The organism is Intrasporangium sp. (assembly GCF_032907665.1).
In the GTDB taxonomy this organism is placed as follows: Bacteria; Actinomycetota; Actinomycetes; order Actinomycetales; family Dermatophilaceae; genus Intrasporangium.
In genome coordinates, this window is sequence record NZ_JAJJPG010000005.1 from 1 (window position 1) to 55,532 (window position 55,532).

Consider the following 55,532-nt stretch of genomic DNA (forward strand, 5'->3'; position numbering starts at 1 on the left):
GTCAGTGCTGAGTCAGTGCTGCGTCAGGGTTGGGTCCCGCTGTCGCGTTGCCCAGTCTCACGCAGTCAGTCGTCGAATCGGAACAGCCGCGCTGCGAGGAGTGTCGCTGCGCCCGCCCACCCGAGGACGACGAGGAGGGCGAGCGGGTTCACCGCGCCGTCGACGAGCGCCGAGCGCAGGCCGTCCCCGAGGCCCGCCGAGGGAAGCAGCGCCACCGGGCCGGTCAGTGCGTCGGGAAGCTGCGTCCGCGGAACGACGAGGCCGCCCACGGCGAGGAAGAGCACCCAGAGGAGGTTCGCGAGCGCCAGCACGGCCTCGGCCCGCAGCGTCCCGCCCACGAGGAGGGCGAGCGCGACGAACGCCCACGTGCCGAGGGCGAGGAAGGCCACGGCCGGCAGGATCCCGGAGAGCTCAGGACGCCACCCGAGAACCAGCCCGAGCCCGCCGAGCACGAGGATCTGGAGCACGACGATGGCCAAGGTGGCCACGACCTTCGCGGCGACGAGGCCGGAACGGCCGAGGGGCGTCACTCCGAGGTAGCGGAGGACGCCGTAGCGCCGGTCGAAGCCGGTCGCGATCGCCTGTGAGGTGAAGGCCGACGAGACGACGGAGAGGGCCAGGACCCCGGGCACGGCGACGTCGACGCGGTCACCCGGCCCGAGGGACGGGGTCGTCGTCAGGCTCAGCCCGACGAGGACGATCGCGGGCAGGAGGATGGAGACGAGCAGCTGCTCGCCATTGCGCAGGAGGGTGCCGGCCTCGAAGCGGGCCTGGGCCAGGATGCGCTGGCGAGGCGGCGCGGCGGGGCCGCTCGAGGACCGCGCGCCAGGCGTCCGCCTGCCCGCGTCGAGCGTGCTCATGCCCGCCCCCTCGTCGTCAGCTCGAAGTAGACCTCTTCGAGCGGGCGACCCCTCGTGACCTCGGCGAGCGTGCCCTCGGCGACGGTGCGACCGGAGTTCATGATGACGAGGTGGTCGGCGAGCCGCTCGGCCTCCTCGAACGAGTGGGTCGTGACGACCACCGTCGTGCCCGCGTCACGCAACGAGCGGATGATGTCCCAGACCTCGAGGCGGCCGTGCGGGTCGAGGCCGGCGGCCGGCTCGTCGAGGAAGAGGACCTCCGGGCGGCCCAGCAGCGCGGCTGCGAGCGCCAGGCGCTGCTTCTGCCCGCCGGAGAGGCGCCGGATGGTCGTTCCGGCGAAGTCGACGACGCCGAGCCTTCGGGCCGTCTCCGCGACCTCGGCGGGCGCCGCATAGAGCCGGCTGAGGTGCTCGAGCAGCCGCATCGGCTTGCTTCCTCCGGGTAGGCCGCCGCTCTGGAGCATGACGCCGACGCGGGCCCGGTGGTCGGCGTCGGCGGTCGCCGGGTCGACGCCCGCCACGCGCACCTCGCCCCGGTCCGGTCGGCCGAGCCCGACCGCGCACTCGATCGCGGTCGTCTTCCCGGCACCGTTGGGACCGAGGACCGCAGTGATCCGGCCGGCCGGGGCGCGCCACGACAGCCCGTCCAGAGCGCGGACGGCCCCGTAGCTGCGGTGGAGGTCCACCAGGGTCACTGCCGATGTGTCACGTGGCACCTCGCGCGTGGCCTCCGTCATGGTGGATGAGTCTAGGCTCGGGCGGGGCCGCCCCCACTCGCGGCCCGAAACTGGTCACCGACCGCATCCGCCCCCACCCTGCCCGGAGACGCCCCCGTGAAGATCGACCCCGCCGCCAGACCGTTCACCGCCGTGGCGGCTGCCCCCACCCTCCTCGCCGCCCTGGGCCGTCGGCCCCGCACGGCGCTCGCCCTCGGACTGCTCACCGCGGGGGTCACCCTGTTCTTCCGCGACCCCGACCGGACGCCGGACCGTGCGCCGGTCACGGACCCCGACGTCGTCCTCGCCCCTGCGGACGGCATGGTGGTGCACGCAGGCCCCGCCCAGGACGGCGTCGCCCCGGAGGGGGAGTGGCAGCAGGTCAGCATCTTCCTCTCGCTGCTCGACGTGCACATCAACCGCTCGCCGTACGGCGGTCGCGTCGTCAGCGTCACCCACGTCCCCGGTCGCTTCCTCGCCGCCTATCGCGCCGCGAGCGCCACGAAGAACGAGCGGAGCGAGATCGTCGTCGAACGCCTCGTCGCGGGCGCTCCGCGGCGGGTCGTCTACCGGCAGCTCGTGGGCCAGCTGGCCCGGCGCATCGTCACCCGGATCCACGCGGGCGACGACGTGGCGACCGGCGAGCGCATCGGCCTGATGAAGTTCGGCTCCCGCATGGACGTCTTCCTGCCACCCGAGGTCGTCCTCGAGGTGTCGAAGGGCCGTCGCGCCGTCGCCGGTGAGACGGTGCTCGGCCGCTTCCCGTCGGCGTCGGCCGTCCCCGGGCAGGCCCCCGCATGACCGAGGCGGACGGGGCGTCGCGTCCGCGCACGGCCAGGGCGCGTCGCCGGGTCGTCCGGGGCTGGCGACTCGTCTCGCAGACCGGTGCTCGAGTCGTTCCCCTGAGCCGGCTCAACCCGCGGGTCCGGGCCAAGGTCATGCTCCCCAGCCTCTTCACGCTCGGCAACATGATCTGCGGCTTCTCCTCGGTCCTCATGGCGTTCCAGGACAAGTTCCGCGTCGCCGCTGTGCTCATCGCCGTGTCCATCGTCCTCGACATCGCCGACGGCGCGGTCGCGCGGGCCGTCGGCGCGATCACCCCCTTCGGCCTCCAGTTCGACTCGCTCGCGGACCTCGTCTCCTTCGGCATCGCCCCTGCAGTGCTCGTCTACACGTGGGCACTGCCGTCGTACCCCCAGTGGGCCTGGACCGGGGCGATGTTCTGGCTCGCGTCCGCGGCCTACCGCCTGGCCCGCTTCAACGTGACGATCGACCCGCTCGCCGACAAGCGCTACTTCATCGGGCTCGCCAGCCCGGGGGCGGCCGGCGTCGTCATCGCCACGGTGTTCGCCATCGACCAGCCGTTGGAGGGTCCGCTGCTGCCGATCGCCGCCGGCGTCGTGCCGGCCGTGCTCATGGCGACCTCGTTCCGGTTCCGTTCCTTCCGCGGGCTCATCTCGACCGAGCGCCTGCCCCTGACGATCGGGTTCGTCGCGGCCATCGTCCTCGGCCTCGTGCTGGCACCCGGCGTGACGGGGATCGTCATCGCCTACGGCTACGTCCTCACGTCGCCGCTCGGCTGGGCCACCGCACCGCTGCGTCGACGGTGGTTCGGCCCCGACTCCGTCGCCCCTCCGAGGACGCGGCTGCCGTCGGTCATCATGCCGGTGGAGGCAGAGCCGGTCATCGAGGGCGAGCTGGCCATGGAGGAGGGCGACGAGCCCTTGAACCCGCCGTCGGCAGGGTAAGGGTCGCCTTACTGGAAGGTCGGGGACCAATTACGTCACAATGGTGTGGTGTTTTTCGCTGAGCACGTGCCGACCCTGGCGAGGGAGGGCGACCTCGGGTCGCCCCTCGAGTCACGCACGCGCTCCCGGGTCCTGCACATGGTCTCCGCCGAGGGACCGATCACCGCTGCCGAGCTCGGCCGCCACCTCGACCTGACCCCCGCCGCAGTGCGCCGCCACCTCGACGCCCTCGTCGAGCAGGGGGCCGTCGTCGAGCACGAGCCGACCGGCGTCCGCCGCGGCCGTGGCCGTCCCGCCCGTGCCTACGTCGTCTCCGAGGCGGGACACGAGGCGCTCGAGGCCGACTACGACTCCCTTGCCCTCGAGGTCCTGCGCTACCTCGCCGAGCACGCCGGCCCCCAGGCCGTCGCCGACTTCGCCCGCAGCCGCGTGGGTGTGCTCGAGGAGCGGTATGCCGCTGAGCTGGCCTCCGTGGGCAACGACCCGGCCGCACGGGCCGAGACCCTCGTCGACCTGCTCAGCCGCGACGGCTACGCGGCCTCGGCGCGTCCCGTCGGGGCCGGGGCGCTGGCGGGTGTCCAGCTCTGCCAGGGCCATTGCCCCGTGCAGCACGCGGCGGAGCAGTTCCCGGCCTTCTGTGAGGCCGAGACGGATGCGTTCTCGCGCCTCCTCGGCGTGCACGTGCAGCGGCTGGCCACCCTCGCCGGTGGGCACCACGTGTGCACGACCTTCGTCCCCGCGCACGTCGTCCGGAAGAGTCCGGAGGCAGAGCGTGTTGACGAGAGGGTGCCCCGATCCGGGGGAACGGATCTCGGGCAGCCGGCCCAGCGGCATACGCCCAGCTCGAACGAACCCACCAAGGAAAGGTCCCGTTCATGACGACCCACATCGAAGAGCTCAACCCGGGCCTGAAGGACATCGGGCGCTACGAGTACGGCTGGGCCGACTCCGACGCTGCCGGCACCTCGGCCCGGCGTGGACTGAACGAGGAGGTCGTGCGCGACATCTCCACGCGCAAGAACGAACCGGAGTGGATGCTCAAGCTGCGGCTCAAGGGACTCTCCCTCTTCGGCAAGAAGCCGATGCCGGCCTGGGGCTCCGACCTGACGGGGATCGACTTCCAGAACATCAAGTACTTCGTCAAGTCCACGGAGAAGCAGGCCACGACGTGGGACGAGCTGCCCGAGGAGATCAAGAACACCTACGACCGCCTGGGCATCCCCGAGGCCGAGAAGCAGCGGCTCGTCGCCGGTGTCGCCGCGCAGTACGAGTCGGAGGTCGTCTACCACCAGATCCGCGAGGACCTCGAGGAGAAGGGCGTCATCTTCCTCGACACCGACACCGCGCTCAAGGAGCACGAGGACCTCTTCCGCGAGCACTTCACGACGGTGATCCCCGCCGGTGACAACAAGTTCGCCTCGCTCAACACGGCCGTGTGGTCGGGCGGCTCGTTCATCTACGTGCCCCCGGGCGTCCACGTCGACATCCCGCTGCAGGCCTACTTCCGGATCAACACCGAGAACATGGGCCAGTTCGAGCGGACGCTGATCATCGCCGACGAGGGCTCGTACGTCCACTACGTCGAGGGCTGCACCGCCCCGATCTACAAGTCGGACTCGCTCCACTCCGCCGTCGTCGAGATCATCGTCAAGAAGAACGCCCGCGTCCGCTACACGACGATCCAGAACTGGTCCAACAACGTCTACAACCTCGTCACCAAGCGCGCCACGTGCGAGGAGGGCGCGACGATGGAGTGGGTCGACGGCAACATCGGCTCCAAGGTGACGATGAAGTACCCGGCGGTGTTCCTCATGGGCGAGCACGCCAAGGGCGAGACGCTCTCGATCGCCTTCGCCGGCGAGGGCCAGCACCAGGACACCGGCTCGAAGATGGTCCACGCCGCCCCCAACACGAAGAGCTCGATCGTCAGCAAGTCGGTCGCGCGCGGCGGCGGACGGGCGTCCTACCGCGGCCTCGTCCAGGTGCTCGAGGGGGCGTCGCACTCGGCCTCGACGGTGCGCTGCGATGCCCTGCTCGTCGACACGATCAGCCGCTCCGACACGTACCCCTACGTCGACATCCGCGAGGACGACGTGTCCATGGGTCACGAGGCCACCGTCTCGAAGGTCTCCGAGGACCAGCTCTTCTACCTCATGTCCCGAGGCATGGCCGAGGACGAGGCCATGGCCATGATCGTTCGCGGCTTCATCGAGCCGATCGCTCGTGAGCTGCCGATGGAGTACGCCCTCGAGCTCAACCGCCTCATCGAACTCCAGATGGAAGGAGCCGTCGGCTGATGACCGTTGCCGACACGCTTGCCGAGTCCGCCGACGCGATCGCGACACGCACGGGGAAGACGCACGTCGACCCCGCCGGAGCCTTCGTGCCTGAGCAGTCCCGGGCCGAGCGCACCGCCTCGTTCGACCTCGCGGACTTCCCCGTCCCGAAGGGGCGCGAGGAGGAGTGGCGCTTCACCCCGGTGAAGAAGCTCGGCGCACTGCTCGCGGAGGGCTCGAGCGCAGCGCTCGACTGGGTGCTCGACCTGCCCCCGGGCGTCACGACCAGCGTCATCACCGCGGACGAGGCCCGCGGCCTGGGGATCCTTCCCCCGCAGGACCGCGCGGCTGCCGTCGCCGCCGCCGGCGCGGCCGAGGTCCTGCTCGTCGACGTCGCGGCCGAGGCAGAGCCCCCCGAGCCCGCCCGCCTCCGCCTCGACGGCACCGGACGGGGCGAGTCGCCCACGTACGCGCACGTCGTCGTCCGGGCCGGCCATCACTCGCGCGCCACCGTGGTCATCGACCACCAGGGCCACGGCCGGCTCACCGAGCTCGTCTCCGTGGTCACGGGCGACGCCTCCGACCTGACCGTCGTGGCCGGCCAGCGGTGGGCGGACGACGCGATGCATCTCGCTCAGCACGACGCCCTCGTGGGTCGCGACGCGACCTACCGGCACATCTCCGTGACGCTCGGTGGCGAGATCGTCCGGCTCAACGCCAACGTGCGCTACGCCGGCCCCGGGGGAGACGCGACCCTGCTCGGCGTGTACTTCGCCGACTCCGGGCAGCATCTCGAGCACCGGTCGTTCGTCGACCACAACGCGCCGCACTGCAAGAGCCTCGTCACCTACAAGGGGGCCCTCCAGGGCGAGACCTCCCGCACGGTGTGGGTCGGTGACGCGCTCATCCGCGCTGCCGCCGAGGGCACCGACACCTACGAGCTCAACCGCAACCTCATCCTCACCGACGGGGCCCGGGCCGACTCGGTGCCCAACCTCGAGATCGAGACCGGGGAGATCGAAGGCGCCGGGCACGCCTCTGCCACAGGGCGATTCGACGACCTTCAGCTGTTCTACCTCCAGTCGCGCGGCATCGCCGAGGACGAGGCCAAGCGTCTCGTCGTCCGCGGCTTCTTCGCCGACATCGTCCGGGAGATCCCGCTCGCCGACTTGCGCGACGAGGTCACCGCGGCGATCGAGGAGGAGCTTGCCTCGACCGCCTACGCGGCGCCCACGAACCCGACTTCGGGCACCAGCACGGGCTCGTCGACGCCCGACAGGTCGACGCCCGACAGCACGACCGACACCGACAGCACCAAGGAGAACTGACCCAGATGAGCACGCTCGAGATCAAGGGACTCACCGTCTCGGTGGAGACCGAGGACGGCCCCAAGGAGATCCTGCGCGGGGTCGACCTCACCGTGAAGTCGGGGGAGACGCACGCGATCATGGGGCCCAACGGTTCCGGCAAGTCAACCCTCGCCTACAGCATCGCCGGTCACCCGAAGTACACCGTCACCGGCGGCACGGTGACCCTGGACGGCGAGGACGTCCTCGCGATGTCCGTCGACGAGCGGGCCCGCGCGGGGCTCTTCCTCGCGATGCAGTACCCCGTCGAGGTCCCCGGCGTCACGGTGAGCAACTTCCTGCGCACCGCCAAGACCGCCATCGACGGCGAGGCTCCGAAGCTGCGCACGTGGGTCAAGGACATGAAGGGCGCGATGACCGACCTCCGCATCGACCCGGCCTTCGCCGAGCGCAACGTCAACGAGGGCTTCTCCGGCGGCGAGAAGAAGCGCCACGAGATCCTGCAGATGCAGCTGCTCCGCCCGAAGATCGCCATCCTCGACGAGACCGACTCCGGTCTCGACGTCGATGCCCTCAAGGTCGTGTCCGAGGGCGTCAACCGCGCCGTCGAGACGACGTCCTGTGGCGTCCTGCTCATCACGCACTACACCCGCATCCTGCGCTACATCAAGCCCGACTTCGTCCACGTCTTCGTCGACGGACGGTTCGTCGAGGAGGGCGGTCCCGAGCTCGCCGACCGCCTCGAGGACGAGGGCTACGACCGTTACGCGGCGGCCGCCGTCGCCGACACCGCCTGAGAGGGACGGGTTCCCATGCGCTCCGCCGCCACGCCGCACCTCCGCGCCCTCACGGATGAGGAGGTCGCCGCCATCCGCCGCGACTTCCCCATCCTCTCGCGCACGGTGCGCGACGGCCGCCCCCTCGTCTACCTCGACTCGGGGGCCACCTCGCACAAGCCGACTGCGGTGCTGGACGCGGAGCGGTCCTTCTACGAGCAGCACAACGCCGCCGTCCACCGTGGCGCGCACCAGCTCGCCGAGGAGGCGACCGACGACTACGAGGCGGCCCGCGAGACGATCGCCGGCTTCGTCGGTGCGCCGCCTGACGAGATCGTCTTCACGAAGAACGCGACCGAGGCGCTCAACCTCGTCGCCTACGCCTTCTCCAACGCCTCCCCGTCAGACGAGCCCAAGGACGAGCGCTTCGTCCTCGGTCAGGGCGACGAGATCCTCGTCACGGAGATGGAGCACCACGCCAACCTCGTGCCCTGGCAGGAGCTCGCTCGACGCACCGGTGCCACCCTGCGCTGGATCCCGGTGGGTGCGGATGGTGCGCTCGACCTCAGCGACCTCGCGTCCCTGCTCACGGCACGCACCAAGGTCCTCGCGGTCACCCACGTGTCCAACGTCCTCGGCACGATCAACCCCGTGACCGACCTGGCCGAGCGCGCTCATGCCGTGGGTGCCCTCGTCGTCGTCGACGCCTGCCAGTCGGTCCCGCACCTGCCGGTCGACGTGAGGACGCTCGGGGCCGACTTCATCGCCTTCAGCGGACACAAGATGTATGGCCCCATGGGCATCGGGGTCCTCTGGGGCCGCGCGGAGCTCCTCGAGGTCATGCCTCCGTTCCTCACGGGGGGCTCGATGATCGAGCTCGTCACCATGGAGCGCTCGACGTGGGCCCCCGCGCCGCAGAAGTTCGAGGCCGGAGTGCCCAATGCCGCCCAGGCCGTCGGCCTCGCCGCCGCGGTCCGCTGGATCGAGCAGATCGGTATCGAGCGTATCCACGACCACGAGGCAGCACTGGTCGACGAGCTGATGGCCGGCCTCGCCGAACGCCCGTGGGTGCGGGTGGTCGGCCCGCCGCCAGGCGTGCCACGGGGCGGCGCGGTCGCTTTCGTCGTCGACGGCGTCCACGCCCACGACGTCGGCCAGATCCTCGACGACGCGGGGGTCGCCGTTCGTGTCGGGCACCACTGCGCGTGGCCGCTCCACCGCGCGGTGGACGCGGCTGCGACGACCCGCGCCTCGTTCGCTGTCCACTCGACGCGCGAGGAGGTCGCCGCCCTGCTCGAGGCGCTCGACCGCGTTCCGGTCATCTTCGGACTCGACGTGACGACCCCAGCGAAGGCGAGCTGACATGGACCTCTACCAGGAGATCATCCTCGAGCACTCGAAACGGCCGCACCATGCCGGGCTCCGCGAGCCCTACTCCGCCGAGGTGCACCACCTCAACCCGACCTGCGGCGACGAGGTCACCCTCCGGGTCGCCATCGCCGGGTCCGCCGACGAGCCGGTCGTCGCAGACGTCTCCTACGACGCCAAGGGGTGCTCGATCTCGGTCGCCTCGTCCTCGGTCCTCGCGGATGAGGTCATCGGCCGCCCCGTCTCGGAAGCCCTCGTCACCGTCGAGGCGATGCGCACGATGCTCACCTCCAAGGGGACGGCCTCCGGCGACGAGGAGACCATCGGAGACGGTGTCGCCTTCGCAGGTGTCGCCAAGTACCCGGCGCGCGTCAAGTGTGCCCTGCTCGGCTGGACCGCCTTCACCGATGCGCTGGCGCGTGCCGGGCAGGACATCAGCCGGCCCGGCACCGGCGCCTCCGCGAGCCCTTCCGCGCCCGCTTCAGGGGCAGGCGCCACGTCACCCTCCACCCAGCCAGAGACCACGACCACGGGAGCGCAGTCATGACCGCCCAGACCACCCCTGTCAACGTCGCGGACGTCGAGGAGGCGATGCGCGACGTCGTCGACCCCGAGCTCGGCATCAACGTCGTCGACCTCGGCCTCGTCTACGGCATCACCGTGGACTCGCAGTCGCACGCCGTCATCGACATGACCCTGACGTCGGCGGCGTGCCCGCTGACCGACGTCATCGAGGACCAGACCGCCCAGGCGCTCGAGGGCCTCGTCGCCTCGCACCGGATCAACTGGGTGTGGATGCCGCCATGGGGCCCCGACAAGATCACCGAGGACGGGCGCGAGCAGCTGCGCGCCCTCGGATTCAACCTCTGACCGTCGCGCCCCGACGGTGGCCCGCGTCATCGAGGTCGACCCGGACCGGTTCGACCGGTGGCTGGCAGGCTTCGGCGAGCGCCATGGTCCCTACGACGCCACTCGCGAGGACACCGCGGGTGGCGTCGTCGTCCGGGCCCGGGCTGCGGACGGGGCCGCCGTGGTCGCGACGCCCTTCGGCCACGACCCGCTCGGAGTCGTCCTCGTCAGGCGTGGCGGGTATGCCGTGGGCCTGGCCGTGGGCTCGCGCCTCACCGCCACCAAGGTGAGCACCCGCCACGTCCAGTCCCGCACGGCCGCCGGCGGGTGGTCCCAGCAACGGTTCGCCCGGCGCCGTGGCAAGCAGGCCGACGAGCTCGTCGGCGCCGTCGTCACGCATGCCCGGCGCATTCTGCTGGGTGACGACGAGTCGCCCCGCAAGGACGCAGACGGCGTTCCGAAGGGCCTCGTCGTCGGCGGCGACCGCGCCCTCGTTCGCGAGGTGCTGGGGGCGCCGGCCCTCCGCGCCCTCCGCGGCCTACCGATGCGGGAGCTCTACGACCTCGGCGACCCGCGACGCGACGTGCTCGAGTCCGCACTGCGTCGCGGCAGGGCCTACCGCATCGAGCTCACCGAGCCAGACGAGGCCGAAGCCGCCCCGACCCCGGGCTAGGCCCGACCCGTGCGCGCGGCAAGCGTGCTCGCGCAGGGCGGAACCGGGCCGTGTGGCCGAGCCCTGGCTGTTTGGCTGAAATATCGACCACACAGCGCCAGATCAGCGGGCCGGTGCTGATCCCGGGACTGCCGCGCCCGGCCTGACCCGGCTACACGCCACAGGCGACGCCTCCCCGGGATCTGTCGGGGCGGGCCGTAGCCTGTTCCCGTGCCAGGCAAGCGGCAGGGCGACCGGAGTCGACGGGCCAGGAGTGCCCGGCGGCGCACCCGGCGGCTGGCGCGGGGCCACCACGACCTCACCGACGAGCAGTGGGCCCGGCTCCAGGCCGCGTGGGGTGGCTGCGCCTACTGCGGCGCGGTCGGCGTCCCGCTGCAACGCGACTGCGTGCTGCCCATCTCGCGGGGCGGTCGCTACACGCTCGACAACGTCGCGCCCGCGTGCGGCTCCTGCAACGCGAGCAAGTGCAACGAGGAGGTCACCGCCTGGATGCGCCGCAAGCGGCTGGACGAGGTTGCCTTCCTCCTGAGGAGTCGGCAGATCCAGGCGGCGCTGGCGCGGCCACAGGGCACCCCGGACGCCGGCTGAGCGCCTGCAGGCCCCGAGGGGCCGCGACGGACGTCAGAGTCAGCTGACGGACTCCACGCCGAAGGTGTTGCACTGGTTGATGTCGCCCGTCCGCCAGCCCTGGAGGAACCAGCTCATCCGCGCCTCGGCCGAGCCGTGCGTCCAGTTCTCCGGGGTGACCCGGCCCTGGACCTTCTCCTGGATGCGGTCGTCACCGACGGCCGCGGCAGCCGAGAGCGCCGAGTCGATGTCGTCCTCGGTGATCGGCTGGAGCAGCGGGGTGCCGCTGGCATCAGTGGTCTCCGTGGCGTGCTTGACCCAGGTCCCGGCGAGGCAGTCAGCCATCAGCTCGATGCGCACGGCGCCGGAGTTGGGGCCCTGTGGGTCCTGCTGGGCGCGGTTGAGGATGCCGAGGAGGTTCTGCACGTGGTGGCCGTACTCGTGGGCGATGACGTACTCCTTCGCCAGCTGCCCGCCGTCGGCCCCGAACTTGCTCTGCAGCTCCTGGAAGAAGCTCGCATCGATGTAGACCTTGGAGTCCAGGGGACAGTAGAAGGGGCCCACCTGGGCGCTCGCCGTGCCGCAGCCGGACTGGACCTGGCCCTCGTAGATGACCGTGCGGGCCATCTCGTAGTTCATGTTGTACTTCGGCAGGGTCTTGGCCCAGTAGTCGTTCGCGCTGTTGACCGTGGCGATGATGAGGCAGACGTCGTCCTTGTTGGCGTCTGCGCCGGTCTGGCACTGGGCGAAGGCCGAGTCCTGCACCTGGCCGGCTGCCGAGACCTGGTCGGGCTGGAGCTGCTGGGAGGGCAGCCCTCCGGAGCCGGTGTCGCCCGAGTCGCCACCGAGGATGCTGCCACCACCGAAGATGAGCATGAGCACGAGCAGGATGAGACCGCCGATGCCGCCGCCGATCTGGATGCCGCCGGGGAAGCTCCCACCGCCACCACGCCCGAAGCCGCCGCCACCGCTCTCGACCTGAGACGTGTCGAGCCGGGCGTTCTCGTTGAAGCTCATGTCATGCTCCTGCTGGCCTGCCGGCCGGGAACGTCCCGGCTGTCACTGCGACAACCCTAGTCTGCGGACATCGTCCGACGTGCCCACTGCGCGTGGTGTCGCCGCTCAGGTGAGGACGACCGCGTCCGGGTAGGCGGTCGTGAGGCGCATGCGCACTGGCACGGTGTCACCGATGCGAGGCGGTGCCACCCCGTCGGGCAGGACGAGAAGGCTGCACTGCATGTGCGGCGGCTCGGCGAACCGCGGCATCGTGCCGCTGACCGTGAAGGGGGAACGCACCCGGTGTGCGGCCTCGAGGACTCCCTCGGCCACGGCTATCGCCCGACCGCGGGTGGTGGCGGCCGCCGCGGGAGACTCCATGGCCACACCGTGCGACGTCCCTCCGCTGACGACGAGGAGGTGCCCGCCCGGCTGGGGGCGCTGACGGTAGCCGACCCGGGCCCCCTTCGCGAGCGGTCGGACGTCGAGGACGTGGGCGCGCACCTCGTAGGCGCCGCGGTCCGCGAGCCACAGGTCGGTGCCCACCCGCGCCGCGAACCGATGGTCGGGAAAGCGCCGTCGCAGCTCGGCCAGCTCGGCGGACGTCGTGTGGGAGACGAAGAAGGCACGGACGCCGGCGAGCGCCTCCACGACCCGGCCGATCTCGGCGACGTGCCCCGAGCCCAGCGGCAGGTGCAGGGTGACCCCTTCGCCCCCTGCCGCGGCCAAGAGGTCTGCGACCCGTGCCACCGGCGCGCCGAAGCGGTTCATCGAGGTCAGCACCTCGATGACAGTCCGCGCCGACGGGTTGATGCCCCGGAGCGCGTCGAGGTCCTCCCGCGCCGTGATCGTGTGGACGAGGCGATCGTTCGCGAGGTCCGGCAGGCCGGCGTCGATCGGGGCGCGGAACGGCTCCATGACGAGGACGTCGCCGCCGAAGCCGCCGAGCGCGCCCGGGACCTCTGCATAGGTCCCGACGGCGATCATCGGCACGCCGAGCCGACCCGCCTCGGCGCAGAGCAGGTCGCGTCCGAAGCCGTAGCCGTTGCCCTTGATGACGGGGACCAGGTCGGGGTACGCGGTCGTCGCGGCGGCCTGAGCGGCCCGCCACCGGGCACCATCCACGTGCAGCGTGAGGGTCATCGTCACCTCCGTCTCATGTAGAGGTCGAACGCCGTGTAGAGGGCCCGATTGAGCGGGAGGTCCCACTCGCCCGCGAGTCGGACCGCCTCGCCCCCGGTGCCGACCTTGAAGCGGATGAGGCCGATGTGCGGATTGTCCTCGGCGACCGTGTTGGTGATGCCGCGCAGGTCGTAGACCGCGGCCCCGGCCGCGAGGGCGTCACGCATCATGCGCCACTGGATCGCCGTGGAACCCTGGAGCTCCCGCTTGCTCGCGCTGGACGCGCCGTAGGAGTACCACGCGTGCCGCCCGACGCGGATCCAGATCGTCGCGGCGAGGACGTCGCCCTCGTGCTCGGCGAGGTAGATGCGGATCCGCTGCGGGTCCTCCGCCGACATGACGCGATACATCCGCTCGAAGTACTCGAGACCCCGCGGTGTGAACCGGTCGCGCTCGGCCGTCTCGCGGTAGACGCGGTGGAACGCCGGAAGGTCGGTGTCCTCGCCCACGCGCACGGTGACGCCGTTCTTCTCGGTCTTCTTGATGTTGCGGCGCCACAGCTGGTTCATCCCGGCGAGCAGCTCGGCCTCGGACTTGCCGGCGAGCGGCACCTGGAAGACGTATTCGGGCTGGCCGGCGAGGAAGCCGTCGTCCGCGGACAGGTGTCGGAAGCCCAACCGGCGCAGCGTCTCCACGACGGCGGTGCCCACGGGCTCGACGACGTCCGGGGGCGCCTGGTCGTAGCGGGTCGTCGTCGGGTCGCTGATCGCCCCCTTGATCGTCGGGGCGTGCCATCGGTGGGTGGGAACGGGCGGCCCCAGTCGCAGGGCGAACGCTCCCTTGGCCTTGAGGTGGTCGCGGAGGGCCTTCAGCAGCTCGACGAGCCGCGGCGAGGCCCAGTCGATGCAGGGACCCTCGGGGACGTAGGCGAGGGAGCGGCGCAGCTTCGGCAGGCTCCGGTAGAGCACGAGGGCGGCGCCCACCTGGACGTCCCCCTCGAACCACCCGACGGACCCGTGCTGCCAGTCGGTCTTGACGTCGCCCCACGCGGGGGTCTGGAGGAAGCTGGCGGACGGCTGCTCCTCCAGCCAGCGGAGGTGCTCCTCCGCGGTGATGTCGCGGACGGTGATGGGGGCGGTCACGCTGGGCCACGCTACCGGAGCCGCACCAGTGCGCTTGACCTTGAACCGGGTCGAAGCCTCAGGCTGGAGCCGTGACCGAACTGCTGACCATCGGTGAGCTCGCCCGCCTCAGTGGGTTGTCCGCGAGCTCCCTGCGCTTCTACGACCGCGAGGGCCTGCTCGTGCCGGCGCGGGTGGACCCGTCGTCCGGCTACCGCCGGTACTCGGAGGCCCAGGTGCCCGTCGCCCGGCTCGTCGCGGGCCTCCGGCGGGTCGGTATGCCGCTGAGCGAGGTCGCCGTCGTCCTCGACCTCCGGGCGCGTGGCTCGGTGGGGGACGCCCGGGACGTCGTGGTCGCCCACGAGACCCGGCTCGAGCAGGGCCTGCAGGACGCCCGGCGGGAGATCGCGAGGACGTTGGACCTGCTGGGAGACGGAGAGCCCACCCGGCACGTCACGGTGTCCGGCCACGACCTGTCCCGAGCGCTGCGCACGGTGCGGTTCGCGGTGGCCCAGGAGCCCGCCGAGGACCTGGCCGTCCTCGCCGGGGTCCTCGTCGAGGCAGGGCCAGAGGGGCTGCGCCTCGTGGCGACCGACCGCTACCGCCTCGCCGTCGGCGTCGTGGAGGGCGCCCGGACGATCGGACCGCCACTCGTGCCGCATCCCGCGACGGCGTCGGTCGTCGTGCCCCCGGACTGGCTCGAGCAGGTCGGCGTCACCGCTGGTCGGCAACCCGTCCACCTGGCGATCGGCGAGGCGGTCTGCATCGCCCGCGTCGGCGCCTCGGAGCTCCGAGCCCCGAGCGTGCCGGGCGCCTTCCCCGACTATCGGCGGATCCTCGACTGGGACCGGGCCCGGCTGGCCCAGGGCATCGATGCACTGCCACTGCTCGACTCGATGGGCAGGCGGTCAGGTGACGGCCCGCCGGGGGCAGTGGGTCTCGCCGACGTCGACGGGGTGGCTCACGTCGTCGGGCGTCGGTCGGAGGCAGAGGTGCACGTCAACGGCGAGTTCCTCCTCGAGGCGCTGGCCGCCGTCGACGGGGACCCGAGCCTGGTGCTCGACGGGCCGATCGCCCCGCTCGCCGTCCGCGGCTCGGACGGAGGCCTGTCCGTGCTCATGCCGGTCCGTGCGGACAGGACGGGATGAGCGTCCTCGCCCACGTCTGCCGGTCCTGCGCGCACCCCATGGACTGGCACGACGCCCGGAACCGCGGCTACACGACCTGCCGCTGCTGCCACGACGGCAGCGGCGACCCCGACCCCGTGCCGACGCTGCTGCCGACGACGAGCTGGCCCAGCGGCATACGCGAAGGGCTGTGGCAGCCCGGCTCGCTGCGCAACGCGGGCACCATGCACGCCACGCGCACGTGCTCGTGCGAGGGCTGCCGCGAGGCGGCGGGCGGGTTAACGATTCGAGAGCATCCCGTCGCCACTGGCAGAATGGAGGGGTCATCCAGCCGCTGACGAAGTGCGGCACCAGGAAGGAAGATGCCGTGATCGTCGCGACCGGGATCGAGCTGCGCGCAGGTGCGCGCCTGCTCCTCGAGGACGCCAGCTTCCGCATCGACGCCGGGGACCGGGTCGGCCTCGTCGGGCGCAACGGCGCCGGCAAGACCACCCTGACGAAGGTCCTCGCCGGGGAGGGACAGCCGGCCGCCGGCACGGTCACGCGGACGGGCTCCGTCGGCTACCTGCCCCAGGACCCGCGCACGGGAGACCTCGGCATGCGGGCGCGGGACCGGATCCTGTCCGCACGCGGGCTCGACGAGATCGTCCGGCGTCGTGCCGATGCCGAGCAGCGCATGGCGAGCGAGGACGAGGACGTGCGCGAGAAGGCGATGCGCCAGTACACCCGGCTCGAGGTCGAGTTCGAGGCCGCCGGGGGCTACGCGGCCGAGTCGGAGGCGGCGTCGATCGCCAGCGCGCTGAGCCTCGAGGACCGCATCCTCGGGCAGGCCCTCCACACCCTGTCCGGCGGCCAGCGACGCCGCGTGGAGCTGTCCCGCATCCTCTTCTCCGGCGCGGAGACGCTGCTGCTCGACGAGCCGACGAACCACCTCGACGCCGACTCGATCGTCTGGCTGCGCGAGTATCTGCGCACGTACAAGGGCGGGCTCGTCGTCATCAGCCACGACGTCGACCTGCTCGGCGCGGTCGTCAACAAGGTCTACCACCTCGACGCGAACCGGTCGGCCCTCGACGTCTACAACGTCGGGTGGAAGACCTACCTCCAGGCGCGCGAGACGGACGAGCGACGCCGCAAGCGGGAGCTGGCCAACGCCCAGAAGAAGGCCAGCGCCCTGCTCGCGCAGGCCGACAAGATGCGGGCGAAGGCCACCAAGGCGACCGCCGCGCAGAACATGGCGAAGCGGGCCGAGCGTCTCCTCGCCGGCGTCGAGGGGGAACGGGCCGCCGACAAGGTCGCCAGGCTGCGCTTCCCCAAACCCGCTGCGTGCGGTCGCACGCCGCTGCGGGCCTCGGGACTGTCCCGCTCGTACGGCTCGCTCGAGGTGTTCACCGACGTCGACCTGGCCATCGACCGGGGGAGCAAGGTCGTCGTGCTCGGGCTCAACGGTGCCGGCAAGACGACCCTGCTGCGGATGCTCGCGGGTGTCGACGCGCCGGACACCGGGCAGATCGAGCCCGGCCACGGGCTCAAGCTGGGCTACTACGCCCAGGAGCACGAGAACCTCGACGTCGAGCGAACCGTCCTGCAGAACATGAAGTCGGCGGCTCCCGAGCTCGGCGAGACCGACGTGCGCAAGGTGCTCGGGTCCTTCCTCTTCTCGGGGGACGACGTCGAGAAGCCGGCCGGCGTGCTCTCGGGCGGGGAGAAGACCAGGCTGTCCCTCGCGATGCTCGTCGTGTCCTCCGCGAACGTGCTGCTCCTCGACGAGCCGACGAACAACCTCGACCCGGCCTCGCGCGACGAGATCCTCGGGGCGCTGTCGACGTACGAGGGCGCCGTCGTCCTCGTCACCCACGACGAGGGCGCCGTCGACGCGCTCGAGCCGGAGCGCATCCTGCTCCTCCCTGACGGCGTGGAGGACTTCTGGGGGCCCGACTACAAGGACCTCATCGCGCTGGCCTGAGCCGCGCTGCATGGGTCCTCGCGACCGTCCGGGGAATCGTTGTCCCCACCACGCGGTTTGATCGTGAGACGAGCAAGGAGGTCCCGCCGGTGGGCATGCAGCCGTGGATGATGATGCGCTCGATGTCGCGCGACCGCAGCGTGACCGAGCGCAGCCTCGCTCCGGGCACCCGCCGACGCGTCTTCTCCTACGCGCGGCCCTACAAGTCGTCGATCATCGCCTTCCTCGGCGTGGTCATCGTCAACTCGGTGCTCGTCGTCACCGTGCCTCTGCTGATCAAGTCCCTCGTCGACGACGGCGTCATCCCGAAGGACTCGAGCGTCGTCGTGCGGCTCTCCCTCGTCGTCGCAGCCATCGCCGTGCTCGACGCGCTCCTCAGCGTCGTGCAGCGGTGGTACTCCGCCCGGATCGGTGAGGGCCTCATCAAGGACCTGCGCACCGAGGTCTTCGGCCACGTGCTCCGGCAGCCCATCGCCTTCTTCACCCGCGCGCAGACCGGGTCGCTCGTCTCGCGGCTCAACAGCGACGTCATCGGCGCCCAGCAGGCCTTCACGTCGGTGCTGTCCAACGTCGTGAGCAACCTCGTCTCGGTCGTCCTCGTCATCGGGGCGATGTTCTCGCTGTCGTGGCAGCTGACCCTCGGTTCCCTCCTGCTGGTGCCACTCTTCCTCATCCCCGCCAAGCTCATGGGACGACGGCTCGCCGCCCTCGCCTCCCGCCAGATGACGCTCAACGCCGACATGGGGACCCGGATGACGGAGCGGTTCAACGTCGCCGGTGCGCTCCTCGTCAAGCTCTTCGGCAACCCGCGGCGGGAGGAGGCGGAGTACGACGAGCGCGCGAGTCGAGTGCGGGACGTCGGTGTGCAGATCGCGATCAACCGCACGGTCTTCATGGCGGCCCTGACCCTCGTCGCCGCGCTCGCGACCGCGATGGTCTACGGGTTCGGCGGCCTCATGGCCGTCAGCGGCTCGCTCTCCGTCGGCACACTGCTCGCCCTGGCCGCCCTGCTGGCCAGGCTCTACGGGCCCCTCACCTCCCTGTCCAACGTGCGGGTCGACATCATGACCGCGCTCATCTCCTTCGAGCGTGTCTTCGAGGTTCTCGACCTCGAGCCGCTCGTCGACGAGCGCCCGGGTGCACAGGACCTGCCCGCAGGGCCGCTCGGCGTCGAGCTCGACGGCGTCTCGTTCCGCTACCCCTCCGCCGACGAGGTGTCCCTCGCGTCCCTCGAGGCGGCCGCGAGTGGCGATCGCCGGGCAGGAGGACCCGTCCTCCACGAGGTCAGCCTCGTCGTCGAGCCCGGCCAGCTCGTCGCCCTCGTCGGTCCCTCCGGCGCCGGCAAGACCACCCTCACGTCCCTCGTGACCCGGCTCTACGACCCCACCTCCGGTGCGGTCCGGATCGGTGGCCTCGACCTGCGAGATGCCACCCTGTCCTCGCTGCGGGACCGCGTCGGCGTCGTCACCCAGGAAGCTCATCTCTTCCACGACACCATCCGCGCCAACCTGCTCTACGCCCGGCCCGATGCCACCGAGCAGGACATGGCCGAGGCGCTGCGGGCCGCGCAGATCAGTGACCTCGTCGACGACCTGCCCGAGGGCCTCGACACCGTCGTCGGCGACCGGGGCCACCGTCTCAGCGGCGGCGAGAAGCAGCGTCTGGCGATCGCGCGCCTGCTCCTCAAGGCGCCCGACATCGTGGTCCTCGACGAGGCGACGGCGCACCTCGACTCCGAGTCAGAGGTGGCGGTGCAGCGGGCCCTCGACGCAGCCCTGGCCGGTCGGACCTCGATCGTCATCGCCCACCGGCTCTCGACGATCCGGCAGGCCGACGTCATCGTCGTGCTCGATCACGGTCGGATCGTGGAGACCGGTCGTCACGCGGCGCTCCTCGCGGCCGGAGGTCTCTATGCCGACCTCCACGCGACCCAGTTCGCGGACTCCCCACGGGCTTCGGACGAGCGTGACACGGTCGCCCTGCCGACCGGGCCTGCCCTCGCCTGATTCCGACCAGGCGCCGGCCCTATGCTCCCCTCATGCCCTCCCATGCGCACGCCATGAGCCCCGAGGCGTTCGAGGCGCCGCCCCAGGCGCAGTTCGAGCTGTTCCTCGACGACCACCGGAGCCAGCTCGACGCCTGCCTCGCCGGCTTGAGCGAGGAGGAGGCCCGCCGTTCGCTCGTGCCGTCGCGCACCACGTTGCTCGGTCTCGTCAAGCACGCGACCTTCGTCGAGGGGGTCTGGTTCGACGAGGCAGTGACCGGACGGTCACGGGCCGAGATCGGGATTCCCGCCAGCCCTGACGCGTCCTTCATCCTCGACCCGGCGGACACGATAGAGAGCGTCCTGGGCCGGTACCGGAAGGCCTGTGCGGCGTCGCGCGAGGCCACCAGCCGTTTGGGACTCGACGACGTCATCACCGGCAACCGTCGCGGCCCGCTGCCGCTGCGCTGGGTCTATCTCCACATGCTTCGCGAGCTCGCCCAGCACTGCGGGCACGCGGACATCCTCCGCGAGCAGGTCCTCGCGTCCCGGGGCGAGCAGGTCTAGCTGTACCGACCCCGACACGGTCAGCCACGCGACAGGACTCAGGCGTCCTCCTCGTCCCAGATCCGCACCTTCTTCGGCTTGGCGGCGCCCGCGCCCTCGCGATCTCCTGCCGACTGGATCACCTGCCGGCGGATGGCGAAGACGACGAAGACGAGCCCGGCCGGCATGGTGAGCCACCACTGGATCGCATAGGCCTGGTGCGGCCCCAGCCCCTCGTCGGGGCGGGGGAGCGGCGACACCGGATGGTCACCCGCAGGCGTGCTCGGGGACTGCGTCCCCAGGACGACGTACGCGTCGAGGTCGCCCAGCTGGGGCACGCTGGCCCGTGCGTCGTCGACGCTGATGCTCGCCAGCTGGGGAGCGGGGAGGTCGCGTCCGAGGTCGGGCTCACCGGTCCGGAGCCAGCCGACGACCTCGACCGGACCGGTCGGCGCCGGATCGGCCGCGGGGGTCTGCTCGGCCTCGCGCGCGTTCGGCACCCAACCGCGGTCCACGAGGATGGTCACGCGCTCGGTGACAAACGGGGTGAGCACCTCGAAGCCGACCGTCTGGTCCCTGGTGCGGTTGCGCACCATGAGGTCCGACCCGGGCAGGTAGCTGCCCTGTAGGGTCACCCGCGTCCACTGCTCCTCGGGTGCCAGCCCACCGGCCCCCAGCCGGTCCAGGACGGCCGTGAGCGGCACCGGCGGGGCCTCGTAGTTCTCCTCGATCGCGGTGACCTTCGTGCGCTGCTCGACGTGCCGGCTCCACTGCCACGAGCCCAGCGTCCAGCACGCCACGCCGAAGAGAACGGCGACGAGGGTCGTCAGCAGCCATCGCCGCGTGAGCCAGAGCCGGAGCACGACAACGACGCTACCCGGCTTAGAGTGGTGGTCATGACGCGCCTTCCGGATCCCACCGTCCGGCCCGACGACCTGATCGGCCGGCCCGCCGGCCAGACCGGCCTGCGCGACCAGTTCGGGCGGGTCGCCCGTGACCTGCGGGTCTCGGTCACGGACCGCTGCAACCTGCGCTGCACGTACTGCATGCCCGCGGAGGGCCTGCCGTGGATGCCCAAGGCGGAGATGCTCACCGACGAGGAGCTGCTCAGGCTCATCGGTCTCTTCGTCCGCGACGGCGTCACCCAGGTGCGCCTCACCGGAGGCGAGCCACTCCTGCGCCGCTCCCTCGTCGAGCTCGTCGCCGGCATCGCGGCGCTCGAGCCGCGGCCCCGGATCGCCATGACGACCAACGGCGTGGGTCTCGAGCGGGTCGCCCAGCGCCTCGCGGAAGCCGGCCTCGACCGGGTCAACGTCAGCCTCGACACCATCGACGCGGAGACCTTCACCCGGCTCACCCGCCGCGACCGCCTCACCGACGTCGAGCTCGGGCTCAAGGCCGCGGCCCACGCGGGCCTCACGCCGGTCAAGGTCAACGCGGTCGCGATGCGCGGCGTCAACGACGACTCCGTCGCCGACGTGCTCCAGTGGTGTCTCGACCGCGGTTACGAGCTGCGTTTCATCGAGCAGATGCCGCTCGACGCCCAGCACGCGTGGGACCGGCGCGACATGGTGACGGCCGACGAGATCCGCGCCACGCTGTCCGAGCGCTACACCCTCACCCCGCTGCCCGCCGAGGAGCGGGGGAGCGCCCCGGCCGAGCGGTTCCTCGTGGACGGCGGCCCAGCGACGGTAGGGATCATCGCGAGCGTCTCGGCGCCCTTCTGCGCGGCCTGCGACCGAACCCGGCTCACGGCCGACGGCCAGGTGCGCAACTGCCTCTTCTCCCGCACCGAGACTGACCTGCGCACCCCGTTGCGCGACGGGGCGTCCGACGACGAGCTGCTCGATCTCATGCGAGGGGAGATGTGGCGCAAACGCCGGGGCCACGGGATCGGCGACCCCGACTTCGTCCAGCCGGACCGTCCCATGTCGGCCATCGGTGGCTGACCGCCGCGAGCGGACCGGTCAACCGTCCGCGTCGGTGAGGGCACCGACGGGGATGACCTCGATGAGGAACCCGCGCAGACCCACGAAGTCCGCGAGCGCCTGCTGGTGCTCGTCGCAGGCGAGCCACACCTTGCGTCGCCCCTCGACATGCAGCTTGGGGTTTCGCCAGACCACGGCGTGGACCGCGGACGCACGACAGCCCTTCGCGCTGCAGACATGGTCCTCGGCCGGGGGCATCGGCACGGCAGGAGGCGGCGTCATTGCTCGAGCCGGCGCGTGTCCGGGGGTGTGACCGGCTGGATCGCGCCGGACTGGCTCGGGCGAACGGCATTCGCCGTGACGACGGCGATGTACGGCAGCACGACGGCACCGACCAGGGCCACCCAACGCAGCCACCCGTCGAGGACGAAGACGAGGCCCAGGCACACGACGCGGATGCCCATCATCGTCAGGTACCGCTTGACCCGTTGGGCCTGGTCGTCCGCGGGGGAGGACGGCGCCGAGGTGACGTTGTGCACCACGGGTCGTTGCTTGCCTTGTGCCACCGGTCAACCATAAGCCCGGGCGGCGGCGATGACCCCCACGCCCCCTTGGGGACGCTTCGGCATACCCACGGGTAGTCCACTAGGTTCAGGGCTGTCCACGCGCCGGCAGCCGTCGGCCCGCTCACATCACACGCCAAGGAGACCAGGTGGCAGTCACCGAGCCGCGCAACGTGCTCGTCACCGGAGGCAACCGGGGGATCGGCCTCGCCATCGCGCGCGCCTTCCAGGAGGCCGGCGACACCGTCGTCATCACGCACCGGTCAGGTGAGCCACCCGAGGGGCTGCGCGGCGTCACGTGCGAAGTCACCGACACGGCGTCCGTCGACGACGCGTTCACCGCCGCCGAGGACCTCTTCGGCGGGCCGGTCGAGGTGCTCGTGGCCAATGCCGGCATCACCCGCGACACCCTCCTCATGCGGATGAGCGACGAGGACTTCGACGCCGTCGTCGACACCAACCTCGCCGGAGCCTTCCGGTGCGCGCGCCGCGCCGCGACCGGGATGATCCGCAAGCGCCGCGGACGGATCGTCCTCATCTCGAGCGTCGTCGGTCTCTACGGCTCGCCCGGGCAGGCGAACTACGCAGCGTCGAAGGCGGGTCTCGTCGGCCTGGCCCGCTCGATCACGCGCGAGCTCGGCGGACGCGGCATCACGGCCAACGTCGTGGCGCCCGGCTTCATCGACACGGAGATGACGGCGGTCCTGCCCGACGAGCAGCGCAAGGCCTACCTCGCCAGCATCCCCGCCGGTCGCTTCGCCACCCCGGAGGAGGTGGCGGCCGTCGTCCGCTTCGTCGCGAGCGACGAGGCCGGCTACATCACCGGGGCCGTCATCCCCGTCGACGGCGGACTGGGCATGGGGCACTGAGCCGGCCCAGCGGCATACGACAACCGCAATCTTCGTATGCCGCTGCGCCGGCCTCCGCTCGCACGTCGCCCCCCACACGAGAAAGGTGCCCACGACCATGGGAATCCTCGAAGGAAAGAAGCTGCTCGTCACCGGTGTCCTCATGGACAGCTCGATCGCGTTCCATGTCGCCAAGCTCGCCCAGGAAGAGGGCGCGGAGGTCGTCCTGACCTCCTTCGGACGGACGATGAAGATCACGCGGGCCATCGCCAAGCGGCTGCCCGCCACCCCACCGGTGATCGAGCTCGACGTGGCCAGCCAGGACGACCTCGACTCGCTCGCCGATCGGTTGCGCGAGCACGTCGACCACCTCGACGGGGTGCTGCACTCCATCGGCTTCGCCCCGCAGGGTGCCTTCAACTTCCTCGAAGGCACCTGGGAGGACGTCTCGACGGCGCTGCAGATCTCGGCGTACAGCCTCAAGTCGCTGGCCGTCGCCGCCCTGCCGCTCATGGGGGAGGGCGGGAGCGTCGTGGGCCTCACCTTCGACGCGAAGTTCGCCTGGCCCGTCTACGACTGGATGGGCGTGGCCAAGGCGGCCTTCGAGTCGACGAACCGCTACCTCGCCCGTGATCTCGGCCCGAAGGGGATCCGGTGCAACCTCGTCGCGGCCGGCCCGATCCGCACGACCGCCGCCAAGTCGATCCCCGGTTTCGAGCGCTTCGAGGAGGTCTGGGACGAGCGGGCACCGCTCGGGTGGGACGTCAACGACCCGGTGCCCGCGGCCCAGGCGTGCGCGGCCCTGCTGTCCGACTGGTTCCCGGCGACGACGGGGGAGATCCTCCACGTCGACGGTGGCGTCCACGCCATGGGGCAGTAGCGCAACCCACCCGCGCAACCCGTTCGATGGGATCGATCGAGCCCAGCGTCGATCGACCACATCGACTCAGCCCGTCACAGGCCCATCGCCCCGGTCGGCCTCCTCGATCTCCTCGCGCGTGATTCCGAGGAGGTAGAGCACCGAGTCGAGGTAGGGCACGTTGACGCTCGTGTGAGCCTGTTCGCGGACGAGCGGCTTGGCGTTGAAGGCCACTCCGAGTCCGGCGATGTGGAGCATGTCGAGGTCGTTCGCCCCGTCGCCGATCGCGACGGTCCGGCTCAGCGGAAGCCCCTCCAGCGCGGCGAACTCGCGCAGGGCGGCGGCCTTGCCGGCCCGGTCGAGCACGTCGCCGACGACGCGGCCGGTGAGGACGCCGTCCCGGATCTCGAGGCGGTTGGCCCGCGCGTGGTCGATTCCCAGCTCGGCGGCGAGGTCACCGACGATCTCGATGAAGCCGCCGCTGACGAGGCCGACCGTGAAGCCGAGGCGCTTGAGGGTGCGCACGAGAGTCCGGGCGCCGGGCGTGAGGACGATGTCGCGGCGCACCTCCGCGAGGACCGAGGCGGGGAGCCCCTCGAGGGTGGCGACGCGCGCCCGGAGCGACTGCTCGAAGTCGAGCTCGCCGGCCATCGCGCGCGCGGTGATCGCGGCGACCTCCTCCTCGCGACCGCAGTGGGCCGCGAGCATCTCGATGACCTCCTGCCGGATCAGGGTCGAGTCGACGTCGAGGACGACGAGGCGCCGTCCTCGACGGGCGAGGCCGCCGAGGGCCACGGAGATGTCGATTCCCGAGGACGCCGCGACGAGGGCGAGCTCCTTGCGGAGGGTCGGCACGTCGGCGCCACTGATGTCGAACTCGACCGTCGTGACCGGGTATCGGGAGAGCCTCCGGATCCGGTCGATGTTCGCCCCGTGGTCGGCGATCCGGGAGGTGACGAGCGCGACCGCGTCGGCCCGCAGCGGCGCGCCGAGGACGACGACGGCGGCCCTGCCGTGGCGCGGGCGAGCATTGTCGCCCGTGCCCTCGAGCACCGAGAGGGACAACCCCAGGCGGTGGGCCACCACTGCGGCCGCGTCGCGCAGCTGCTCAGCATGGTCGCCGGGCGAGAGGAGCAGAGCCAGGGTGAGGTGTCCGTGGAGCGCGACCTGCTGGATGTCGAGCACCTCGGCGCCGGTGCCACCGACGGCCCCGAGCATCGTGCTCGTGACGCCGGGCCGGTCCTCGCCGGTCACGGTGATGCTCAGGGTCCTGTCGTGCTCGCTCGTCACGCTCGAAAGGCTAGCCACCCGGGGTCGCCACGGCCGAACCGATCCGGCATGCGACCGGTCACACCCGCCCCGTCCCTGCGGTCAGCCGCGCGCCTGCGGGGGCAGCCGCGCACCTGCGAGCGGTCAGCTGCCGGTGGCGAGGTCCCGCCGGGCGTTCACCTCGTCGCGCCACTGGAGCAGGTCCCGGGCCCGTCCGAGGTCGGGGTCGACGGCGGACATGCTGGCCGTGAACAGCCGGGTGCCGATGTCGTGGAGCAGCTGCGCATTGCCGGGGTAGTCGGCACGCTGGTCGGGGTGGCGTCCGGGGACGAAGGCGACCCCGGCCGCGCGCTCGATCTCGAGCGGGTCGCGGCCGCGTCGGGCGCACCAGTCGTCCAGCACCCGGTGCTTGTGGGCGATGACGTGCTGGTCGCCGAAACCATGCCAGATCGTCGCGTGCTCGGCGGCGATCCGGAGCGTCTTCCGCTCGCCACCCCCGCCGATGAGGATCGGGATCTCGCGCGTCGGAGGCGGGTTGAGCCGGGTCCAGCGGTCGCGGATGACCGGCAGGTCGCGAGCGAGGTCGTCGAGCCGGCTCCCGGCGGTGCCGAAGTCGTAGCCGTACTCGTCGTAGTCCCGCTGGGTCCACCCCGCACCGATCCCGAGGACGAGCCGGCCGCCGCTCAGGTGATCGACGGTGCGAGCCATGTCTGCGAGAAGGTTGGGGTTGCGGTACGAGTTGCTCGTGACGAGCGCGCCGATCTCGACCCTCTCGGTCGCCTCCGCCCAGGCGCCGAGGATGGTCCAGCACTCGTAGTGCCTCCCGTCCAGGTCGCCACTCAGCGGGAAGAAGTGGTCCCAGGTGAAGAGGAGATCGGCTCCGAGCTCCTCGAGGGTGGCCACCGTGCGCCGGATCTCCGCGATCGAGGCGTGCTGGGGCGGCACCGTGAAGCCGACCCGGGCCGGCCGCGGGTCAGCCGCACTGAGGGGTGCCGTCTCGCTCATCGTTCCTCCCTGGTCCGGGGCGTCGTCCAGGTGCATCCTCCCGGCCCCCGGCTCAGAAGGGCCAGCCCAATTCGCAGGCGGGACAGCAGCCGCTCACGGGGTCGCGCGCGTCACGGGGAGCACTCGCAGGGTGGCCAGGCTCGCGTCGGCGGCATAGGCGACCCGTGTCCCGTGCGACAGCGCAGACCGCAGCGACTCGATCGCCGTGGCCGTGACCAGCTCACCCGGGGCAAGCACGGGGATCCCCGGCGGGTAGGGGGCGATGAGCTCGGCGCAGGTCCGGCCGACCGCCTCGTCGGCACGGACGGTCTCGTGCGGTCCGAGGAACGCGGTTCTCGGGCTGGTGACCGTGACGGGCTCGACGCTCCAGGCGAGCGCCGGAACGATCGCCCTCGGACGGTCGCGGTGCGACTCGATCGCGCGGGTGAGGGCCGCGACGAGGCGTTCGACGTCGTCGTCACGGTCGGCGAGCGTGACGATGGCCACCACGGTGTCGCGGTCGGCGAGCTCCACGGGCAGCCCGAGTGCGAGCAGGTCGCGTTCGACGGCCACCCCGTCGGCTCCCGTCCCGGGCAGGACGAGCGTGAGCTTCGCCGGGTCGACGTCTGGACCGTCGAGGACGACGAGGCCCGGCACCGCGCGCAGCCGCTCGCGGGCACGCGCCACGCGGTCGACGAGCTCGCCGAGCAGGCTGACGCCGTCGCGGGCGAGCAGGGCGCGTGCGGCGTCCGTGCTCGCCAGGATCGCGCCGGCGGGGCTCGTCGTGTGGGTCGCCTCCACCGCGGCGTCGAGGCGCGCCGGGTCGATCCGATCGGTCCGGGCGAGCAGGTAGGCGGCCTGCGACCACGCCGGGAGCGTCTTGTGCGCCGACGTCACGAGGGCGTCCGCACCGAGGCTGATCGCATGCCGAGGGAGCTGGGGGTGGAAGCCGAAGTGCGCCGCCCAGGCCGCGTCCACCACCAGGGGTCGGTCGTGGTCGTGGGCCACCGCCGCGATGCCCGCCACGTCGTCCAGGGTGCCGACGTAGGAGGGGCTGCCGATGAGGACCGCCACGGCGTCGGGTGCGCGACGGAAACCGTCCTCGACGGCGGCCGGGGTGACTCCCAGGGGCAGACCGGTGCGCTCGTCGACCTCGGGGAGCAACCACACCGGCTCGAGTCCGGCGAGGACGAGACCGAGCAGGACCGAGCGGTGCAGGGTGCGGCCCACGAGCACCCGGTCCCCGTCCTGCCCGATGGCCAGGGCGACCGCCTGGTTGGCGTGGGTGGAGCCCCCGACGGAGAAGCGACAGACGTCAGCCCCCCACAGGGCAGCAGCCCGGGCCTCGGCGTCGGCGAGCAGCCCCCCGGAGAGCCTCATCGTGTCGAGGCCCGCATACAGCGGCACGTCGCCGGCCACGATGTCACCGACGAGGTCGTGCCGGTGCTTGTGACCGGGGATCGTGAACGCGGTCGGCATCCTCTCGTGGAAGCGCAGCCAGGCATCGAGCAGCGGCGCGTCCCCGCGCAGACCTCGCGGGTCAGTCGGCACGGTGCTCGCTCCCGGGCAGGGACGCGTCGCGCCGGGGGGTCGCGACGACCCGGATCCAGTCCCAGGGCGTGCCTTCGGTGACGTCGAGCGTGACGACGTCGAAGCCACAGTCGGTGACGACGGCTCGGAGTGGGCCCGGTTGCCAGTACTGGAAGAACCGCGGCACCCCGAGCTTGTGCGAGCTCCACTCGAAGCCGTCCCCGACCTTCACGCTGAAGGCGAGCAAGCCGCCCGGGGCCAGAGCCGTCCGCAGCTTCGCGAGGACCCGTCTGAGCTCGCCGGGCCGGAAGTGCAGGAAGACCGCGTCGGCCAGCACAGCGGCATACGGGCCCTCGATGTCGTCCGTGAGGACGTTGAGGACGTCGGCGGCGTGGCCCTCGGCACGCTGCATCTCGACGAAGGCGAGTGTGGCATCCGTGCGGTGCACCCGACGGCCCCGAGCCTCGAGGGCGTCGGCCTCCCGGCCATGAGCGCTGCCGACCTCCAGGATCCTTCCCGGCGGCGCGTCCTTCGCCAGACGCTCGAGCCAGGGGTGCTCGGGGAGGTCCCCGGTCTGCTCGCGGTATCGGTGCGCCTGCTGCTCATAGGCAGCGAGCGTCCGTGCGTTCCAGTCGTCCTCGTCCCAAGGGGAGGTGGCGGTCACCCGCTCATCGTGTCACGGTCTGGCCCTTGCCGACGACGACGATCCCGGTCTCGGTGACGTGGAGGCCCCGGGCCGCATCGTGCTCGTGGTCGAGGCCGATCTGGCACCCTTCGGGGATGACGACGCCCTTGTCGATGATCGCGCGCCGGATCTGGGCGTGGCGCTGCACCTCGACGTTGTCGAGGACCACGGAGCCCTGGACGCTGGCATACGAGTGGACGTGGACGAGGGGCGAGAGCACGGACGCATAGATGTGGGCGCCCGAGACGACGACGCCGGGGGAGACGGCGGAGTTGAGCGCCTCGCCAATGCGGTCACCGCTGCCGTGGACGAACTTGGCCGGAGGGTAGGGCGCGTGCTGGGTGTAGATCGGCCATTCGTAGTTGTAGAGGTTGAAGATCGGGTGGATCGACACGAGGTCCATGTGGGCGTCGTAGTACGACTCGATCGTTCCCACGTCGCGCCAGTAGCCGCGGTCCCGGTCGGTGGCGCCCGGGACCGGGTTGTCCTTGAAGTCGTACACCGCGGCCTCCCCGCGGTCGACGAAGTCGGGGACGATGTCGCCCCCCATGTCGTGCTTGCTGCCCTCGCGGTCGCGGTCGCGGCTCACCGCGTCGATGAGCGCTGCTGTCGTGAACACGTAGTTGCCCATCGAGGCAAGGATCTCCGTAGGGCTGTCCGGCAGTCCCTTGGTGTCCTTCGGCTTCTCCAGGAAGGCAGCGATGCGCGTCGGGTCGGAGTCGTCCACCTCGATGACGCCGAACTGGTCCGCGAGCGAGATCGGCTGCCGGATGGCGGCGACGGTGACGCCCGCGCCGGAATCGATGTGCTGCTCCACCATGTGACTGAAGTCCATGCGATAGACGTGGTCGGCGCCGACCACGATGACGATCTCGGGCTTCTCGTCGTGGATGAGGTTGAGGCTCTGGTAGATGGCGTCCGCACTGCCGAGGTACCAGTTCTTGTCGACCCGCTGCTGCGCGGGCACCGTCGTCACGTAGTTGCCGAGCAGGGTGGACATGCGCCACGTCTTGGTCACGTGGGCATCGAGGCTGTGCGACTTGTACTGCGTCAGCACGACGACCTTGAGGTAGCCGGAGTTGACGACGTTGGACAGGGCGAGGTCGATGAGACGGTAGATGCCGGCGAAGGGCACCGCTGGCTTGGCCCGGTCGGCGGTGAGGGGCATGAGGCGTTTCCCCTCCCCGCCGGCGAGCACGATGGCGAGGACTTTCGGACCTGAGGACGGGCTGCGTCGCGCCATGACCTCACCCTAGGCGGCGAGACCGCGCAGAGGGAGGACTCGCCCATTTCAGGGCGTGGGTCACACCTGCCCGAAGGCTAGGCTCGAGAGGTGCGCGTCGACATCCTGAGCAAGGAGTACCCGCCGGCCATCTACGGAGGCGCCGGGGTGCACGTGGCGGAGCTGGTGCGCGCCCTGCGTTCCCGGGGCGACATCGACGTGCAGGTGCGGTGCTTCGGCGCCCCGCGGGACGAGGCGGGCACGACCGCCTACGCCGACCTGCCCGACCTCGCTGACGCGAACGCCGCGATCCGGACGCTCGGCGTCGACCTGGCGATGGCGAGCGACTGCGCCGGCGCCGACCTCGTGCACTCGCACACGTGGTACGCCAACCTGGCCGGCCACCTCGGCTCGCTCCTCGGAGGGATGCCGCACGTCGTCACCGCCCACTCGTTGGAGCCGATGCGACCCTGGAAGGCCGAGCAGCTCGGTGGCGGCTACCGCGTCTCGTCGTGGGCCGAGCGCACCGCCTACGAGGCGGCAGCGGCGGTCATCGCGGTGAGTGCCGGCATGCGCGAGGACATCCTCCGCAGCTATCCGTCGCTCGACCCGGCCCGGGTCCAGGTCGTGCACAACGGGATCGACTCGCAGCAGTGGCGGGCCGACCGCTCCGCGGAGGCGCGCGCCGTGGTCGAGGGCCACGGGGTCGACCCGAACCGCCCGTCCGTCGTCTTCGTGGGCCGGATCACCCGTCAGAAGGGTTTGCCCTACCTGCTCCGGGCCTGCGCCGAGCTCCCGCCTGACGTGCAGCTCGTCCTGTGCGCCGGCGCTCCCGACACCCCCGAGATCATGGCGGAGGTCGAAGGTCTCATGGAGGGCCTGCGAGCCGAGCGCGGCGCGGGCGTCGTCTGGATCCCGGACATGCTGCCGCGCTCCGAGGTCATCGCCCTGCTCTCGCACGGGACGGTCTTCGCCTGCCCCTCGGTGTACGAACCGCTCGGCATCGTCAACCTCGAGGCGATGGCCTGCGAGCTGCCCGTCGTCGCCACCGCGACCGGTGGCATCCCGGAAGTCGTCGTCGACGGGGAGACGGGGTGGCTCGTGCCGATCGACCAGGTCCAGGACGGCACCGGGACACCCGTCGACCCGGAGCGATTCGTCGCCGACCTCGCATCCGCCCTCACCGATGCCGTCTCGGACCCGGAGCGCGCCCGCACCTTCGGCGCCGCCGGTCGTCGTCGCGCCGTCGAGTCCTTCTCGTGGGCGACCATCGGCGACCGCACGCTCGCCGTCTACCGGGTCGCCCTCGCGAGCTGAACCCTGGCCGTATGCCGCTGGGCTCGCTCCCGCTGGTCCCGGTCCCGCGTGCCCGGAGCGCGCGGGTCTCGTCCCCCGATGCAGCCCACGGCTGCGGTAGACATGACCCAACGCGGTAACGGGTGCGTCACGGAGGTCACTGATGATCGAAGCCTTGACGGGGATGGGTCTGTCCGCCGCGGCCGGGCTCAACGCCTACATCCCCTTCCTCGTGGTGGCCCTCATCGCCCGGTTCACCGACGTCATCACCTTGCCGACGAGCCTGACGTGGATCGAGAGCGGCTGGGCCATCGGCATCGGCTCGGTCCTGCTACTCACCGAGGTCGTCCTCGACAAGATCCCCGCGGTCGACACGGTCAACGACGCAGTGCAGACGTTCATCCGCCCGAGCATGGGCGGCCTGATGTTCGCCGCGTCGTCCGCTGCCGAGGAGGTCGACCAGTCGTCGTGGATGGCCGAAAACCCCTGGGTCGGGGTCGTCCTCGGCGTCGTCGTCTCGGGGCTCGTGCACGCGGGCAAGTCCACCGCCCGGCCGGCCATCGACGCGGGCACCCTCGGCATGGGCACCCCGGTCGTGTCCACCGCGGAGGACACCGCTTCGGTGGGCCTGAGCCTCGCTGCGCTCCTCGCACCGATCCTCGCCCTCGTCGGGCTCGTCATCCTCGCGTTCGTCCTCGTCAGGCTCGTTCTCATGATGCGGCGCTGGCGCCGCCGGCGGCAGGGCGGCTCGAGCACCGGACGCGTGCCCGGCTACCCGTAGGCGCGGACCGTCCCGCGGCGCGGCCGGGCTGGACGACCGTGGGCGGCGCTGGGCGGCCCTGGGGGCTCCGGGGCAGTTCTCAGCCGATGAGCCGGCCCACGAGCGCGTGCTCGACACCGAGCGCCGCACCCGGGCCGCCGAGGATCTGCTGGAGCAGGTCCCGAGGCCTCGGGTAGTCCGGGCCGAGGGCCTCGAGGTAGCGGTCGTGAGCCGACAGCGACGCGACGGCCTCCTCGAAGTGGCCCGACACGTCCACGGCGTGGCTGGGCTCGAGGTCGGCAACGACGAACAGCTGCCTCGCCTGCCACGGCTCGAGCCCATCGTCGACGAGGCCCGGGAAGATCCACCGGTTGCCCGCATCGGCCCTGGCGTCGAGCGTGGCCAGGCCCACCGCGCGGTGATCGGCCTGGTTGACGAAGCCGCCGGGGAAGTAGGGAGCGAAGGTGGAGGTGACGACGAGGTCGGGCCTGCGGATCCGGATCTCCCGCGCGATCGCCCGACGCAGCGGGAGGCCGTACTCCACCACCCCGTCGCGGAATCCGTCGAGGAACTCGACGACCGTCACGCCGACCTCCTCGGCGCCGTCCCGCTCCTCCTGCTCGCGGACGGGCCCGGCTTCGTCGGGCGGCATCGTGTCGATGCCGGCCTCTCCTCGCGTCACCAGCAGGTAGGTCACGGTCTTGCCGGCCTTGACCCATTTGTCGACGGCTGCTGCCGTGCCGTACTCGAGGTCGTCGGGGTGTGCGGCGACGCACAGCACGCGGTCGAAGGTGGACTCGTCCAGGGTGGTGAGCTCGTGGTTCTCGGCCATGTCCCCACTATGCCGGGGAGGCCCACCCCGACGCCCGAAGATTAGGCCGGGCGCCACCCGGCGAGGCTCATCACGGCAACGTTCGTCGCATCCGCGAGGGCATCGTCGGCGTCGGCGCCGAGGGACCGGAGGAGCGACTCTCGCCGAGCGTTCGTGCCGACGTCGACCCCACCGGCACCGAGGGTCCTGACGCGCCACGCCCGGCCCGCGAGCAGGCCCGCCGTCGCGGCCAGCGACATGACCCGCACGGCCTTCGCAGGCGTGCCGTCGGGCAACCCCCACGAGCGTGTGTCGAGCGCGGACTCGGCCTCCGCCCGGGCCGAGGCGTCCCACGGCGTCCCGCCGACCGTCTCCAGGGCGTCCGTGTGCTCTCGCAGCCGGGTGACGAGGGTGCGCTCGACGTCGCGCAGGTCGATCATCTCGAGCCGGTGCCGGGGCACCGGCTGCGCGTCGTGCGCCGACCAGTCGACGCGCCATCCCGTGTCACCGTCGGGCCCGAACTCGGAGAGCACCGGGACGAGCAGCCCCCCGAGCGACGGGACGAAGACGCACTCACCCGCCTCGACAGCCAGCGCGGTGGCGGGGGCCCCGCTCAGCGGCATACGGCTGACGTCCCCAGGCCGGGGGAGCGCGACGAAGAGGGCCCGCTCGCCGAGGTCGCGCCACACCTCGAGGCGGCCGAGGTCGCCGGCAACGTGGTCGAGGTCGGGGAACGAGCGGGCCACGGCAGCTCGGAGCGGGAGGACGCCGTTCCACGCGGCGGTGACCCACAGGGCGAGGCGCACGGACGAGGGCAGCTCAGACATCAGGCGCCATCGTAGGCGCGCCCAGCCGGAAGGTGCGCCGCCGAGAGGCACCGCGGACCGCGGTGGGGCGTGGCATAGGGTCGGAACCATGAGCGATGTCCTCGCCTTCGCGGGCGTGTCCGTCCGACGGGGCAGCACCCTGCTCCTCGACGACGTCACGTGGGAGGTCGAGGAGGGAGAGCGCTGGGTCATCCTCGGTCCCAACGGGGCCGGCAAGACGACGCTCCTGCAGATCGCGGCCGCGCGTCTGCACCCGACGTCCGGCGTGGCCGGGGTCCTCGGTGAGGTGCTCGGTGCGGTCGATGTCTTCGAGCTCCGGCCGCGGATCGGGCTGTCGAGCTCGTCGATGGCCGACCGGATTCCCGGCGACGAGCTGGTGGGGAATGTTGTCGTCACGGCGTCCTACGGCATCATCGGCCGGTGGCGCGAGCACTACGACGACCTCGACTACGCGCGCGCGATGGAGCTGCTCCGGGCGCTCGGCGCCGAGCACCTCGCCGACCGGCTCTACGGCACGCTGAGCGAGGGCGAGCGCAAGCGCGTCCAGATCGCCCGGGCACTGATGACCGACCCGGAGCTCATGCTCCTCGACGAGCCCGCGGCGGGGCTCGACCTCGGTGGGCGTGAGGACCTCGTCCGGCGACTCGGCGAGCTGGCCGCCGACACCGAGGCGCCCGCGCTCGTCCTCGTCACCCACCACGTCGAGGAGATCCCGCCCTCCTTCACCGACGTGCTGCTGATCCGGGAGGGAAGGGTCGTCGCGGCGGGGCCCATCCCGATCACCCTGACCGAGGAGAACCTCTCCGAGACCTTCGGCATGCCCCTCGTCCTCGAGCGGCACGGCGAGCGGTGGTCGGCTCGGGCGAGGTCGTGACCGATCCGTTAGCCGGGCCGCCGATCTGGCTGTGGAACTGAGGCAGAATCGAAGACGTCACACCTGTGACGTAACGGGAGTCGCCCTCGCGGGCGATCCGGAGGAAGGTCGGGTGCAACGTGTTCGAGGGATACGCATGGATCGTCTGGCTCGGGGTGGCGCTCGTGCTCGTGGCCGTCGAGGCCGCCACCGTTGACTTCATGTTCCTCATGCTCGCCGGTGGGGCACTCGGTGGGTCGGCAGCGGCCGCCCTCGGGGCGCCCTTCCTCGTCCAGGCGGTCGTCGCGGCGCTGGTCGCGGTCGTGCTGCTCGTCACCGTCCGGCCCTGGCTCAAACGCCGCTTCACGGTCGAGCAGCACCAGCCGATGGGGGCGGAGGCAAATCTCGGCAGATCGGCCTATGTCCTCGACCGCGTGACGACGTCCAACGGCAGGGTCAAGCTGGCCGGGGAGACGTGGAGCGCGCGCACGACGGGCGACAGCATCGAGCCCGGTGAGGAGGTCGTCGTCGACGCCATCGAGGGCGCCACGGTCGTCGTCAGCCGGGCTCGCATCCTCGGCAGCTGAGGGCTGCGCCCCCTTCTCACACCAGCGTCACCGCGGGCCCGTGCCCGCACCCCAGCCCGCGCCACCCGCCAGGGAAGCGCGTTCACCCCAGAAGACAGGGAGTAGGTCGTGGACCCGGTACTCATCATCCCGCTGCTGATCATCGTCGTGGCGCTCATCATCGTGCTGCGCACGGTGCGGATCGTCCCGCAGCAGACCGCGCAGATCGTCGAACGCCTCGGCGGCTACAACAAGACACTGACGGCAGGGATCCACTTCCTCGTGCCCTTCGTCGACAAGGTGCGGGCCAACATCGACCTGCGCGAGCAGGTCGTCACCTTCCCGCCCCAGCCGGTGATCACCTCCGACAACCTCGTCGTCAGCATCGACACCGTCATCTACTACTCGGTGATCGACGCCAAGGCAGCCGTCTACGAGATCGCCAACTTCATCCAGGGCATCGAGCAGCTCACCGTGACGACGCTCCGTAACGTCATCGGCTCGCTCGACCTCGAGCAGACCCTCACCAGCCGTGACCAGATCAACGGGCAGCTGCGCGGCGTGCTCGACGAGGCGACCGGCAAGTGGGGCATCCGGGTCAACCGGGTCGAGCTCAAGGCGATCGACCCACCGCACTCCGTTCAGGACTCCATGGAGCAGCAGATGCGTGCCGAGCGCAACCGGCGCGCGGCCATCCTCACGGCGGAGGGCGTCAAGCAGTCCGCCATCCTCACGGCCGAGGGTGAGAAGCAGAGCCAGATCCTCCGTGCCGAGGGCTCCGCACAGGCGCGCATCCTCGAGGCACAGGGCCAGGCGCGGGCCATCCAACAGGTCTTCGCGGCGATCCACCGCGGCAAGCCGACGCAGAAGCTGCTCGCCTACCAGTACCTCCAGGTCCTCCCACAGCTCGCCCGGGGAGACTCCAACAAGATGTGGATCGTCCCCTCGGAGCTGACGGACGCGCTCCGTGGGATCGGCGGCGCCCTGGGCTCCACCAACCCTCGGCCCGGCTTCGGCGAGGACGAGGACTGGGTCGAGCCCGGGACGCCCGACGACGACGCGTTCGCCGAGACCGTCCTGGAGGACCCGGCCAAGGCCCTCGCCGAGGCCCGGGGTCAGGCCGCACAGGCCAGCGCCGAGTCGACCGAGCACGCGGCGCCCGTGGGCCGGCAGCAGCCACCCATCCAGCGGCCCGCCGACGAGGTGCCCCCCGCGGCGCCCATGCCCTCGGCTGCCCCCATCGCGCCACCCGCCTCGGCAGGGGCGCCGGACCCGGCGCCGCCCGCTGCTCCGCCCAGCATCCCTGACGCGACCGACCTGCCCGAGGGGGAGGACCTGCCGCCCACGCGTTGACCGGTCCACCGACGTGTGCCGTGCGACGCCCGGCCACCCTCGCCTAGGGTGGCCGGGTGTCGTTCTGGTCCGCCGTAGCCGTCGCGCTGGCCGGTACCGGCGCCGGGATGATCAACACCATCGTCGGTTCCGGGACGCTCATCACCTTCCCGACCCTGCTCTTCTTCGGTGTCACCCCCCTCGCGGCCAACGTGTCCAACACCGTGGGACTCGTCGCCGGCGGGGCGACAGGGGCCTGGGGCTACCGTCACGAGCTGACCGGACAGGCTCCTGCCCTGCGCCGGCTCATGCCCCTGTCCTTCCTCGGGGCGGTCATGGGGGCGGTCCTGCTCCTCGTGCTGCCGCCGAGCGCCTTCAACGCGATCGTGCCCGCCCTCATCGGCCTTGCCCTCGTGCTCGTCGTCCTCGGGCCACGGGTCCAGGCCTGGGCCGCCAGGGACCGCCACGAGCAGCCGGCCTGGCACGGGCCGGCGATGGGCGTGGGCGTCCTCGTCGCGGGGATGTACGGCGGGTACTTCGGAGCCGCCCAAGGTGTGCTGCTCATGGGCCTGTTCAGCGCGCTCAGCGCCGAGCCGCTCCAGCGCCTCAACGGCTACAAGAACGTGCTGGCCCTGATCGTCAACGCCGTCGCCGCCCTCCTCTTCGTCGTCTTCGCCCGACATCACATCGACTGGCTCGTCGTCGCGCTCATCGCGGTCGGCAGCTTTGCCGGCGGGGTCATCGGAGCGCACGTGGGTCGCCGGATCCCGCCCCCGGCGCTCCGGGTGCTCATCGTCGCCATCGGCGTCGTCGCCATCGTCAAGCTCATCTGGTTCCCCTGACGACCAGAGCTGACCATCGGGCGCTGGCCATCGAGTGCGGTCGATCGAGCGCCGAGGGCGAGCGAGGGCCCTCTACCCTTGGCCGGTGCCCATCCTCATCACCGACCACTCCGACCCGCGGCTCGAGGACTACGTCTCGCTCACCGACGTCGCCCTGAGGCGGCGGACCGAGCCGGAGCGCGGTCTCTACATCGCCGAGAGCGAGAAGGTGATCCGACGGGCGCTCGCGGCGGGGCACCGGCCGCGGTCACTGCTCATGGCTCGGCGGTGGCTCACGGACCTGGCCGACATCGTCGCCGACGCCGAGGCGCGAGGCGTTCCGGTGTTCGTGGGGGAGCATGACGTCATCGAGCGTCTGACCGGCTTCCACCTGCACCGGGGGGCGCTGGCCTCGATGCACCGTCCGGCCCTGCCCGACGTCGCGTCCCTCCTCGCCGACGCCCGGCGCGTCATGGTGCTCGAGGACATCGTCGACCACACCAACGTCGGCGCGATCTTCCGGTCCGCGGCCGCCCTCGGGGTCGACGCCGTGCTCGTCACACCGCGGTGTGCCGACCCGCTTTACCGGCGATCCATCCGCGTCTCGATGGGGACGGTGTTCCAGGTGCCGTGGACGCGGATCGATCCCTGGCCCGAGGGGATCGACACGCTGCGCGCCCTGGGGTTCACCGTCGCGGCGCTGGCCCTCTCCGACGACGCCGTGACGCTGGATGACTTCGCGGCCGAGCCCCCCGAGCGCGTCGCCGTGGTGCTCGGCACGGAGGGCGACGGCCTCGGTGCCCGGACCGTCGCAGCCGCAGACCTGGCGGTCCGCATCCCGATGGCCGGTGGCGTGGACTCGCTCAACGTGGCGGCCGCGTCGGCGGTGGCCATGTGGGCGCTCCGCGTCGGGGGTCAGGACTGAACCACGGTCGGTCACGTCACGTGGGCACGTCCGGGCGCTGGCTGCGCCAACCCCGGGTCAGGCGCGGTCGACGCGGACGAGGCGCGCGAGCAGCCGTTCGAGCTCGGCCGCTGGATCGTCCGTCAGCCCACCGTGGACCGGCCCCGGTTGGACGACCGTCGAGCGCGGGGCGATGATCCAGCCGAAGCGCTGCCCCCGCTTGTCGAAGGTGGGCAGGCCCCGCCCGGTCTCGCCTCGGCAGACGGCTCGGACCCGCTCGAGCATCCCGCGCACGCCGTCGAGGTCGCACGACGGTGCGAACGCGCCGACCCTGGCCTCGTCGAGCTCCCACGCCGCTTCGAGGAAGTCGGCATCCTGGCAGTAGAGCACGACACCCACATTGAGGAACTCATCGCGGTCCACACGGGGCACGAGCCGGAGGACGACGTACTGGTAGGCCTTCATGCCGCAGCCCTCCCCGGCACCCACGCGCTGCTCTCGAGGCGGGCCAGCAGGAGCGCGCGGTAGGCGGCGCGCACGGCGCCGACGTCGCCGAGGTGTGGACTCGTCTCGAGCCACTCGTCGGGCACGTCGTCGAGGGCCGCGTCGATCACCGGTGCGGTCATCAGCGCGCGCAGCTCGTCGTGCCGGGCCGCGACGTCCCCGGCGACGTCGCGCAGCACGTGCCGGCTCGCATCGAACGCCTGCGCGGCGAAGCGCTCGGCCGACGGGGCCTTGGTGGGCCACGCGTGGTGGAAGTACAGCGCGGCACCGTGGTCGATGGCATAGGTCTGCCCATGCCAGACCAGGAGATTGGGGTTGGCCCAGGTCCGGTCGACGTTGGCCGAGAAGGCATCGAGCCACACGATGCGCTCGGCGAGGTCTCGGGACGGGGGCTGCGAGCCGTCGTAGCCGAGCGAGCCCGGCAGGAAGTCGACCCCGAGGTTGGTCCCCACCGAGGCCCGGAGGAGATCCTGGACCTCCTCGTCGGCCTCGTACTTCGCGATCCGCTCGTCGAGGGCGACGACGGCGAGATCCGGCACCGGGACGCCGACGGCGCGGGCCAGCCCGGCAACGATGACCTCGGCCACGAGCACCTTCAGCCCCTGGCCCGCGCCACGGAACTTCATCACGTAGGTGCCGAGGTCGCTCGCCTCGACGATCCCGGGGAGCGAGCCCCCTTCCTTGAGGGGGGTGACGTAACGGGTAGCCGTGACCTGGGGCAGCACCGGGCCAGCCTAACGGGGCCGGGTGCGGGACCCTGCTCGAGGCTGGCTGGCGGGCCGGTGTCCGGGAGCCGCTCTCACTCGCCGCCCACGGGGCCGGGCGTCAGCGGCGCCCGCTCGTCGTGGGCGGACACCCGACGCCACGCCATCGGCAGGGTCGTGGCAAGCACCCCGAAGACGATGGCGACGGCGAAGAAGGACCACGTCACTGCCCCGTCGGCCGGCAACGTCCACGCCGCCAGGGTGGCCGCGGCCACGAGGCCGGAGTTGTACATCATGTCCTGCAGCGAGAAGGTGCGGCCCAGCAGGGCATCGGGCACGTGTGCCTGGAGCAGGCTGTCGATGCTGATCTTGACGGTCTGGGCGGCGAAGCTGACGACGAAGTTCGTCGCCGACACCGCCCAGGGGTCGAGCCAGGGCGCCAGGACCAGCGTCGCCACCATGGACACGGCGAGCATGCGGGAGGCGAAGGGCACCGGGTGCCAGCGCGGGGCGAGCCACGGCGTGACGAAGGCCGCCACACCGAAGCCGGCTGCCGCGGCAGCTGCGGCGAAGCCGAAGCCGAGGACGTCCCCGACCTCCTGGTCCGGACGGGCGAACGGCCCCCGGAACAGCAGGAGGGTCTGCAGCAGGACGAAGCCGAAGGGCAGTCGTGAGATGAACACCAGCCCGAGCAGCAGTCGGGCCCGGCGCGGCAGGGTCCGGGCGGCGTCGGCCAGACCGCGGACCACCGCCGAGAGCACCTCGAGGGGACGTGGACCCCGGCCACGGGCATCAGGCCCGACGAACGGGAGCCGCTTCGCGGCCCAGGCCGCCGAGAGGACCCCCAGCACGGCCACGAGCACCACGGTCGAGTCATTGCCGAGCGCACTGATGACCCCGCCCACGATCCCACCGAGGAAGTACGAGACGGAACCGCAGGTCGGCCCGACGGCGTTGCCGCTGACGAGGTGCTCCCTGGCCACGACATGGGGCAGGGCCGCCGAGAAGCCGGCCAGGACGAACCGGTTCACCGAGAAGACGACGAGCACGACGACGAAGAAGCCGAGACCCGTGGACCCGGCGAGGATGAGCGCAGACACCGCGAGCATGACCGCTGCCCGGACGAGCTGGCTGACGACGAGGACCCTCCGGCGTGGCCAGCGGTCGAGCAGGGTGCCGGCGAAGGGCCCCAGGACGCTGTAGGGCAGGAGCACGACGGCGAAGGCGGCCGAGATCACCTTGGGGTCGGCGTTCTGCTCCGGGTTGAACAGGACATGGCTCGCCAACGCGACCTGGAAGACGCCGTCACTGCCCTGCGACGTGATCCTCGCCAGGAACAGGCGCCGGAAGCCGTCGAGCCGCAGCAGCATCACCAGCGCGCGCAGGAACGTCACGGCGCCAGCGTAGGCGCCCCGGATGGCGTCACGCGTCGGCTGCGCGCCGCGCGGCCCCCGGGGTCATCGGGCCAGTCGCCCGATGAGGGACCCCGCCACGACAATCGCGAGCAGCGCGCTCGCCGAGAGGACGCCCAGATCGAGCCAGTAGTTCGTCGGTGTGCCAAGGAGCAGCCCGCGCAGAGCCGAGACCTCGTAGCTGAGGGGGTTGACCCGGCTGATCACCTGGAGCCACGTGGGCATGACATCAATGGGGTACAGGGCGTTGGAGGCGAAGAAGAGCGGCATGGTGATGGCCTGGCCAATGCCCATGAGGCGTTCCCGCTGGAGCACGATGCCCGCGATGCACAGCGAGAGACACGCGAAGAAGGCGGCACCCAGCATGACGACGAGAACCACCCCGAGGAGCCGGAGGGGATGGTAGAGCAGACCAACGCCCATGGCCGCGGCGACCACGACGATGATCGCTGCCTGGACGACGGAACGCACGCCGGCCGCGAACGCCTTGCCTGCGACGAGGGCACTTCGCGGCGTGGGCGTGACGAGGAGCTTCGCGAGCACCCCGGCATCGCGTTCCCAGATGATCTGGATGCCGTAGAAGATGGAGACGAAGAGCGCGGACTGGGCGATGACGCCGGGGGCAAGGAAGTCGAGGTAGGGCACCCCGCCGGTCGGCAGGGCCCGCATCCGGCTGAACGTCGTGCCGAACACCACGAGCCAGAGAACCGGTTGGACGGCGCGGGTGACGAGCTCGCCCCGGTCGTGGCGCAGCTTCTGCAGCTCGACCAGGGAGAAGGTGGCGATGCGCGAGGCCAGCCTCGACAGCCCCTCCCGATGGGGTTGGTCAGCCCAGACGTCGAGCACCTCGACGCGCCGCGGGTCGGACATCGTTGGTTCCCTCCTTCTGCGCGAGCGCCGCCCCTGTGTAGTGCCGGAAGACGTCCTCGAGGGAGCTTCCCGGGCCCCAGCCGCGCTTGAGATCCGACGGGGTGCCGATGGCCTGGAGCCGACCGACGTGCATGAGCCCGACCCGGTCGCAGAGGGTGTCGGCCTCTTCCATGTAATGGGTCGTGAGCAGGACGGTCGTGCCGAGGTCGTGCTGCATCTGCAGGACCCGTTGCCAGATGCTGTCGCGAGCGACGGGGTCGAGGCCAAGGGTCGGCTCGTCGAGCACGAGCAGCGCCGGCCGGTTCACGAGGGCCTGGGCCAGCTCGAGCCGCCTCAGCATCCCACCGGAGTAGGTGGATGCACGGCGATGCGCCTCGCTCTGGAGGTCGACCATGGCGAGCGCCTCGTCCACCCGGGCCCGCAGCTCGCGGCGCGGAACGTCGTAGAGCCGGGCGAACCACTCGACGTTCTCCCTGCCCGTGAGCGCTGTCTCGATGGACAGCTGCTGGGGGACGTAGCCGAGCACCCTGCGCACCGCCATCGGCTCGCTGCGCACCGAGCGTCCGAAGACGGCGATCTCCCCCTTCTGGACGGGCAGCAGCGTGTTGAGCAGTCGGATCGTCGTGGTCTTGCCGGCCCCGTTGGGCCCGAGCAGGCCGAAGGACTCGCCGCGCGCGACGCTCAGCGTGAGGTCGGCGACGACGACCCGCTCCCCGAAGCGGTGGGTCAGCCCGCTGATCTCGATCGCGTCAGTCATCAGCCCCATTCTGTCCGTGGCCCGCGGCGGCGACCAGCACATCGGTGATCTCGCCCGGGCGCGTGAACAGGTCGTGGTGCGATCCCGGCGTCTCGGCGACGACGGCGTATGCCGCTCGGCCGGCCGAACGCGGCCACCAACCTGAGCCACCAGAGCGGTGCGGAGGCGTCGCGTCCGGGAACGGTCGGCCACCTCGTCCAAGCCCGCAGCGGCAGGGCCCTGCTGCCCGCCTCTCCGAGGAGGATGCTCTGGTTGCGGGTACGGCCCGCTTGACAGGAGCCCGCGGTCAGCGCGTGGCTCACCGCGTCGTCCCGCCCGGAGGTCACGCCGACACACCCCTGCTCTCGACCGCAGTCCCGCAAGTCTTCGTCGAGGGCCTGCCAGAGGAGGAGGACGGAGACATCGGCCCGCGGGCCGCCGAACGGGTCCTCGAGCTGGCAGGGGCCGCGGATGCCGTCCTGCTCGGCCCCGGGATCATGCGGCCCGATGCCGCGACCGCGCTCCTCGAGGAGGTGGTGCCCCATCTGGACACGGCCGTGCTCATCGACGCCCTGGGGATGGCCTGCCTCACGGGCCGTCTCGACGGCGTCCGGCCCGGCGACACCAGGGCGGGGGCGGTCGTCGGCCTGCTCGCCCGCGGTGCCAGCCCGGAGCAGGCGGCCGTCTGGGGCGCGTTCCTGCACGGACGAGCCGGTGAGCGGCTGACGGCGGCCGCGTCGGTTCCTCGCACGCAAGCTCGTCCGTGAGCAGCCGGCGGCGCTCGCCGAGATCGAGGTCTGAGGTGGCCGGCCTGCCCGCCTCGACCCGACGGACGGAACCTCGCGACGGGCCGCCTGTGCGCCGTGGATGCGTCAGGCCCCGTGTCCCGAGGGACACAGGGCCTGGCTGGTGTCGAGGGGGGGACTTGAACCCCCACGCCCGTTAAGGGCACTAGCACCTCAAGCTAGCGCGTCTGCCATTCCGCCACCCCGACAAGGTGATGAGCAAGGGCCCGACGTTTCCGAGGGAATCCCTTGCGGCGAGGTGAAACGGTAGCACGGGCCCCCGGCAAAAGACCAAACCGCGCGGGGGCTCCCGGCGAGCCCAGCGGCATACGCTGACGCCATGACGTCGCACGCCGCCAAGGACACCTCCAGGCCCGCCCCAGCCCCGTCAGACGCGCCCACCGGCCGGCCCACCGCGCAGGACGAGGTGACCCGGATCTGCCGGGACCTCATCCGCATCGACTCGTCCAACTACGGGGACGACAGCGGTCCGGGGGAGCGCGCCGCGGCGGAGTATGTCATGGCCGAGCTCGCCGAGGTCGGGCTCGAGGCCGAGCTGCTCGAGAGCAGGCCGGGTCGCGCCACGGTCGTGCTGCGCATCGAGGGACGCGAGCCCGACCGTCCCGGCCTCGCCGTCCACGGGCACCTCGACGTCGTGCCGGCCAACGCCGCCGACTGGCAGGTCGACCCCTTCGCCGCCGAGGAGCGCGACGGGTGCGTCTGGGGACGTGGCGCCGTCGACATGAAGGACATGGACGCGATGATCCTCGCCAACCTGCGCGAGTTCGCCCGCACCGGCACACGGCCGGCGCGGACGACGACGTTCGTGTTCTTCGCCGACGAGGAAGCGGGGGGAGTGCACGGCAGCCATTGGCTCGTCGACCATCATCCGGGCTGGTTCGAGGGCGTCACCGACGCCGTCAGCGAGGTCGGTGGCTACAGCATCACGGTTCCCACCCCCACCGGGGAGCAGCGGGCCTACCTGCTCCAGACCGCCGAGAAGGGCATCGTCTGGCTGCGCCTGCACGCGCACGGCCGCGCGGGCCACGGATCCGTCCCCAACGAGGAGAACGCGATCGTCCGGCTCGCCGGCGCCATCGGGCGCATCGCCGCACACGAGTGGCCCCGCGAGTACATCGCCTCTGTCAAGCAGCTGCTCGACGGCGTCAGCGGGCTGACGCAGATCCCGTATGCCGCTGGGCTCGACCCGCTCCTCGGTGTCCTCGGCGGCGCGCAGGGCTTCGTGCGCGCGACCCTCCAGGACACGGCCAACGTCACCATGCTCGACGCGGGCTACAAGCACAACGTCATTCCCCAGACAGCCTCGGCCGCCGTCGACTGCCGCTTCCTGCCCGGTCACGAGGAGGCGCTGCTGGCGACGATCCGCGAGCTCGCCGGCGAGCACGTCGAGGTCGAGGTCGTCCACCGGGACATCGCCCTCGAGGCACCGTGGGACGGCGACCTCGTCGAGGCGATGAAGCAGTCGCTGCTGCGTGCGGACCCCGGCGCCGCGGTGCTGCCCTACTGCCTCTCGGGAGGCACCGACAACAAGGCGTTGGCCGGCCTCGGGATCCGGGGATACGGCTTCGCGCCCCTGCGGCTGCCCGCCGACCTCGACTTCGCCCCGATGTTCCACGGCATCGACGAGCGGGTGCCGGTCGAGTCGCTCCGCTTCGGGGCCCGGGTGCTCGGCGACTTCCTCCGGACCTGCTGAGCGCGGGGCCCGATTCTCACGCGGTGCGCTGGACGCGCATGATCTTGCGTCTGAGCCACATGCGGTGGACCCCACCCTCGTATCGGACCGAGCGGACCAGCTCCCACCGGCCGTACTCGGCGTGCTCACGCACCGCCTGACGTGCGGCGGCCTTCGGGGTGTGCCGGTCGAACGTCAGGACGCGGTACTCGTACCTGTAGTCAGGGTCGGTCATCGCCGACATTGTGACATCCCCGCGATCTCGGATCACGGAGGCGTGAGGTACCGTCACACGGTCCGGTCCAGGGGATCGGGGGGAAGGCCCGTTCGCGGGCATCGAACGGCCCAGGAGGGCATCTACATGTTGAAGAGGACCCGCCGCATCGCGGCAGCCGCCTTCGTCCTGCCCGTCGCGCTCCTCGCGGCGTGCGGCACGACCGAGGCACCCGCACCGACCACGAACCAGACGTCCGGCGCCGCATCGCCGACGTCGTCCGAACCGGAGGCCACCGGACACGGCGACAAGGCGTCGTTCATCGACGCACTCAAGGCCGGAAGCGCCCAGCTCACCACCGCCCACGTGGAGATGGTCATGGACGCCGACGGCGAGACCATCACGATGTCGGGAGACACGAAGGTCGACCCGAAGAATCCCGCCATGCAGATGTCCATGGACATGGGTCCCGACATGACCCTGGACATGATCCTCGTCGACAACGTCCTCTACCTCCAGGGCGTGCCGGGCCTCGACGCGGACAAGTGGGCCAAGATGGAGGTCACCGGTGAGATGGCCAAGGAGTTCGAGAAGTCACTCCAGCAGGCCGATCCCGCGAAGATGGCCGAGACGTACGAGAAGGCCGTCACCGACGTCAAGTACGTCGGCGAGGAGGACGTCGATGGTGAGAGCCTCCAGCACTACGAGGTGACGATGGACACCAAGGAGCTCGGCGACACCCTGCCCGACGACGCCGCGAAGCTACCCGACACCCTGACGTACAACATGTGGCTGGACGACGAGGACCGCATCCGCCAGGTGGTCTACTCCGTCGCCGGCATCGAGGCCGAGATGACCATGAGCAAGTACGGTGAGCCCGTGGACATCACGGCCCCACCCGCCTCGGACATCGTCGAGCTGCCGACGTCGTGACGACCCCACTGCTCTAGCGCCGGATGACACGGCCCGCGAACGTTGCCCGCGTTTGCGGGCCGTTCCCGTTTTGGAGTGCACCAATCGGTGTCATCGCCCGCGTGGGTCCACTACGGTCAAGTCATGACCGTGGAGCCCCGTGCCGCCCTGGAGCGGCTCATCACCGCTCTCGAACGCCACTACGAGGCGGCGGGGTCGACCAAGGACCCCGACCACCCGCTCGTCATCGCAGCCGCCCAGGACCTGGCCGAGGCGTTCGACGACTACGACGAGGCGCTCTTCGACGCCACCGAGGTCGCCACGCCCCTCGCGGTCTACGGCGATGACTTCGACGGCCACGAGGACGAGGACGAGGACGACGGCGTCTACACGGGTCTCGACCCCGACGAGTACGACGACGATGCCGACGACGACGAGGACGAGGACGAGGACCTCGACGACGGGGACGACCTCGACTTCGATGACGACGACGAGGACGAGGACGACGAGGACGACGAGGACGATGGCGTGAAGTCCGAGGTCTGACGCGCTCGGCCCGCACTCCTGCCCTGGCGGCGACCAGCGGTCAGGATCCGCTGCGGGGACTCATGGCCGCGCGGACACGTCGTCAAGGGCCTCGACGATCTCCGGCGGCAGGGTGAGCTCGAGGCTGGACAGTGCCGTCCGCAGCTGCGCGCCAGTGCGGGCACCGACGATCGGTGCGGTGACGCCGGGCTGGTCCCGGACCCAGGCCAGGGCCACCTCGCCGGGCGTGACCCCGAGGCCGCGAGCCGCCATGACGACCGCCTCCGCGACCTGCACGTTGTGCTCGTCGAGGAACCGTTGCGCGAAGTCGGGGAAGTGCGGCGAGGTGGCCCTCGAGCCCGCGGGCACCCCTGCCCGGTACTTGCCGGTGAGGACGCCGCGGCCCAGGGGCGACCAGGCCAGGACCCCGAAGCCCAGCGCCTCGGCGGCCGGCAGGACCTCCCGCTCCGGCTCCCTGGCCACGAGGGAGTACTGTATCTCGTTGGCCACCAATGGAATCCGTGCCTGCTCCAGCAGGCTCAGCGCCCGCGTGACCTGCCATCCCGAGTAGTTGGAGACACCCACGTAGCGGGCCCGCCCCGAGGCGACCGCCCACTCGAGAGCCGACAGCGTCTCGGCCAGGGGAACGTCGTCGGACCAGGTGTGCACCAGCCACAGGTCGACGTGGTCGGTGCGGAGGCGCTGCAGCGACGTGTCGAGCTGGTGCATCAGGGCACGCCTCGAGACATCCACCCGCCGCTCGTCGGCCACCCGGTGGATGCCGGACTTGGTGCAGATCACGACCTCATCGCGGGAGACGACCTGGTCGAGCATCTCGCCGAGCCAGGACTCCGCGTCGCCGCCCCCGTAGCCGTAGGCGGTGTCGATGACCTGGCATCCGGCATCGAGGAAGGCTCGGACGTGGTCCTTGGCCTCGTGCCGGTCGACCGAGTTGCCCCACGTCATCGTCCCGAGGGCGAGCGGAGCGATACTGAGGCCCGACGAGCCGAGACGCCTGTGCATGACCACGCACGCTAGTCCCTCGGGAGAGGCCCGCGGGCCCCCGGCACGCCGGAGGAGCCGTCGGTCACGCAGGGGCGTGCCTGACGTGCCGATAGCCTCGCCCCATGCGACTGGGAGTGAACCTCGGCTACTGGGAACGCAGCGCGGCGGCGCACGACATGGTGGCCATTGCACAGGAGGCCGACCGGCTCGGCTACGACAGCGTCTGGGTCGCCGAGGCCTATGGTTCGGACGCACCCTCCATGCTCGCGTGGATCGGGGCACTCACCGAGCGGATCCACCTCGGCTCCGCCGTCATGCAGATCCCGGCCCGGACCCCGGCGATGACCGGGATGACGGCGGCCACCCTCGACACGATGTCCGGGGGTCGCTTCCGCCTCGGCCTCGGTGTGTCCGGGCCGCAGGTCAGCGAGGGCTGGCACGGCGTCCGGTTCACCAGCCCGCTCGGGCGGACGCGCGACTACGTCGAGATCGTCCGTTCGGTCCTCCGACGGGACCGGGTGACCCATGCCGGACCGCACTACGAGCTGCCGCTGCCGGACGGACCCGGCAAGGCGCTCAAGCTGGGCTCGCACCCGCTCCGCGACGAGGTCCCGGTGTATCTCGCCGCCGTCGGCCCCCGCAACCTCGCCCTCACCGGTGAGGTCGCGGACGGCTGGCTGGCCATCTTCCTCAGCCCCGAGCACGCCCGCGAGCAGATCGACGTCATCTCCGCGGCTCGCCGGGCCGCGGGTCGCGGAAGCGGGGACGACCCCATGGCGGGATTCGACGTCGTGTCCGCGACGCCGGTCGTGCTCGTCGACGACGTCCGCGACGCAGCAGACCACCTCCGGCCGTACTGCGCGCTCTACATCGGCGGCATGGGGTCTCGGGAGCAGAACTTCTACAACCGCCTCGCCTCCCGGATGGGTTTCGAGAAGGAGGCCGCCACGATCCAGGACCTCTACCTCGCCGGTCGACACCGCGAGGCTGCCGCGGCGGTGCCGCTCGAGTTCATCGACGAGACGGCGCTGCTCGGCTCGCCACGGCGGGTGGTCCAGCGACTGCGCCGCTACGAGGACGTGGGTGTGACGACGCTGGCGGTGGCCACCGGAGGGCGGATGACCCGCGACCAGGCGACGGCCACCCTCGCGGTGCTCGCCGAGCTCATGCCGGACCGGGTGCGGTGACCTGCGGTCGGCGACCCCATTTCGTCGGGATAGGCTGCACGACTGTGCCCGGCCGGCAAGCACGGTTGACCAGGACGGCACATCGGCGTTCGTCAACCCAGAAGGTTCGTGAATCGTGGCTGACCTGAGCTACCTCGACGCGATCATCCTCGGCGTCGTGGAGGGCCTCACCGAGTACCTCCCCGTCTCGTCGACCGGGCACCTCACCATCACGGAGAAGCTGCTCGGGCTCGAGGTCGACGCGCCCGCAGTGACCGCCTACACCGCGGTCATCCAGCTCGGCGCCATCGCGGCGACCCTCATCTACTTCTTCACGGACATCGTCCGCTTCGCCCGGGCCTGGTTCCGTGGCCTCGCCGGGCCGGCCGGGCGCGCCGACCCGGACTACGGCCTGGCGTGGGCCGTCGTCATCGGCTCCATCCCGGTCGGCGTGGTGGGGTTCCTCGGCCGCGACCTCATCGCCGGCGACCTGAGGAGCCTCTGGGTCGTGGCCGCTGCGCTCGTGCTCTGGAGCGGGGTCATGGTGGCCGCCGAGCGAGCGCACTCGGCATACGAGCGCAAGGGCGCGGTCCGCGGGGAGCACTCGGTGACACCGGTCGACGGCCTCGTCATCGGTCTGGTCCAGTGCTTCTCCCTCATCCCCGGGGTCTCGCGCTCCGGGGCGACCATCTCGGCCGGCATCGCCCGGGGTATCGACCGCGTCACGGCCACGCGTCTCAGCTTCTTCCTGGCGATCCCCGCCCTCACCGCGGCGGGCGTCTTCCAGGCGGTGGAGCAGCAGGAGGACCTCGTCGCCCTCGGGGTCGGCCCGATGGTCGTCGGGCTCGTCGTGGCGTTCGTCGTCGCCTATGCCTCGATCGCCTGGCTGCTCCGCTTCGTCGCCTCCAACAGCCTGCTGCCGTTCGTGTGGTACCGCGTCGGGCTCGGCATCGTGCTGGCCGTCGTCCTGGCCGCGAGCTGGATGCCGGCCACCTGAGACGAGGACCCGCCGACGGTAGGGCCTGTGGACACCGGGGCCACTCGAGCCGGCCGTGCCTCGAGCCGAGGCTGGCGGGCACCGGGCGGAGGGTGCCGATGAGACTGTGCCCCCTGGGCGGGCCAACGGGCCCGGCCCGGTGTTCTCAGAGCCAGCCCGAGCGCTTGAACCTCGTCCACAGGTACACGCACGCCGCGGCCGTGAGGGCGAGGATGAGGAAGTACCCGTAGTAGTACTCCCGGCCACCGATGTTGACGCTCGCCACGAGCTCCGGCATGACCGAGAAGTTCATGCCGTAGATGCCGGCGACCATGGTGGGGATCGCGGCCATCGCCACCCACGCGGAGATCTTGCGCATGTCGGAGTTCTGCTGCACTGAGACGCTCGCGAGGTGGGCCGACAGGACGTCGGTGAGGAGCCGGTCGTAGCTCTCCACGTGGTCGTTGACGTGTCGCAGGTGGTCCGCGACGTCACGGAAGAGGTGGCGCACGTCCACGTGCAGCTCGCGGCCGCCGCCGCGGTCCATGTACGTGGCGAGCGCATCAGCCAGGGGGAGGGTCGCGCGCCGCACCTCGAGGACCTCCCGCTTGAGCCGGTAGATCGCGCTCGCGTCCCCGACACCGTCCGCCGTGAGGACCTGCGCCTCGATCTCGTCGAGGTCGAGCGCGAGCTCCTGGGCGACGTCGACGTAGTGGTCGACGACCGAGTCCATGACGGCGTGCAGGACCGCGAGCGGGCCGTGCAGGAGGCGGTCCTGCTCCTCCTCGAGCCGTTCCCGCACGTCGCTCAGCGGGTTCCCCTCGCCGCGCCGGACCGTGACGACGAAGCGGTCGCCGATGAAGAGCATGAGCTCGCCGGTCTCGATGTCACTCGTCGCCTCGATGTACCGAAGCGTCTTGAGGACGACGAAGACGGACCGCTCGTACTGCTCGATCTTGGCGCGCTGGTTGCCGGTCACGGCATCCTCGACCGCGAGGGGGTGCAGGCCGAGCTCGGTGTTGACGAGCGCGAACTCGTCGTCCGTCGGGTCCTTGAGGCCGATCCACAGGAAGCCCGGCGCTCCGGCGCGGAGGGTGGCGAGCTCGTCGCTCAGGTCGCCGCACTCGACCCGCTCGCCGTCGCGGTAGATGGCCTGGTCCACGATCACAGCCCTACTCCACCACAGGGACCGGCCGTATGCCGCTGGGTTGGCCGACGCGTCTACGCTGGCCGGGTGCCCACCGTCCTCTTCGTCCGCCACGGCAGGTCGGCGGCCAACACCGCAGGGGTGCTGGCCGGCTGGGCGCCGGGAGTGTTCCTCGACGAGACCGGGCAGGCCCAGGCGGCGCGGGTGGGCACGTCCATCGCGGCGGCCGAGCTCCCGGTCGTCGAGGTGGTGTCGTCGCCACTCGACCGGTGCGTCCAGACGGCCGACCTCATCGCTGCCCGGCTCGGCACCGTGCTGCGGTCGGTGCACGACGGGCTCGGCGAGTGCCGCTACGGCGCGTGGACCGGGCGAGCGATCCGGGACCTGGTCGCCGACCCTCTGTGGCAGGTCGTCCAGAACCGGCCGAGCCAGGCCCGCTTCCCGACTTCCGAGGACTACGCATCCGAGTCGCTGGCAGATGTCCAGGAGCGCGCCCTGCGCACCGTGCACGAGACCGATGCGCGCGTGCTCGAACGGCACGGTCCCGATGCGGTGTGGGTCGCGGTCTCGCACGGCGACGTCATCAAGGCGGTCCTCGCCGACGCGGCAGGAGCCGGCCTGGACGACTTCCAGCGTTTCGTCGTCGACCCCGGGTCGGTCAGCGTCGTCCGCTACACCAGCCGGAAGCCGTTCGTGCTCCGTCTCAACGACATCGGCGGCGACCTGACGGCGGTGCGCCCGGCGAGTGGCGCCGTTCCCGAAGGCGACGCGGAGGTCGGCGGTGGTGCAGGCACACCTGCTGCGTCCGCGCCCGGCGGCGGCGACGCCTCGGACGGCCCGTCCGAGGTCGGATAGGGTCGTCGGCATGACCTTCCAGGACTTCGACCCCGTCGCGCGCTTCGTCGCCGGCACGGTCGGGCCGGTCGGCAACCGGACCTTCTACCTGCAGGCCACCGACGGGAAGCGGGTCGTGACCGTGGCCGTCGAGAAGCAGCAGGTCTCGGTCCTCGCGGATCGGGTCAACGACGTCCTCGACCAGCTCGCTCCGACGTCGGCGATCGAGCCGGGGCAGCCCGGAGGCGCGCCCGAGGACACGGCGCCCCTGGAGACGCCCTTCGAGGAGGACTGGCGGGTCCAGACGTTGTCCCTCGCGTGGGACGAGGACCGGCAGCGGCTCGTCATCGAGTGCCATGACCACGACCCCGACGAGGTCGCGAGCGAGGAGGGGGAGCCCGGCGCCGCGGGTCTGACGGACCTCGAGGCGTCTCCCTTCACCCGCAACTCCCTGCGCGTGTCGCTCGACCCGGCACAGGCCCGGGCCTTCGCCCGGCGCAGCCTGTCCATCGTCGCTGCCGGACGTCCGCCCTGTCCCTTCTGCGGTGGTCCCCTCGACCCGACGGGGCACATCTGCCCGCGGGCCAATGGCTACCGTCGCTGACGGCACCTTCCGTCCGGTGGGCGAGGACCCGGTCCTGCTCGGTGACCTCGAGGTGGTCGGCCGGCTCCCGGACTCGTCCAACCTCGCCGTGCTCGTGCGGCTTCTCGGGGAGGAGGGCGCCCACGCCATCTACAAGCCGGTTCGCGGAGAGCAACCGCTGTGGGACTTCCCCGAAGGAACGCTGGCCGGGCGAGAGGTCGCTGCTCACCTCGTCTCGGAGGCGGGTGGCTGGAGCCTCGTGCCGCCCACCGTCCTGCGAGACGGCCCGCTCGGTCCGGGCTCCGTGCAGCGGTGGATCGGAGATCCCTTCGCGCCCCTCGCCGACGACCTCGTCGTGGACCTCGTGCCAGCGGGAGAGGTGCCGGACGGCTGGCTCCCGACCTTCTCCGCGGAGACCCCGCGCGGTGAGCCGGTCACGGTCGTGCACTCCAGTCGGGACGACGTCCGATCCCTCGCCGTGCTCGACGCCGTCATCAACAACTCGGACCGCAAGGGCTCGCACTGCCTCCGCGATGCGACCGGCCGCCTGTGGGCCATCGACCACGGCGTCACCTTCCACGCGAGCCCGAAGCTGCGGACCGTCCTGTGGGGCTGGGCCGACGAGCCCCTGGCCCAGGCTGACCTGGGCCGGCTCGCTCGGCTCCGGGAGTCACTGGACACTGCCGCCACGGGCCTGGCTCGGGAGCTGGAGGTGCTCCTGCCTGTCGACGACGTGCGCGCCCTGCACGACCGGGTCGATCGTCTCCTCAGGAGTCGGCGCCACCCCCGGCCGAGCCCGGCTTGGCCTGCTGTGCCCTGGCCCCCGCTGTAGCTGTCCTGGTGCTGCCCCGAAGCCGCGCTGAGCCACCATGCACGTCGCGCCGACCCGCAGGTGGGGGAGCGAGGGCAGCGGTCGGCCGGACGACGGATAGAGTCTGCGCGTGAAGAGTTGGCCCGCACCGTTCGTCCCGATCGTTCCCGGTCGATCCCCGCAGGTGCGAGTCAGGGACACGGTCAGCGGGGAGCTCGTCCCGGCGGCCCTGGGAGACTCGGCCTCGGTCTACGTCTGCGGCATCACCCCCTACGACGCCACCCACCTCGGGCACGCGGCGACCTACGTCACCTTCGACCTGCTCGTCCGCGTCCTGCGCGACAGCGGTGTCAAGGTCAGCTATGTCCAGAACATCACCGACATCGACGACCCTCTCCTCGAGCGGGCCGAGCGGGACGGCATCGACTGGCAACAGCTCGCGACCCGCGAGATCGGGCTCTTCCGGGAGGACATGACGGCTCTCGGGGTCCTTCCACCCGACGAGTACCTCGGCGCGGTCGAGAGCATCCCGACCTTCATCGCACCCATCGAGAAGCTCCTCGCCATCGGTGACGCCTACCTCGTCCCGGCCCCGGACGCCTCGCGTCCACAGGCCCATGACGTCTACTTCGACGTGAGCCGCGACCCGAAGTTCGGTTCCGTGAGCCGGCTCGAGGAGGCGGACATGCTGGCGGTCTTCGCCGAGCGGGGCGGCGATCCGGACCGGCCCGGCAAGCGCAACCGGCTCGACGCGCTGCTCTGGCGGGCGCACCGGGCGGGTGAGCCGGAGTGGGACGGCGGTCCGCTCGGACCCGGTCGTCCCGGCTGGCACATCGAGTGCGCCTGCATCGCCTGCAGCCACCTCGGCGTGCCCATCGACATCCAGGGTGGCGGCAACGACCTCATCTTCCCGCACCACGAGATGAGTGCCGCCCATGCCCGCTCCTTCAGTGGTCAGCCGAGCTTCGCGCGTGCCTACGTCCACCAGGGCATGGTCGGGCTCGACGGCGAGAAGATGAGCAAGAGCAAGGGCAATCTCGTCTTCGTCTCCGAGCTGCGCCGGGCCGGGGTGGACCCCATGGCGATCCGGGTGGCGCTCCTCGCGCACCACCACGCGCAGGACTGGATCTGGGAGGAGGCCGACCTCCGTGCCGGCCAGGCGCGACTGGACACCTGGCGCCAAGCGGTGTCGGGCAACGGCGGACCGCCCGCCGAGGCGACCATCGCCGAGGTGCGCGCCGCTCTCGCGGACGACCTCGACAGTCCCCGGGCCCTCGCCGCAGTCGACGCGTGGGCCGCGGAGGCCCTGAGCAGCGGCGGCGACGACCTCGGTGCGCCCGGTGTCCTGGCCCGAGCCCTCGACTCCGTCCTCGGCGTGCGCCTCTGACTCCGGGAGCAGCGGCTGGTCAGGTTCGCAGCGAGGAGCTCAGCGGCATACGGCCGCGGTGTTCCTGTGTTCCCGGCGGGCGAGCTCAGCGACCGCCCTGGTCGTTGTCCCGCCCGCGGAGGTACCTCTCGAACTCGCGGGCGATGGCATCGCCCATCGCCTCCGGCAGCTGGGCGGTGTCCTGGGCCTCCTCGAGCGACTGGACGTACTCGGCGACCTCGTCGTCGGACTGGGCCAGCTCGTCGACGCCCCGCTCCCACGCCCACGCGTTCTCCTCGAGGTCCCCGTGCGGAATCGTCACCCCGAGGAGCGACTCGATCCGACGGAGCAGGCTCAGCGTCGCCTTCGGTGAGGGGGAGCCGCCCGCATAGTGCGGCACCGCGGCCCACGCCGACACCGTCGGCACCCCTGCATCGCTCGCCGTCGAGCTGAGCACGCCGACGATCCCGGTCGGACCCTCGTAGCGGCTGGCCTCCACGTCGAAACGGTGGATCGACGCATCGTCCTCGGCCGTCGCCGTCACCGGTATCGGACGGGTGTGGGGGACGTCGGCGAGGAGTGCCCCGATGGTCACGATCGTCGACACCCCGAGGTGGCGTGCGAGCTCGAGGAGCTCCAGCGAGAACGCCCGCCAGCGCATCGACGGCTCGATGCCCTGGACGAGGACGACGTCGCGGTCCAGACCGGTCTCGGTCGCGACGAGGATGCGCGTCGTCGGCCACGACAGGACCCGCCTGCCGTCCTCGATCCCGACCCGCGGCCGGTTCACCTGGAAGTCGTAGTAGTCCTCCGGGTCGAAGGCCGCCACGAGCTCGGCCTCCCACACGTCGGACAGGTGTCGCACCACCGCGCTGGCGGCCTCCCCGGCGTCGTTCCACCCCTCGAAGGCGGCGATGAGCACGGGGTCGACGAGCTCCGGCACGTCCTCGAACTCCAGCACGTTGCCTCCTCTCACCGGGTGCGGGTGCGCCCTCCATCTCACCCTATGCCGCACCGGGGCCGCGTCACAGTGACTTCGCGGCGGGCTCGGGCGCCCTTCACAGCGTCCACCGTGCCTCCAGGGTGCGTCCACGCTCGGACCACACTGCGACCACACCCGAGGGCCAGGCCGCGTTCTCCCTAGAATTGGTCCTCCTGCCGACCCACGAGAGAAGAGCCGTGACCAACAGCACTGCGCTCACCACCGAGCTCACCACCGAGCTCACCAC

59 protein-coding genes and 1 tRNA gene are annotated in these 55,532 nt (G+C 71.4%); 35 read left to right on the forward strand and 25 right to left on the reverse strand.

Features of this window, described 5'->3' with window-relative positions:
• Window positions 1-65 precede the first annotated feature (65 nt).
• Together LOY02_RS01415 and LOY02_RS01420 are read right to left on the reverse strand one after the other, a co-directional pair.
• The gene (locus LOY02_RS01415) at window positions 66-860 is read right to left on the reverse strand and encodes an ABC transporter permease (RefSeq protein ID WP_317180530.1); all 795 of its coding nucleotides are present in this window, start codon (window positions 858-860) and stop codon (window positions 66-68) included.
• Complete coding sequence (locus tag LOY02_RS01420) at window positions 857-1,597, reverse strand: ABC transporter ATP-binding protein (RefSeq protein WP_317180531.1); 741 nt, start codon at window positions 1,595-1,597, stop codon at window positions 857-859. The genes LOY02_RS01415 and LOY02_RS01420 overlap by 4 nt, the downstream gene beginning before the upstream one ends.
• Window positions 1,598-1,693: 96 nt before the next feature.
• Here LOY02_RS01420 and LOY02_RS01425 point away from each other — a divergent pair, with 96 nt between their 5' ends.
• From LOY02_RS01425 to LOY02_RS01475, 11 genes are all read left to right on the forward strand, one after another.
• Window positions 1,694-2,377 carry a phosphatidylserine decarboxylase gene (locus LOY02_RS01425; RefSeq protein ID WP_317180532.1) on the forward strand — a complete coding sequence of 228 codons (684 nt, stop codon included), beginning with the start codon at window positions 1,694-1,696 and terminating at the stop codon, window positions 2,375-2,377.
• Window positions 2,374-3,324 (forward strand): phosphatidylcholine/phosphatidylserine synthase, encoded by a 951-nt coding sequence (locus LOY02_RS01430; protein WP_317180533.1) that lies wholly within the window; start codon window positions 2,374-2,376, stop codon window positions 3,322-3,324. Before LOY02_RS01425 ends, LOY02_RS01430 begins: the two co-directional genes overlap by 4 nt.
• Before the next feature lie 48 nt (window positions 3,325-3,372).
• A complete protein-coding gene (locus tag LOY02_RS01435) occupies window positions 3,373-4,203 on the forward strand; it encodes a helix-turn-helix transcriptional regulator (protein WP_317180534.1) in 831 nt (276 codons plus the stop codon).
• A complete protein-coding gene (gene sufB / locus LOY02_RS01440) occupies window positions 4,200-5,621 on the forward strand; it encodes a Fe-S cluster assembly protein SufB (protein ID WP_317180535.1) in 1,422 nt (473 codons plus the stop codon). The genes LOY02_RS01435 and sufB overlap by 4 nt, the downstream gene beginning before the upstream one ends.
• Window positions 5,621-6,928, forward strand: a complete 1,308-nt coding sequence (gene sufD, locus LOY02_RS01445) for a Fe-S cluster assembly protein SufD (RefSeq protein WP_317180536.1) — start codon at window positions 5,621-5,623, stop codon at window positions 6,926-6,928. Before sufB ends, sufD begins: the two co-directional genes overlap by 1 nt.
• Window positions 6,929-6,933: 5 nt before the next feature.
• Window positions 6,934-7,704, forward strand: coding sequence for a Fe-S cluster assembly ATPase SufC (gene sufC / locus LOY02_RS01450; RefSeq protein ID WP_317180537.1), 771 nt, complete (start codon window positions 6,934-6,936; stop codon window positions 7,702-7,704).
• A gap of 15 nt (window positions 7,705-7,719) precedes the next feature.
• Window positions 7,720-9,045, forward strand: a complete 1,326-nt coding sequence (locus LOY02_RS01455; RefSeq protein ID WP_317180538.1) for a SufS family cysteine desulfurase — start codon at window positions 7,720-7,722, stop codon at window positions 9,043-9,045.
• A gap of 1 nt (window position 9,046) precedes the next feature.
• Window positions 9,047-9,598, forward strand: a complete 552-nt coding sequence (sufU, locus tag LOY02_RS01460; RefSeq protein WP_317180539.1) for a Fe-S cluster assembly sulfur transfer protein SufU — start codon at window positions 9,047-9,049, stop codon at window positions 9,596-9,598.
• Window positions 9,595-9,921 carry a metal-sulfur cluster assembly factor gene (locus tag LOY02_RS01465; protein WP_317180540.1) on the forward strand — a complete coding sequence of 109 codons (327 nt, stop codon included), beginning with the start codon at window positions 9,595-9,597 and terminating at the stop codon, window positions 9,919-9,921. The genes sufU and LOY02_RS01465 overlap by 4 nt, the downstream gene beginning before the upstream one ends.
• Window positions 9,922-9,937: 16 nt before the next feature.
• A complete protein-coding gene (locus LOY02_RS01470) occupies window positions 9,938-10,573 on the forward strand; it encodes an acVLRF1 family peptidyl-tRNA hydrolase (protein WP_317180541.1) in 636 nt (211 codons plus the stop codon).
• Between the two features lie 210 nt (window positions 10,574-10,783).
• A complete protein-coding gene (locus tag LOY02_RS01475) occupies window positions 10,784-11,161 on the forward strand; it encodes an HNH endonuclease signature motif containing protein (protein WP_317180542.1) in 378 nt (125 codons plus the stop codon).
• A gap of 39 nt (window positions 11,162-11,200) precedes the next feature.
• Here the strand turns inward: LOY02_RS01475 and LOY02_RS01480 are convergent, their stop codons facing one another.
• The 3 genes from LOY02_RS01480 to LOY02_RS01490 all read right to left on the reverse strand — a co-directional run bounded on the left by LOY02_RS01480 (window position 11,201) and on the right by LOY02_RS01490 (window position 14,400).
• Complete coding sequence (locus tag LOY02_RS01480) at window positions 11,201-12,157, reverse strand: neutral zinc metallopeptidase (protein WP_317180543.1); 957 nt, start codon at window positions 12,155-12,157, stop codon at window positions 11,201-11,203.
• Window positions 12,158-12,262: 105 nt separating this feature from the next.
• Window positions 12,263-13,279, reverse strand: coding sequence for an alanine racemase (locus LOY02_RS01485; RefSeq protein ID WP_317180544.1), 1,017 nt, complete (start codon window positions 13,277-13,279; stop codon window positions 12,263-12,265).
• Between the two features lie 2 nt (window positions 13,280-13,281).
• The gene (locus LOY02_RS01490; RefSeq protein WP_317180545.1) at window positions 13,282-14,400 is read right to left on the reverse strand and encodes a lipid II:glycine glycyltransferase FemX; all 1,119 of its coding nucleotides are present in this window, start codon (window positions 14,398-14,400) and stop codon (window positions 13,282-13,284) included.
• A gap of 71 nt (window positions 14,401-14,471) precedes the next feature.
• Between LOY02_RS01490 and LOY02_RS01495 the strand changes: the two genes are divergently transcribed.
• The 4 genes from LOY02_RS01495 (at window position 14,472) to LOY02_RS01510 (ending at window position 20,023) form a co-directional block, all read left to right on the forward strand.
• A complete protein-coding gene (locus LOY02_RS01495) occupies window positions 14,472-15,527 on the forward strand; it encodes a MerR family transcriptional regulator (RefSeq protein ID WP_317180546.1) in 1,056 nt (351 codons plus the stop codon).
• 346 nt (window positions 15,528-15,873) lie between these two features.
• Window positions 15,874-17,472: an ABC-F family ATP-binding cassette domain-containing protein gene (locus LOY02_RS01500; RefSeq protein WP_317180547.1), complete on the forward strand. Its 1,599-nt coding sequence runs from the start codon at window positions 15,874-15,876 to the stop codon at window positions 17,470-17,472.
• 95 nt (window positions 17,473-17,567) lie between these two features.
• Window positions 17,568-19,478 carry an ABC transporter ATP-binding protein gene (locus LOY02_RS01505; protein ID WP_317180598.1) on the forward strand — a complete coding sequence of 637 codons (1,911 nt, stop codon included), beginning with the start codon at window positions 17,568-17,570 and terminating at the stop codon, window positions 19,476-19,478.
• A 32-nt stretch (window positions 19,479-19,510) separates the two neighbouring features.
• Window positions 19,511-20,023, forward strand: a complete 513-nt coding sequence (locus LOY02_RS01510; RefSeq protein WP_317180548.1) for a DinB family protein — start codon at window positions 19,511-19,513, stop codon at window positions 20,021-20,023.
• A gap of 38 nt (window positions 20,024-20,061) precedes the next feature.
• On the opposite strand, the gene LOY02_RS01515 is transcribed toward LOY02_RS01510, so the two are convergent.
• The gene (locus LOY02_RS01515) at window positions 20,062-20,865 is read right to left on the reverse strand and encodes an SURF1 family protein (protein WP_317180549.1); all 804 of its coding nucleotides are present in this window, start codon (window positions 20,863-20,865) and stop codon (window positions 20,062-20,064) included.
• A gap of 33 nt (window positions 20,866-20,898) precedes the next feature.
• Between LOY02_RS01515 and moaA the strand changes: the two genes are divergently transcribed.
• Entirely contained in the window at window positions 20,899-21,951 is a 1,053-nt protein-coding gene (moaA, locus tag LOY02_RS01520) for a GTP 3',8-cyclase MoaA (RefSeq protein ID WP_317180550.1), read from the forward strand.
• Between the two features lie 18 nt (window positions 21,952-21,969).
• Here moaA and LOY02_RS01525 read toward each other — a convergent pair whose 3' ends face one another.
• Together LOY02_RS01525 and LOY02_RS01530 are read right to left on the reverse strand one after the other, a co-directional pair.
• Window positions 21,970-22,212, reverse strand: a complete 243-nt coding sequence (locus LOY02_RS01525) for a hypothetical protein (protein WP_317180551.1) — start codon at window positions 22,210-22,212, stop codon at window positions 21,970-21,972.
• Entirely contained in the window at window positions 22,209-22,496 is a 288-nt protein-coding gene (locus LOY02_RS01530) for a DUF3099 domain-containing protein (RefSeq protein ID WP_317180552.1), read from the reverse strand. Before LOY02_RS01530 ends, LOY02_RS01525 begins: the two co-directional genes overlap by 4 nt.
• A 146-nt stretch (window positions 22,497-22,642) precedes the next feature.
• Here LOY02_RS01530 and LOY02_RS01535 point away from each other — a divergent pair, with 146 nt between their 5' ends.
• Together LOY02_RS01535 and fabI are read left to right on the forward strand one after the other, a co-directional pair.
• Entirely contained in the window at window positions 22,643-23,362 is a 720-nt protein-coding gene (locus tag LOY02_RS01535) for a beta-ketoacyl-ACP reductase (RefSeq protein WP_317180553.1), read from the forward strand.
• Window positions 23,363-23,459: 97 nt separating this feature from the next.
• The gene (fabI, locus tag LOY02_RS01540) at window positions 23,460-24,221 is read left to right on the forward strand and encodes an enoyl-ACP reductase FabI (RefSeq protein ID WP_317180554.1); all 762 of its coding nucleotides are present in this window, start codon (window positions 23,460-23,462) and stop codon (window positions 24,219-24,221) included.
• A 66-nt stretch (window positions 24,222-24,287) separates the two neighbouring features.
• Here fabI and serB read toward each other — a convergent pair whose 3' ends face one another.
• The 5 genes from serB to glgC all read right to left on the reverse strand — a co-directional run bounded on the left by serB (window position 24,288) and on the right by glgC (window position 29,911).
• Entirely contained in the window at window positions 24,288-25,490 is a 1,203-nt protein-coding gene (gene serB, locus LOY02_RS01545; protein WP_317180555.1) for a phosphoserine phosphatase SerB, read from the reverse strand.
• 123 nt (window positions 25,491-25,613) lie between these two features.
• The gene (locus LOY02_RS01550) at window positions 25,614-26,474 is read right to left on the reverse strand and encodes an LLM class F420-dependent oxidoreductase (protein WP_317180556.1); all 861 of its coding nucleotides are present in this window, start codon (window positions 26,472-26,474) and stop codon (window positions 25,614-25,616) included.
• A 93-nt stretch (window positions 26,475-26,567) separates the two neighbouring features.
• Window positions 26,568-28,004 (reverse strand): aminotransferase class I/II-fold pyridoxal phosphate-dependent enzyme, encoded by a 1,437-nt coding sequence (locus LOY02_RS01555; RefSeq protein ID WP_317180557.1) that lies wholly within the window; start codon window positions 28,002-28,004, stop codon window positions 26,568-26,570.
• Entirely contained in the window at window positions 27,994-28,647 is a 654-nt protein-coding gene (locus LOY02_RS01560; protein ID WP_317180558.1) for a class I SAM-dependent methyltransferase, read from the reverse strand. The genes LOY02_RS01555 and LOY02_RS01560 overlap by 11 nt, the downstream gene beginning before the upstream one ends.
• 4 nt (window positions 28,648-28,651) lie before the next feature.
• A complete protein-coding gene (gene glgC / locus LOY02_RS01565; protein WP_317180559.1) occupies window positions 28,652-29,911 on the reverse strand; it encodes a glucose-1-phosphate adenylyltransferase in 1,260 nt (419 codons plus the stop codon).
• A gap of 90 nt (window positions 29,912-30,001) precedes the next feature.
• On the opposite strand from glgC, the gene glgA reads away from it, so the two are divergent.
• Together glgA and LOY02_RS01575 are read left to right on the forward strand one after the other, a co-directional pair.
• Window positions 30,002-31,207: a glycogen synthase gene (gene glgA / locus LOY02_RS01570; protein WP_317180560.1), complete on the forward strand. Its 1,206-nt coding sequence runs from the start codon at window positions 30,002-30,004 to the stop codon at window positions 31,205-31,207.
• A 142-nt stretch (window positions 31,208-31,349) separates the two neighbouring features.
• Entirely contained in the window at window positions 31,350-31,967 is a 618-nt protein-coding gene (locus tag LOY02_RS01575) for a DUF4126 domain-containing protein (RefSeq protein WP_317180561.1), read from the forward strand.
• Between the two features lie 79 nt (window positions 31,968-32,046).
• On the opposite strand, the gene LOY02_RS01580 is transcribed toward LOY02_RS01575, so the two are convergent.
• Together LOY02_RS01580 and LOY02_RS01585 are read right to left on the reverse strand one after the other, a co-directional pair.
• Window positions 32,047-32,778 carry a PIG-L deacetylase family protein gene (locus LOY02_RS01580; protein ID WP_317180562.1) on the reverse strand — a complete coding sequence of 244 codons (732 nt, stop codon included), beginning with the start codon at window positions 32,776-32,778 and terminating at the stop codon, window positions 32,047-32,049.
• Window positions 32,779-32,819: 41 nt separating this feature from the next.
• Window positions 32,820-33,584, reverse strand: coding sequence for a hypothetical protein (locus LOY02_RS01585; protein WP_317180563.1), 765 nt, complete (start codon window positions 33,582-33,584; stop codon window positions 32,820-32,822).
• Between the two features lie 88 nt (window positions 33,585-33,672).
• On the opposite strand from LOY02_RS01585, the gene LOY02_RS01590 reads away from it, so the two are divergent.
• From LOY02_RS01590 to LOY02_RS01610, 5 genes are all read left to right on the forward strand, one after another.
• Window positions 33,673-34,458 (forward strand): ABC transporter ATP-binding protein, encoded by a 786-nt coding sequence (locus LOY02_RS01590; protein WP_317180564.1) that lies wholly within the window; start codon window positions 33,673-33,675, stop codon window positions 34,456-34,458.
• A 119-nt stretch (window positions 34,459-34,577) separates the two neighbouring features.
• A complete protein-coding gene (locus LOY02_RS01595) occupies window positions 34,578-35,024 on the forward strand; it encodes an NfeD family protein (protein WP_317180565.1) in 447 nt (148 codons plus the stop codon).
• A gap of 108 nt (window positions 35,025-35,132) precedes the next feature.
• Window positions 35,133-36,356 carry an SPFH domain-containing protein gene (locus LOY02_RS01600; RefSeq protein ID WP_317180566.1) on the forward strand — a complete coding sequence of 408 codons (1,224 nt, stop codon included), beginning with the start codon at window positions 35,133-35,135 and terminating at the stop codon, window positions 36,354-36,356.
• Between the two features lie 56 nt (window positions 36,357-36,412).
• Window positions 36,413-37,177 carry a sulfite exporter TauE/SafE family protein gene (locus LOY02_RS01605; protein ID WP_317180567.1) on the forward strand — a complete coding sequence of 255 codons (765 nt, stop codon included), beginning with the start codon at window positions 36,413-36,415 and terminating at the stop codon, window positions 37,175-37,177.
• Between the two features lie 85 nt (window positions 37,178-37,262).
• Window positions 37,263-38,081, forward strand: coding sequence for an RNA methyltransferase (locus LOY02_RS01610; protein ID WP_317180568.1), 819 nt, complete (start codon window positions 37,263-37,265; stop codon window positions 38,079-38,081).
• A 57-nt stretch (window positions 38,082-38,138) separates the two neighbouring features.
• On the opposite strand, the gene LOY02_RS01615 is transcribed toward LOY02_RS01610, so the two are convergent.
• The 5 genes from LOY02_RS01615 to LOY02_RS01635 all read right to left on the reverse strand — a co-directional run bounded on the left by LOY02_RS01615 (window position 38,139) and on the right by LOY02_RS01635 (window position 42,307).
• A complete protein-coding gene (locus tag LOY02_RS01615; protein ID WP_317180569.1) occupies window positions 38,139-38,525 on the reverse strand; it encodes a DUF3037 domain-containing protein in 387 nt (128 codons plus the stop codon).
• Complete coding sequence (locus LOY02_RS01620) at window positions 38,522-39,289, reverse strand: HipA family kinase (RefSeq protein WP_317180570.1); 768 nt, start codon at window positions 39,287-39,289, stop codon at window positions 38,522-38,524. The genes LOY02_RS01615 and LOY02_RS01620 overlap by 4 nt, the downstream gene beginning before the upstream one ends.
• Window positions 39,290-39,363: 74 nt before the next feature.
• On the reverse strand, window positions 39,364-40,662 hold the full coding sequence (locus tag LOY02_RS01625) for an MFS transporter (protein WP_317180571.1): 1,299 nt from the start codon (window positions 40,660-40,662) through the stop codon (window positions 39,364-39,366).
• A gap of 63 nt (window positions 40,663-40,725) precedes the next feature.
• Window positions 40,726-41,550, reverse strand: coding sequence for an ABC transporter permease (locus LOY02_RS01630; protein ID WP_317180572.1), 825 nt, complete (start codon window positions 41,548-41,550; stop codon window positions 40,726-40,728).
• On the reverse strand, window positions 41,507-42,307 hold the full coding sequence (locus LOY02_RS01635) for an ABC transporter ATP-binding protein (protein WP_317180573.1): 801 nt from the start codon (window positions 42,305-42,307) through the stop codon (window positions 41,507-41,509). Before LOY02_RS01635 ends, LOY02_RS01630 begins: the two co-directional genes overlap by 44 nt.
• Before the next feature lie 293 nt (window positions 42,308-42,600).
• On the opposite strand from LOY02_RS01635, the gene LOY02_RS01640 reads away from it, so the two are divergent.
• Entirely contained in the window at window positions 42,601-43,053 is a 453-nt protein-coding gene (locus tag LOY02_RS01640) for a hypothetical protein (protein WP_317180574.1), read from the forward strand.
• Between the two features lie 140 nt (window positions 43,054-43,193).
• Here the strand turns inward: LOY02_RS01640 and LOY02_RS01645 are convergent.
• Window positions 43,194-43,280: transfer RNA gene (locus LOY02_RS01645), tRNA-Leu, on the reverse strand.
• A gap of 131 nt (window positions 43,281-43,411) precedes the next feature.
• On the opposite strand from LOY02_RS01645, the gene LOY02_RS01650 reads away from it, so the two are divergent.
• On the forward strand, window positions 43,412-44,785 hold the full coding sequence (locus LOY02_RS01650) for a M20/M25/M40 family metallo-hydrolase (protein WP_317180575.1): 1,374 nt from the start codon (window positions 43,412-43,414) through the stop codon (window positions 44,783-44,785).
• A 16-nt stretch (window positions 44,786-44,801) separates the two neighbouring features.
• Here LOY02_RS01650 and LOY02_RS01655 read toward each other — a convergent pair whose 3' ends face one another.
• Window positions 44,802-44,999: a DUF5703 family protein gene (locus LOY02_RS01655; protein WP_410505902.1), complete on the reverse strand. Its 198-nt coding sequence runs from the start codon at window positions 44,997-44,999 to the stop codon at window positions 44,802-44,804.
• A 126-nt stretch (window positions 45,000-45,125) separates the two neighbouring features.
• Here LOY02_RS01655 and LOY02_RS01660 point away from each other — a divergent pair, with 126 nt between their 5' ends.
• Together LOY02_RS01660 and LOY02_RS01665 are read left to right on the forward strand one after the other, a co-directional pair.
• The gene (locus LOY02_RS01660; protein WP_317180577.1) at window positions 45,126-45,911 is read left to right on the forward strand and encodes an LppX_LprAFG lipoprotein; all 786 of its coding nucleotides are present in this window, start codon (window positions 45,126-45,128) and stop codon (window positions 45,909-45,911) included.
• 123 nt (window positions 45,912-46,034) lie between these two features.
• Window positions 46,035-46,436 carry a hypothetical protein gene (locus LOY02_RS01665; protein WP_317180578.1) on the forward strand — a complete coding sequence of 134 codons (402 nt, stop codon included), beginning with the start codon at window positions 46,035-46,037 and terminating at the stop codon, window positions 46,434-46,436.
• A 60-nt stretch (window positions 46,437-46,496) separates the two neighbouring features.
• Here LOY02_RS01665 and LOY02_RS01670 read toward each other — a convergent pair whose 3' ends face one another.
• Window positions 46,497-47,438, reverse strand: coding sequence for an aldo/keto reductase (locus LOY02_RS01670; protein ID WP_317180579.1), 942 nt, complete (start codon window positions 47,436-47,438; stop codon window positions 46,497-46,499).
• Between the two features lie 104 nt (window positions 47,439-47,542).
• On the opposite strand from LOY02_RS01670, the gene LOY02_RS01675 reads away from it, so the two are divergent.
• Both LOY02_RS01675 and LOY02_RS01680 read left to right on the forward strand, forming a co-directional pair.
• Entirely contained in the window at window positions 47,543-48,607 is a 1,065-nt protein-coding gene (locus LOY02_RS01675) for an LLM class F420-dependent oxidoreductase (protein ID WP_317180580.1), read from the forward strand.
• A 115-nt stretch (window positions 48,608-48,722) separates the two neighbouring features.
• Window positions 48,723-49,583 carry an undecaprenyl-diphosphate phosphatase gene (locus tag LOY02_RS01680; protein ID WP_317180581.1) on the forward strand — a complete coding sequence of 287 codons (861 nt, stop codon included), beginning with the start codon at window positions 48,723-48,725 and terminating at the stop codon, window positions 49,581-49,583.
• Window positions 49,584-49,728: 145 nt separating this feature from the next.
• Here LOY02_RS01680 and LOY02_RS01685 read toward each other — a convergent pair whose 3' ends face one another.
• Complete coding sequence (locus tag LOY02_RS01685) at window positions 49,729-50,730, reverse strand: magnesium and cobalt transport protein CorA (protein WP_317180582.1); 1,002 nt, start codon at window positions 50,728-50,730, stop codon at window positions 49,729-49,731.
• 66 nt (window positions 50,731-50,796) lie between these two features.
• Between LOY02_RS01685 and LOY02_RS01690 the strand changes: the two genes are divergently transcribed.
• From LOY02_RS01690 to mshC, 4 genes are all read left to right on the forward strand, one after another.
• Window positions 50,797-51,564 (forward strand): MSMEG_4193 family putative phosphomutase, encoded by a 768-nt coding sequence (locus LOY02_RS01690; RefSeq protein ID WP_317180583.1) that lies wholly within the window; start codon window positions 50,797-50,799, stop codon window positions 51,562-51,564.
• 10 nt (window positions 51,565-51,574) lie between these two features.
• The gene (locus LOY02_RS01695; RefSeq protein ID WP_317180584.1) at window positions 51,575-52,147 is read left to right on the forward strand and encodes a DUF3090 domain-containing protein; all 573 of its coding nucleotides are present in this window, start codon (window positions 51,575-51,577) and stop codon (window positions 52,145-52,147) included.
• 16 nt (window positions 52,148-52,163) lie between these two features.
• Entirely contained in the window at window positions 52,164-52,958 is a 795-nt protein-coding gene (locus LOY02_RS01700) for an SCO1664 family protein (protein WP_317180585.1), read from the forward strand.
• A gap of 109 nt (window positions 52,959-53,067) precedes the next feature.
• Complete coding sequence (gene mshC, locus LOY02_RS01705) at window positions 53,068-54,324, forward strand: cysteine--1-D-myo-inosityl 2-amino-2-deoxy-alpha-D-glucopyranoside ligase (protein WP_317180586.1); 1,257 nt, start codon at window positions 53,068-53,070, stop codon at window positions 54,322-54,324.
• 85 nt (window positions 54,325-54,409) lie between these two features.
• Here mshC and LOY02_RS01710 read toward each other — a convergent pair whose 3' ends face one another.
• Window positions 54,410-55,264, reverse strand: coding sequence for a PAC2 family protein (locus tag LOY02_RS01710; protein WP_317180587.1), 855 nt, complete (start codon window positions 55,262-55,264; stop codon window positions 54,410-54,412).
• Window positions 55,265-55,532 lie beyond the last annotated feature (268 nt).

Excerpts from the sequence above, each read along its gene's own strand:
- sufD (WP_317180536.1), top strand. The coding sequence starts at position 5,621 with ATGACCGTTGCCGACACGCTTGCCGAGTCCGCCGACGCGATCGCGACA.
- LOY02_RS01505 (WP_317180598.1), top strand. The coding sequence starts at position 17,568 with ATGCAGCCGTGGATGATGATGCGCTCGATGTCGCGCGACCGCAGCGTG.
- LOY02_RS01670 (WP_317180579.1), bottom strand. The coding sequence starts at position 47,438 with ATGCACAGGCGTCTCGGCTCGTCGGGCCTCAGTATCGCTCCGCTCGCC.
- moaA (WP_317180550.1), top strand. The coding sequence starts at position 20,899 with ATGACGCGCCTTCCGGATCCCACCGTCCGGCCCGACGACCTGATCGGC.
- sufU (WP_317180539.1), top strand. The coding sequence starts at position 9,047 with ATGGACCTCTACCAGGAGATCATCCTCGAGCACTCGAAACGGCCGCAC.
- LOY02_RS01590 (WP_317180564.1), top strand. The coding sequence starts at position 33,673 with ATGAGCGATGTCCTCGCCTTCGCGGGCGTGTCCGTCCGACGGGGCAGC.
- LOY02_RS01550 (WP_317180556.1), bottom strand. The coding sequence starts at position 26,474 with ATGAGCGAGACGGCACCCCTCAGTGCGGCTGACCCGCGGCCGGCCCGG.
- LOY02_RS01485 (WP_317180544.1), bottom strand. The coding sequence starts at position 13,279 with ATGACCCTCACGCTGCACGTGGATGGTGCCCGGTGGCGGGCCGCTCAG.
- LOY02_RS01480 (WP_317180543.1), bottom strand. The coding sequence starts at position 12,157 with ATGAGCTTCAACGAGAACGCCCGGCTCGACACGTCTCAGGTCGAGAGC.
- LOY02_RS01580 (WP_317180562.1), bottom strand. The coding sequence starts at position 32,778 with ATGGCCGAGAACCACGAGCTCACCACCCTGGACGAGTCCACCTTCGAC.
- LOY02_RS01615 (WP_317180569.1), bottom strand. The coding sequence starts at position 38,525 with ATGAAGGCCTACCAGTACGTCGTCCTCCGGCTCGTGCCCCGTGTGGAC.
- LOY02_RS01465 (WP_317180540.1), top strand. The coding sequence starts at position 9,595 with ATGACCGCCCAGACCACCCCTGTCAACGTCGCGGACGTCGAGGAGGCG.
- LOY02_RS01665 (WP_317180578.1), top strand. The coding sequence starts at position 46,035 with ATGACCGTGGAGCCCCGTGCCGCCCTGGAGCGGCTCATCACCGCTCTC.
- LOY02_RS01585 (WP_317180563.1), bottom strand. The coding sequence starts at position 33,584 with ATGTCTGAGCTGCCCTCGTCCGTGCGCCTCGCCCTGTGGGTCACCGCC.
- LOY02_RS01430 (WP_317180533.1), top strand. The coding sequence starts at position 2,374 with ATGACCGAGGCGGACGGGGCGTCGCGTCCGCGCACGGCCAGGGCGCGT.
- LOY02_RS01455 (WP_317180538.1), top strand. The coding sequence starts at position 7,720 with ATGCGCTCCGCCGCCACGCCGCACCTCCGCGCCCTCACGGATGAGGAG.
- LOY02_RS01635 (WP_317180573.1), bottom strand. The coding sequence starts at position 42,307 with ATGACTGACGCGATCGAGATCAGCGGGCTGACCCACCGCTTCGGGGAG.
- LOY02_RS01695 (WP_317180584.1), top strand. The coding sequence starts at position 51,575 with ATGACCTTCCAGGACTTCGACCCCGTCGCGCGCTTCGTCGCCGGCACG.
- LOY02_RS01575 (WP_317180561.1), top strand. The coding sequence starts at position 31,350 with ATGATCGAAGCCTTGACGGGGATGGGTCTGTCCGCCGCGGCCGGGCTC.
- LOY02_RS01420 (WP_317180531.1), bottom strand. The coding sequence starts at position 1,597 with ATGACGGAGGCCACGCGCGAGGTGCCACGTGACACATCGGCAGTGACC.
- LOY02_RS01415 (WP_317180530.1), bottom strand. The coding sequence starts at position 860 with ATGAGCACGCTCGACGCGGGCAGGCGGACGCCTGGCGCGCGGTCCTCG.
- glgC (WP_317180559.1), bottom strand. The coding sequence starts at position 29,911 with ATGGCGCGACGCAGCCCGTCCTCAGGTCCGAAAGTCCTCGCCATCGTG.
- fabI (WP_317180554.1), top strand. The coding sequence starts at position 23,460 with ATGGGAATCCTCGAAGGAAAGAAGCTGCTCGTCACCGGTGTCCTCATG.
- LOY02_RS01525 (WP_317180551.1), bottom strand. The coding sequence starts at position 22,212 with ATGACGCCGCCTCCTGCCGTGCCGATGCCCCCGGCCGAGGACCATGTC.
- LOY02_RS01510 (WP_317180548.1), top strand. The coding sequence starts at position 19,511 with ATGCCCTCCCATGCGCACGCCATGAGCCCCGAGGCGTTCGAGGCGCCG.
- LOY02_RS01660 (WP_317180577.1), top strand. The coding sequence starts at position 45,126 with ATGTTGAAGAGGACCCGCCGCATCGCGGCAGCCGCCTTCGTCCTGCCC.
- LOY02_RS01630 (WP_317180572.1), bottom strand. The coding sequence starts at position 41,550 with ATGTCCGACCCGCGGCGCGTCGAGGTGCTCGACGTCTGGGCTGACCAA.
- sufC (WP_317180537.1), top strand. The coding sequence starts at position 6,934 with ATGAGCACGCTCGAGATCAAGGGACTCACCGTCTCGGTGGAGACCGAG.
- LOY02_RS01650 (WP_317180575.1), top strand. The coding sequence starts at position 43,412 with ATGACGTCGCACGCCGCCAAGGACACCTCCAGGCCCGCCCCAGCCCCG.
- sufB (WP_317180535.1), top strand. The coding sequence starts at position 4,200 with ATGACGACCCACATCGAAGAGCTCAACCCGGGCCTGAAGGACATCGGG.
- LOY02_RS01675 (WP_317180580.1), top strand. The coding sequence starts at position 47,543 with ATGCGACTGGGAGTGAACCTCGGCTACTGGGAACGCAGCGCGGCGGCG.
- LOY02_RS01655 (WP_410505902.1), bottom strand. The coding sequence starts at position 44,999 with ATGACCGACCCTGACTACAGGTACGAGTACCGCGTCCTGACGTTCGAC.